At 69.8% G+C, this 57199-nt stretch carries 50 protein-coding genes, 1 tRNA gene and 1 pseudogene (1 of these 52 cut by a window edge); 24 read left to right on the top strand and 28 right to left on the bottom strand.

The window, feature by feature from the left end; genetic code table 11:
* From FHX42_RS23220 to FHX42_RS23210, 3 genes are all read right to left on the bottom strand, one after another.
* Positions 1-1305 carry the 5' portion of a dynamin family protein gene (locus tag FHX42_RS23220; RefSeq protein ID WP_182546596.1) on the bottom strand. The gene continues 210 nt to the left of window position 1, outside the view, so only the first 1305 of its 1515 coding nucleotides appear in the window; the start codon lies at positions 1303-1305; its stop codon lies off the left edge, out of view.
* Positions 1306-1437: 132 nt separating this feature from the next.
* Positions 1438-3246 carry a dynamin family protein gene (locus tag FHX42_RS23215; RefSeq protein ID WP_182546595.1) on the bottom strand — a complete coding sequence of 603 codons (1809 nt, stop codon included), beginning with the start codon at positions 3244-3246 and terminating at the stop codon, positions 1438-1440.
* 205 nt (positions 3247-3451) lie between these two features.
* The gene (locus FHX42_RS23210; RefSeq protein ID WP_182546594.1) at positions 3452-4402 is read right to left on the bottom strand and encodes an IniB N-terminal domain-containing protein; all 951 of its coding nucleotides are present in this window, start codon (positions 4400-4402) and stop codon (positions 3452-3454) included.
* A 292-nt stretch (positions 4403-4694) separates the two neighbouring features.
* Between FHX42_RS23210 and FHX42_RS23205 the strand changes: the two genes are divergently transcribed.
* Both FHX42_RS23205 and FHX42_RS27540 read left to right on the top strand, forming a co-directional pair.
* A complete protein-coding gene (locus FHX42_RS23205) occupies positions 4695-6092 on the top strand; it encodes an Hsp70 family protein (RefSeq protein ID WP_182546593.1) in 1398 nt (465 codons plus the stop codon).
* A gap of 60 nt (positions 6093-6152) precedes the next feature.
* On the top strand, positions 6153-8648 hold the full coding sequence (locus FHX42_RS27540) for a LuxR C-terminal-related transcriptional regulator (protein ID WP_182546592.1): 2496 nt from the start codon (positions 6153-6155) through the stop codon (positions 8646-8648).
* Positions 8649-8757: 109 nt separating this feature from the next.
* On the opposite strand, the gene FHX42_RS23195 is transcribed toward FHX42_RS27540, so the two are convergent.
* Positions 8758-9825 carry an alpha/beta hydrolase gene (locus tag FHX42_RS23195; RefSeq protein WP_407926317.1) on the bottom strand — a complete coding sequence of 356 codons (1068 nt, stop codon included), beginning with the start codon at positions 9823-9825 and terminating at the stop codon, positions 8758-8760.
* A 192-nt stretch (positions 9826-10017) separates the two neighbouring features.
* Here FHX42_RS23195 and FHX42_RS23190 point away from each other — a divergent pair, with 192 nt between their 5' ends.
* Complete coding sequence (locus FHX42_RS23190; protein ID WP_182546591.1) at positions 10018-10575, top strand: NADPH-dependent FMN reductase; 558 nt, start codon at positions 10018-10020, stop codon at positions 10573-10575.
* Between the two features lie 84 nt (positions 10576-10659).
* Positions 10660-11145 carry a Dps family protein gene (locus tag FHX42_RS23185; protein WP_182546590.1) on the top strand — a complete coding sequence of 162 codons (486 nt, stop codon included), beginning with the start codon at positions 10660-10662 and terminating at the stop codon, positions 11143-11145.
* An 83-nt stretch (positions 11146-11228) separates the two neighbouring features.
* Here the strand turns inward: FHX42_RS23185 and FHX42_RS23180 are convergent, their stop codons facing one another.
* Positions 11229-12290 carry an NADH:flavin oxidoreductase/NADH oxidase gene (locus tag FHX42_RS23180; protein ID WP_182546589.1) on the bottom strand — a complete coding sequence of 354 codons (1062 nt, stop codon included), beginning with the start codon at positions 12288-12290 and terminating at the stop codon, positions 11229-11231.
* A 152-nt stretch (positions 12291-12442) separates the two neighbouring features.
* Positions 12443-14278, bottom strand: a complete 1836-nt coding sequence (locus FHX42_RS23175) for a prolyl oligopeptidase family serine peptidase (RefSeq protein WP_182546588.1) — start codon at positions 14276-14278, stop codon at positions 12443-12445.
* Between the two features lie 243 nt (positions 14279-14521).
* Here FHX42_RS23175 and FHX42_RS26850 point away from each other — a divergent pair, with 243 nt between their 5' ends.
* A complete protein-coding gene (locus FHX42_RS26850) occupies positions 14522-15589 on the top strand; it encodes a glycoside hydrolase family 25 protein (RefSeq protein ID WP_235987823.1) in 1068 nt (355 codons plus the stop codon).
* A gap of 116 nt (positions 15590-15705) precedes the next feature.
* Here the strand turns inward: FHX42_RS26850 and FHX42_RS23165 are convergent.
* Together FHX42_RS23165 and FHX42_RS23160 are read right to left on the bottom strand one after the other, a co-directional pair.
* Positions 15706-15779, bottom strand: a tRNA-Pro gene (locus FHX42_RS23165).
* A gap of 49 nt (positions 15780-15828) precedes the next feature.
* The gene (locus tag FHX42_RS23160; RefSeq protein WP_182546586.1) at positions 15829-16791 is read right to left on the bottom strand and encodes a metallophosphoesterase; all 963 of its coding nucleotides are present in this window, start codon (positions 16789-16791) and stop codon (positions 15829-15831) included.
* A gap of 78 nt (positions 16792-16869) precedes the next feature.
* On the opposite strand from FHX42_RS23160, the gene FHX42_RS23155 reads away from it, so the two are divergent.
* The gene (locus FHX42_RS23155) at positions 16870-17340 is read left to right on the top strand and encodes a GatB/YqeY domain-containing protein (RefSeq protein WP_182546585.1); all 471 of its coding nucleotides are present in this window, start codon (positions 16870-16872) and stop codon (positions 17338-17340) included.
* A 120-nt stretch (positions 17341-17460) separates the two neighbouring features.
* Here FHX42_RS23155 and FHX42_RS23150 read toward each other — a convergent pair whose 3' ends face one another.
* The 3 genes from FHX42_RS23150 to FHX42_RS23140 form a co-directional block, all read right to left on the bottom strand.
* Positions 17461-18237, bottom strand: coding sequence for a siderophore-interacting protein (locus FHX42_RS23150; RefSeq protein WP_328796692.1), 777 nt, complete (start codon positions 18235-18237; stop codon positions 17461-17463).
* A gap of 158 nt (positions 18238-18395) precedes the next feature.
* Complete coding sequence (locus tag FHX42_RS23145) at positions 18396-18845, bottom strand: hypothetical protein (RefSeq protein WP_182546583.1); 450 nt, start codon at positions 18843-18845, stop codon at positions 18396-18398.
* Positions 18846-18937: 92 nt separating this feature from the next.
* Positions 18938-21463 carry a transglycosylase domain-containing protein gene (locus tag FHX42_RS23140; RefSeq protein WP_182546582.1) on the bottom strand — a complete coding sequence of 842 codons (2526 nt, stop codon included), beginning with the start codon at positions 21461-21463 and terminating at the stop codon, positions 18938-18940.
* A gap of 252 nt (positions 21464-21715) precedes the next feature.
* Between FHX42_RS23140 and FHX42_RS23135 the strand changes: the two genes are divergently transcribed.
* Positions 21716-22015 (top strand): WhiB family transcriptional regulator, encoded by a 300-nt coding sequence (locus FHX42_RS23135; RefSeq protein WP_182546581.1) that lies wholly within the window; start codon positions 21716-21718, stop codon positions 22013-22015.
* Positions 22016-22201: 186 nt separating this feature from the next.
* On the opposite strand, the gene FHX42_RS23130 is transcribed toward FHX42_RS23135, so the two are convergent.
* Both FHX42_RS23130 and FHX42_RS23125 read right to left on the bottom strand, forming a co-directional pair.
* Positions 22202-23332, bottom strand: coding sequence for an ArsA family ATPase (locus FHX42_RS23130; RefSeq protein WP_182546580.1), 1131 nt, complete (start codon positions 23330-23332; stop codon positions 22202-22204).
* Complete coding sequence (locus FHX42_RS23125; RefSeq protein WP_182546579.1) at positions 23329-24336, bottom strand: ArsA-related P-loop ATPase; 1008 nt, start codon at positions 24334-24336, stop codon at positions 23329-23331. The genes FHX42_RS23130 and FHX42_RS23125 overlap by 4 nt, the downstream gene beginning before the upstream one ends.
* Before the next feature lie 125 nt (positions 24337-24461).
* Between FHX42_RS23125 and FHX42_RS23120 the strand changes: the two genes are divergently transcribed.
* The 6 genes from FHX42_RS23120 to FHX42_RS23095 all read left to right on the top strand — a co-directional run bounded on the left by FHX42_RS23120 (position 24462) and on the right by FHX42_RS23095 (position 29037).
* Positions 24462-24626 carry a DUF4177 domain-containing protein gene (locus FHX42_RS23120; protein WP_220480802.1) on the top strand — a complete coding sequence of 55 codons (165 nt, stop codon included), beginning with the start codon at positions 24462-24464 and terminating at the stop codon, positions 24624-24626.
* Between the two features lies 1 nt (position 24627).
* The gene (locus tag FHX42_RS23115; protein ID WP_182546577.1) at positions 24628-25086 is read left to right on the top strand and encodes a RidA family protein; all 459 of its coding nucleotides are present in this window, start codon (positions 24628-24630) and stop codon (positions 25084-25086) included.
* A 276-nt stretch (positions 25087-25362) separates the two neighbouring features.
* Positions 25363-25986, top strand: a complete 624-nt coding sequence (locus FHX42_RS23110; RefSeq protein WP_182546576.1) for a hypothetical protein — start codon at positions 25363-25365, stop codon at positions 25984-25986.
* 47 nt (positions 25987-26033) lie between these two features.
* The gene (locus FHX42_RS23105) at positions 26034-27377 is read left to right on the top strand and encodes a hypothetical protein (RefSeq protein WP_328796690.1); all 1344 of its coding nucleotides are present in this window, start codon (positions 26034-26036) and stop codon (positions 27375-27377) included.
* 62 nt (positions 27378-27439) lie between these two features.
* Entirely contained in the window at positions 27440-28234 is a 795-nt protein-coding gene (locus FHX42_RS23100; RefSeq protein ID WP_220480799.1) for an NUDIX hydrolase, read from the top strand.
* 29 nt (positions 28235-28263) lie between these two features.
* Positions 28264-29037, top strand: a complete 774-nt coding sequence (locus FHX42_RS23095; protein ID WP_182546776.1) for an MBL fold metallo-hydrolase — start codon at positions 28264-28266, stop codon at positions 29035-29037.
* A gap of 22 nt (positions 29038-29059) precedes the next feature.
* Here the strand turns inward: FHX42_RS23095 and FHX42_RS23090 are convergent, their stop codons facing one another.
* The 3 genes from FHX42_RS23090 to FHX42_RS23080 form a co-directional block, all read right to left on the bottom strand.
* A complete protein-coding gene (locus FHX42_RS23090; RefSeq protein WP_328796689.1) occupies positions 29060-30292 on the bottom strand; it encodes an MFS transporter in 1233 nt (410 codons plus the stop codon).
* A gap of 618 nt (positions 30293-30910) precedes the next feature.
* Positions 30911-31585, bottom strand: coding sequence for a Crp/Fnr family transcriptional regulator (locus FHX42_RS23085; RefSeq protein ID WP_182546574.1), 675 nt, complete (start codon positions 31583-31585; stop codon positions 30911-30913).
* Positions 31586-31681: 96 nt separating this feature from the next.
* On the bottom strand, positions 31682-31936 hold the full coding sequence (locus tag FHX42_RS23080; protein ID WP_019855884.1) for a hypothetical protein: 255 nt from the start codon (positions 31934-31936) through the stop codon (positions 31682-31684).
* Between the two features lie 133 nt (positions 31937-32069).
* Between FHX42_RS23080 and nth the strand changes: the two genes are divergently transcribed.
* From nth to FHX42_RS23060, 4 genes are all read left to right on the top strand, one after another.
* Positions 32070-32897 carry an endonuclease III gene (gene nth / locus FHX42_RS23075; RefSeq protein ID WP_182546573.1) on the top strand — a complete coding sequence of 276 codons (828 nt, stop codon included), beginning with the start codon at positions 32070-32072 and terminating at the stop codon, positions 32895-32897.
* Entirely contained in the window at positions 32894-33553 is a 660-nt protein-coding gene (locus FHX42_RS23070; RefSeq protein ID WP_182546572.1) for a TlpA family protein disulfide reductase, read from the top strand. The genes nth and FHX42_RS23070 overlap by 4 nt, the downstream gene beginning before the upstream one ends.
* A complete protein-coding gene (locus tag FHX42_RS23065; protein ID WP_182546571.1) occupies positions 33550-34260 on the top strand; it encodes an NUDIX hydrolase in 711 nt (236 codons plus the stop codon). Before FHX42_RS23070 ends, FHX42_RS23065 begins: the two co-directional genes overlap by 4 nt.
* 102 nt (positions 34261-34362) lie before the next feature.
* Positions 34363-35547 carry a MarP family serine protease gene (locus tag FHX42_RS23060; protein ID WP_182546570.1) on the top strand — a complete coding sequence of 395 codons (1185 nt, stop codon included), beginning with the start codon at positions 34363-34365 and terminating at the stop codon, positions 35545-35547.
* A gap of 203 nt (positions 35548-35750) precedes the next feature.
* On the opposite strand, the gene FHX42_RS23055 is transcribed toward FHX42_RS23060, so the two are convergent.
* The 3 genes from FHX42_RS23055 to acs form a co-directional block, all read right to left on the bottom strand.
* Positions 35751-36275, bottom strand: coding sequence for a phage holin family protein (locus FHX42_RS23055; RefSeq protein ID WP_182546569.1), 525 nt, complete (start codon positions 36273-36275; stop codon positions 35751-35753).
* Between the two features lie 33 nt (positions 36276-36308).
* A complete protein-coding gene (gene nhaA / locus FHX42_RS23050) occupies positions 36309-37547 on the bottom strand; it encodes a Na+/H+ antiporter NhaA (protein ID WP_182546568.1) in 1239 nt (412 codons plus the stop codon).
* Positions 37548-37760: 213 nt separating this feature from the next.
* Entirely contained in the window at positions 37761-39746 is a 1986-nt protein-coding gene (gene acs, locus FHX42_RS23045; protein WP_182546567.1) for an acetate--CoA ligase, read from the bottom strand.
* Between the two features lie 229 nt (positions 39747-39975).
* On the opposite strand from acs, the gene FHX42_RS23040 reads away from it, so the two are divergent.
* The 3 genes from FHX42_RS23040 (at position 39976) to FHX42_RS23030 (ending at position 42881) form a co-directional block, all read left to right on the top strand.
* Positions 39976-40737: a Fic family protein gene (locus FHX42_RS23040; RefSeq protein WP_182546566.1), complete on the top strand. Its 762-nt coding sequence runs from the start codon at positions 39976-39978 to the stop codon at positions 40735-40737.
* An 82-nt stretch (positions 40738-40819) separates the two neighbouring features.
* Positions 40820-41767 carry a nucleoside hydrolase gene (locus tag FHX42_RS23035; RefSeq protein WP_182546565.1) on the top strand — a complete coding sequence of 316 codons (948 nt, stop codon included), beginning with the start codon at positions 40820-40822 and terminating at the stop codon, positions 41765-41767.
* Between the two features lie 124 nt (positions 41768-41891).
* Positions 41892-42881 (top strand): sigma-70 family RNA polymerase sigma factor, encoded by a 990-nt coding sequence (locus tag FHX42_RS23030; RefSeq protein ID WP_182546564.1) that lies wholly within the window; start codon positions 41892-41894, stop codon positions 42879-42881.
* 20 nt (positions 42882-42901) lie between these two features.
* Here FHX42_RS23030 and FHX42_RS23025 read toward each other — a convergent pair whose 3' ends face one another.
* On the bottom strand, positions 42902-43312 hold the full coding sequence (locus tag FHX42_RS23025; protein WP_182546563.1) for a VOC family protein: 411 nt from the start codon (positions 43310-43312) through the stop codon (positions 42902-42904).
* A gap of 95 nt (positions 43313-43407) precedes the next feature.
* On the opposite strand from FHX42_RS23025, the gene FHX42_RS23020 reads away from it, so the two are divergent.
* Together FHX42_RS23020 and FHX42_RS23015 are read left to right on the top strand one after the other, a co-directional pair.
* A complete protein-coding gene (locus FHX42_RS23020) occupies positions 43408-44316 on the top strand; it encodes a LysR family transcriptional regulator (RefSeq protein ID WP_182546562.1) in 909 nt (302 codons plus the stop codon).
* A 69-nt stretch (positions 44317-44385) separates the two neighbouring features.
* Positions 44386-44919 carry a cysteine dioxygenase family protein gene (locus FHX42_RS23015; protein WP_182546561.1) on the top strand — a complete coding sequence of 178 codons (534 nt, stop codon included), beginning with the start codon at positions 44386-44388 and terminating at the stop codon, positions 44917-44919.
* A gap of 146 nt (positions 44920-45065) precedes the next feature.
* Here the strand turns inward: FHX42_RS23015 and FHX42_RS23010 are convergent.
* From FHX42_RS23010 to FHX42_RS22975, 8 genes and pseudogenes are all read right to left on the bottom strand, one after another.
* Positions 45066-45203: pseudogene (locus tag FHX42_RS23010) on the bottom strand (type II toxin-antitoxin system RelE family toxin); the annotation flags it as partial.
* A 470-nt stretch (positions 45204-45673) separates the two neighbouring features.
* Complete coding sequence (locus tag FHX42_RS23005; RefSeq protein WP_182546774.1) at positions 45674-46591, bottom strand: N-acetylmuramic acid 6-phosphate etherase; 918 nt, start codon at positions 46589-46591, stop codon at positions 45674-45676.
* Positions 46592-46620: 29 nt separating this feature from the next.
* Positions 46621-47547 (bottom strand): MurR/RpiR family transcriptional regulator, encoded by a 927-nt coding sequence (locus FHX42_RS23000; RefSeq protein WP_182546559.1) that lies wholly within the window; start codon positions 47545-47547, stop codon positions 46621-46623.
* Between the two features lie 339 nt (positions 47548-47886).
* Positions 47887-48279, bottom strand: coding sequence for a PPOX class F420-dependent oxidoreductase (locus FHX42_RS22995; protein ID WP_182546558.1), 393 nt, complete (start codon positions 48277-48279; stop codon positions 47887-47889).
* 81 nt (positions 48280-48360) lie between these two features.
* Positions 48361-50109, bottom strand: coding sequence for a serine hydrolase (locus tag FHX42_RS22990; protein WP_182546557.1), 1749 nt, complete (start codon positions 50107-50109; stop codon positions 48361-48363).
* A gap of 15 nt (positions 50110-50124) precedes the next feature.
* Entirely contained in the window at positions 50125-51393 is a 1269-nt protein-coding gene (locus FHX42_RS22985; RefSeq protein WP_182546556.1) for an exo-beta-N-acetylmuramidase NamZ family protein, read from the bottom strand.
* Positions 51390-53216: a glycoside hydrolase family 3 protein gene (locus tag FHX42_RS22980; RefSeq protein WP_182546555.1), complete on the bottom strand. Its 1827-nt coding sequence runs from the start codon at positions 53214-53216 to the stop codon at positions 51390-51392. The genes FHX42_RS22985 and FHX42_RS22980 overlap by 4 nt, the downstream gene beginning before the upstream one ends.
* A 521-nt stretch (positions 53217-53737) precedes the next feature.
* The gene (locus FHX42_RS22975; RefSeq protein WP_182546773.1) at positions 53738-54571 is read right to left on the bottom strand and encodes an HAD family hydrolase; all 834 of its coding nucleotides are present in this window, start codon (positions 54569-54571) and stop codon (positions 53738-53740) included.
* A gap of 510 nt (positions 54572-55081) precedes the next feature.
* On the opposite strand from FHX42_RS22975, the gene ssd reads away from it, so the two are divergent.
* Entirely contained in the window at positions 55082-56185 is a 1104-nt protein-coding gene (ssd, locus tag FHX42_RS22970; RefSeq protein ID WP_182545775.1) for a septum site-determining protein Ssd, read from the top strand.
* Positions 56185-57199 (top strand): TadA family conjugal transfer-associated ATPase (locus tag FHX42_RS22965; RefSeq protein WP_182546554.1); only part of this gene is annotated, 1015 nt, incomplete at its 3' end. The genes ssd and FHX42_RS22965, both read left to right, overlap by 1 nt.

The raw sequence follows: 57199 nt of genomic DNA, 5'->3' as shown, positions 1-57199 counted from the left end.
GCGCTCGGCGGACTCGCGGTCCTGCTTGTCGAACCGCACCTGTCCCGAGCGCAGCGCCGAGAGCAGCCGCAACTCGTCCCACTCGTGGGAGTTGCTCAGCAGGTGCTCGAACTCCCCGTTGAGCTGCTGAGCGCCGGAGCGCGGGTTGGCCCGCAGCACCATGTCCACGGCCATGAGTACCGAGCGCGCCCGCAGGGCCTCCTGCCGCTCCACGAACTGCTGGTACACCGCCTCGTGCAGCTCGTTGAGGCGGCTCTCGTCCAGCAGCGCCGAGCGAAGCTTCTTGAGCTCCCGGGTGCCCTCGGACACGAGACCGACGGCCCGCTCGACCCCGAACCGCCCGAGTCGCTCCAGCAGCCGCAGCCGCGTCTCCGTCGGCACGGTTTCCGGGAAGGTGTTGTTGGCGAAGCGGTCCGCGGACAGCAGCAGTTCCTCGAGCTGTCGGGAGTCCAGGCGAGCCAGTTCGGTCAGCGCGGCGACCTCATCGGTGGTCAGCTCCGCGGCTCCCTGGCCGAGCAGCCCGGCCACCGGCAGGACGTACTGGGCGAAGGTGCGCACTCGCGGGTCGTCCCGGTAGCGCCGTGCGGTCTTGTCCGCGGCGGGCACGGAGTCGCCGCCGCCGCTGCCCGCCTCGTCGGCGCGCGAGATCGCCAGAATGGTGTTGATCGGAGCGCGTCGGGTGATCCGCAGCTCGTGCATCGACTCCAGGAACCGGAGGTCGGTCTGGTGCGGATAGCGGGTCAGGTAGATCACGCCATCGGCCTCGGACAGGATCTGCGCCAGTGCTGAACGTCCGGTCTCGGTGACGGCCGAGGACGACACCCCGGGCGTTTCGAGCAGCGTGATGGCCTGGAGCCCGGGGAAGGGAGCCTCGATGACCAGTCGTGAGACCTCGTCGGGACGCCAGCGCTGCAGATTCCGGATCGTGCTGATGTCCAGCGCGGTCACGGGCACGTTCTGCGTCGCGCCGTGCGGAGTGTGCACGGTGATCCGCGGCTCCGGACCGTACTGGTACACCGTGGTGACGTGCGTGCGTTCCTCGGCGTCGCTGGGAGCGAGCTGCTGGCCGACCAACGCGTTGATCAGGGTGGACTTGCCCGATTTGACGCGGCCGGTGACGGCGATTCGCAGCGGATGGTCCAGTCGCTCGAGGCGCTCGCGGAGCCAGCCCGCCGTACGCGGATCGTCCCGGTAGAACGTCATCGTGCGGATCAGCAGCGACCGGGCCTGCTGGAGCAGGCTCGCCGGTGCTTGTCTGGGTTCTGCCTGTCGAGTTTCTGCCTGTCGAGTTTCTGGGGTGCTCATCGGTCCTTCACTCGCTGGGGGCCCCGGCATGCCCGCGGAGGGGCCGACCTGAGTACGTCCGTGGTCAGGTGCGGGAAGAAGCGGGGTCACCGAGCGCGATCCCGGTGGTGTCTCCCCACGGGGCGAGGTACGTCAAGCTGCGATGCGGTTCGACGTCAGCATGGCGGCTCGTTTGCGCAGGACGGTCAGTTCCTCCAGCTTCTTCTTGATGTCCCGCGCTCGTTGGTCGCGGTCGACGGCGCTGGCCTCGGCCGCACGCTTGGTCTCCTGGATGGACTGGCTGATCTCGATCTGGCCCTGCTCGGTGAGCCGGTTGCAGGCCTGGTGCAGGTTCTGGTGCAGTTTCCGGATCGTGTCGCGGGTGTCCTTGTTCACCTGGAACACGATGTGCTCTATGTAGCGCTGGGCCGCGTTGCGCGCCTCGGCCTGGCGGCGCTTGAGCCGCGAGTCCTTCTCCTCGTTGAGGCTCTTGCTGCCCAGCAGCAGTCCGGCGGAGATGGAGACCACGTTCATCAGCGGTAAACCGGCCATGCTGGTGATCAGCCCGAACATCAGCACACCGCCGTACGAGCCGCGCAGCCCGGTCAGGATCTGGTCCTTGCGGGGGAATCCCGCCGCTTTCGGAGCCTTCGGCTCCGGAACCCGCTCCAACGGGTCGGAGGGGTGGATCTCGGCGAGGCTGGGCAGCGCGCGGGCGTGCTCGGGCAGCAGTTGTTCGGCGACCTCCTCGGTGAGTCGCTCGCGGCGCTGATCCAGCCATCCGAAGGTCTCGGACACGGCGTCGTTGAGACTGCTGGACAGCCACTCGGCGAAGTCGTCCCAGGTGGTGTCCGGATCGGCCTCGCTGAGGACTTCGTCGACCTGGTGCAGGATGGCCCAGGTGCGTTCCCGGAAGTCGTACTCGATGTCGGAGTAGAGCTCCTGGATGCCGTCGGACAGCGTCTTCTGCCAGCGCCCCGAGATCCGCTTGAGGTCGTCGGCCTTGTGCTGGGCGTTCTCCAGCTCGAGCAGGGTCTCGGTGGCGGTGCGCGGGCTCTGGTTGCTCAGCTCCTCGCGCAGCTTCGTCATGAGCTGGTCCAGGACTTCGGAGACGTTGTGGGACACCAGCTTGCGAGCGAGCTGCTCGTGCTTGTTGGCCATCTCGCTGCGAAGGTACTCCAGCAGGGCGGGGAAACCCGACTCGGTGTTCAGCGTCGGATTCTTGGCGCTGGTGGCCTGGGCGCGGACCTTCGACGACACCGGGAAGATCCGCGCGGAGATCTCGGCCTGGACCAGGTGCTTGCGGTTGACCTCGACGATCTCCCGCCAACGCGGGGTCACGTCGGTCTTGGGCTGCACGAGGGCCACGTTCGGGCACAGGTCGGTGACCTGCTTCAGGAACTTCAGCTCGTTGGTGGTCAGTTCCTGGGTGGAGTCGGAGACCATCAGCAGCGCATCGGCCTCGGTCAGCACCGACTGGGTGGTGGCGGTCAGCGAGGAGGAGATGCTGCCCACGCCCGGGGTGTCCATGAGCACCAGGCCGTCGCGGAGCACGGCGCGCGGCAGGCCGATCTCGGTGCGGGACAGGGGGAGCCCATCGGCGACGGCCTGCTCGACCTCGTCGTGCACCCGCTCGATGGGCACGGGACGACGGTCCAGGGCGGGCGGCCCCTGGGCCGGTTCCTGCTGGACGAGTTGGGCCGAAGGTTCCGTGGAGTGACGCACGATCGTGGGTACCACGGTCGTGATGTCCTCTCCCGCGTTGCACACGGGCGCGTTGACTACGGAATTGACCAGCTCGCTCTTGCCCTGTTGGGACTCACCCACCACCAGGACGAGCTGGGCGGGATCCAGCACCCGGCCACGGATCTGCCGGAGCCGGTTCCCGAGATCGAAGCGATGCTGCTCGGCGCATTCGGCAGCCGCTCGATCGATCAGTTCCACCAGGGCCGTTTCGATCACAGTCCGATTGTGACTTGGCCGTGTTCGTCGAAGCTACCCGGACGGGTGAATACGCACATTACTGGCCGTATTGACCGATTGGCCCGCCCCGAGCCCTTCGGGGCGGTGTCACCCCACGCGCCGGCGGGAAGACCGGCGTGGGAGAACCGAAAGGCCGGACCCACGGAAGGGGAACGTGGGTCCGGCCGGTTTCACCGTGTCGGCGTCAGAGCACGCCGTCCAGCGGCAGCCCGGAGGTGGCGCCGCCGGCCAGGTGAGCAGCGTCACCGGTGACGTCGCCGGCCAGGCTGCCCACGGCGTTCGGGGCGCCGCCGACCAGGTCGGTGGCGGTGTCCGCGGTGTCGCCGACCAGGCCGGTGGCGGTGTCCGCGGTGTCGCCGACCGTGTCCACCGTGTTGTTGACCGCACCCAGGCCGCTGGCCGCGGCGCCCTCGGCGGTGCCGCCCACGCCGTCGACGACGTTGCCGACGCCGCCGACCGTGTCGTCAACGGTGTTGCCCACGGCACCGACGGCGTTGCCGTTGGCGACCTCGTTGCCGCTCAGGACGTCGTGCACGTTGACCAGGTTCTGCGAGTCGGTCTGCTCCTGGTTGATGTCGACGTTGGTGTCGCCGGCGGGAGCGGACTGCTCCGGCATCTGAGCGTCGGCGTCGCCCTCGGCGGAGAAGTCGTTGTTGGAGCCGGAGTTGTGCAGCATTGGTTCCGTCGCTTCCTGCTGTTCGTGTTCTGGTGCTGGTTTCGGCGGGGGTTCCGGTGCCGGTTCCCGCGGGGGTTCCGGCTCCGGTTCCCAGCCGTAGTCCTGGCTGGGATCCAGGTGGTTGATCGCGACGTGCTGGGTGCTCGCAGCGAACGTTTCAACGCTGCTCTGGAGCGAGCGGCCGTACTCCTGCACGACCTCGACTGGCGCGTAGTCGAGAACCAGCGACGCACCTTGCAGTACGTCTGTCGCGTTCATGTCTCCGAGTCCCGCATCCTGCAACGAGGCCTGGGGACTGGCCTCGAAAGCCGACCGGGCGTGTGAGTCGCCGACGAGTCGCGTGAGGAACTCGTGCAGCGTCGGTGCGTCCGGTTGGCCGCCTGATGCGGTGGGTGCCTCGGAGGCGAGGTTGGGGTTGCCGACCTGTCCCGGTGCCTGGTCCTGCTGAGTGTGTGGCATAGCTGAAGTCCTCCCTGGGCTCTTCAGTTACTCGAGCGGTCGACGCCGGGTGGTGTCGTGCGGTTCCCCTTGCTCACTGGTGATCAATCTACCGAGGGTCTACGCGGGACTCATCGGGAACTACTCCTAGTTAAACGCAGCTCTATTAGGGGATGGCATACTTCCCCCGTTAGGGGATCACTAGGGGTGCCCACGTCTTTGAGTAATCGGGTCACGCTAGGTTGGACCATAAGCTGGCACGGGGCCATCCCCCGTCAGGGTGATTCCACGCAGGAGCACCGGAAGGGGCGACATGCCTTACGTCCTGGGCGTCCACCTGGGAGCCACCACGACATCCGCTGCCGTCGCGCGTCGCGACGACGGGAAGTGGGGGGGCGCCGCGCCGTTTCCGCTGGGCAGCGCGTCCCCGGCCGTGCCGACGGTGCTCTGCCGCGTCCAGGACGGCACGTTCATGGCCGGTGAGGCCGCGCAACGCCAGGAACCGGCCCACCACGAATGGGTGGCGCGTTCCTTCGTGCACCAGGTCGGCGACGAGTCGCCCCTCATGGTGGGCAGCGAGTTCGTCACGGCGCATCGGCTCGCCGCCGTCATGATCGAGTGGGTGGCCGACGCGGTCGCCCACCGGCAGGGGCACCCCGCCGAGCACATCACCGTGACCCACAGCGCGACGTGGGGACCGCACCGCAGGCACCTGGTCTCGCTGGAGCTCAAGCAACTGGGACTCCATGACGTGACCCTGGTGCCGGAGCCGCTGGCGGTCGTCCTGGACTACTCGACCCAGCAGGGGTTGTCGGGACACGGTGTCTCCGACGGCGGTGTGCTGGCGATCGGCAACATGGGAGGTAGCTCCTTCGACGCGACGGTGCTGCGTCGCCAGACCGACTCCGAGCCGTTCGGTTTCGAGATGCTCGGGTCCCCCCTGGACGGAGCCCACCCGAGTGGCCGGTCGCTGGACGACGTGGTGTTCGATCACGTGTGCTCCGAGCTCGCTCCGGGGTTGGAGGACCTCGATCCCGCCGAGCCGCGTACGCGGGTGTCCCTGCTCCAACTGCGCGCCGAGTGCGCCAGGGTCAAGGAAGTCCTGTCGCACCAGCCCGACGCCACGGCGCGGGTCGAGCTTCCGGAGCTGCGGACCCAGGTGGCGCTCTCCCGCGCGCACTACGAGCAGCTCGCCCGCGACCACCTCGAACGAGTTCCCGAGCTGCTGCAGCAGGTCACCCAGTCGGCCCTGACCGGATCGCAGGAGCCGGACGGCATCGTGCTCGCGGGTGGGGCGGCCCGGACACCGCTGCTGCGACAGCTCGTCACCCAGCAGCTCCAGCAGCAGGCGCAGGTCGACGGCGCTCCCGAACTGGTCGCCGCGCGAGGCGCCGCGCTCGCGGCGGTGCGGATCGTCTCGGCCGCCTCCGACCGCTCCACTGTCGCCGAGACGAGCGTGCTCATGCGCGTGGAGGGTTCCGAGCAGGACCAGGACGACCTGGAAGTCCTCGACACGAACCTGCCGCCCGCGCCGCGTCCGCCGGTGGAGGTGGAGCCGATGGTCGTGGAACCACCCGTCGAGAACCGCACCTTCAAGGTGATCAAGCTTTCGGCGGCCGCCCTGCTGGTCATCTTCGGATTGGTCCTGACCTTCGCCCAGGGGTGGAGCGAACCGCACAACTCCAGGCCCGGAATGGTCCAGCAGAAGTAGTTCGCCACGACCAGCCAGTACCGACCCATTGGGTACCATCGACCGAGAGGGACGGTCTTCGTGAACCACCCGACAGTCGCACCTCCGGTAGCCGCCGCAGCGCGGTTACGTTCCGCGATCGCCGCTGATCCCAGCGCCGCGGTCGTCACCGGAATCCAGGGAGCGGGCGGATACGGCAAGACGGCCCTGCTCGACGAGCTCGCCCGGATCTACCGGCACGCGGGAGTGCCGGTGCGCGAGGAGAGCGCGGCCGATCCCACCGATCCCGCAGGGGCGGCCGTGCTCGTCGACGACGCCCACCTGCTCGACGAACCGATGCTGCGCAAGCTGGGCGAGCTGGCGCTGAGCAGGCGGGCGCGGCTGATCGTGGCCTATCGCCCGTGGCCGCGCTCGGCGGCGCTGGACGAACTCGTCGGCGTGCTCGGCCGGAGTTCGCCACCGGTGCTGCTGGGGCCGTTGGAACGGGACGAGGTCGCCGAGCAGCTCGGTGACACCGAGCCCTCCTCCCTGCTGGAGTGGTTGTGCTCGGCCACCGGTGCCGTCCCGCGACTGGTGACCAGGATGATCAGCGCCGGTGACCCCGCCCGCTACGACCGGACCCGTCCGCCACGGGCCGTGCTCGATCAGTTCCACCACGACCTGGAGCGGCTGGACGAGAGGGCGCGACAGTGCCTGACCGCCCTGGCCGTGGGGGCCAACCCCCACCCCACTCTGCTGGCGTCGTTGCTCGACATCGATTACGCGGCCGCCGAGGAGGCGATGGCGGCCGTGCGGGCGGGTGGGCTGCTCGACTCCGACGACACGGTGCTGCCCGTCGTTCGGGAGGCCGTGCTGGCGCTGATGCCGCGGGAGCGCCGACTGTCCGTGCTCCGGCGCCTGGTCGGGATTCGGCTGGACCGGGGCGGGCCCGTGCTCGCGCTGGTACGGCCACTGCTGGAAGCGCAGCCGGAACCGCTGCCGGACGAGACGCTGGCCGCCGCGTTCGCTCGGGCCGGTGACGAGGCGTTGTCGGACTCACCGGAGCTGGCGGTGCGGTTGTTCGACGCCGCCGTGTCGGCGGGGGCCGAGGGGACTTCGGTGACCGCGCGGCGCGCACAGGGGTCGGCGATGGCGGGTGATCTCGACGAAGCTCTCCGCGCGGCGGATCGGGTGATCGTGGACGAATCGGCCGCGGACCGCGCGCTCGGCATCCGGGTCGCCGCGACCGTGCTGGCCCATCGTGGGCTGCTGGCGCGCTCGGCGGAGCTGTGCCGGTGGTCGGTCGACAACGTGCGGTGGTCGGGCGACAGCGCGTTCGCCGTGGTCGGCCTGGCCAGTACCGGCCGCGTCGAGGAGGCGGGGGGACTGCTGCGCTCCCACGCCGACGCGGGGCCACCGACCTCGCTGTCGGGCGCGGCCACCCAGCTCGCCGAGGGCGTGTACGAGTCGGTCACCGGATCGGCGAGCACGGCACTGTCCACGCTGGTGCGCGCTGCCACGCTGGCCGAACCGAGCGGGAGCACGGTACTGATGCCGGACACACCGGCGGCGGTCGCTTCCACGGTCGCCCTGCACTGCGGGGAGTTCGACGTCGCGGAGTCCGTTGTGGACCGCGCCGTCGAGACGGGCGCCGGTGGACCGCTGCAGCGAGTGCGGCACCAGTTGCTGGCGGCATGGGTGCCGCTGCTGCGGGGCGACACTGTCACTGCGCGCGCCAAACTCGACGTCGCGATCGAGGGCGCGAGCGCACTGGGTGCCCGGGACCGGTTGACGGCGATCGCGATCGAGGCGGGCATCGCCAACCGGGACAACGACATGACCACGTTGGGTGAGCTGCGGGGACGGGCGCGCCAGGCCGTCGCCGAACACCCGATCGACCTGTTCACCCTGCTGCCGCTCGGCGAGCTGGTGATGGCCACGGCCAGATTGCGGGAGCAGGAGTGGCTGATGCCGTACCTGCGGGAGGCGCGGACGCTGTTGACGGGTTCGGGCGTTCCACCGCTGTGGAGTGCCCTGCTGCACTGGAAGTGCCTCCAAGCCGCCGTCGTCCTCGAACAGCACGACCAGGTGCGCGAGCACGCGACCGCACTCGAGGGGATGGCCGGGCACAACACGCTGTCGGCGGCGTTGTACGACGCCGCGTGCATGTGGCTGCGTCTGCTGGCCGGGGATGTCGATCAGGACGAGGCCGAGCGCACCGCCCGCGCCCTGCACGCGGCCGGGATGGCCTGGGACGGTGCTCGGTTGGCCGGTCAGGCCGCGATCCGCACGACCGACCGCCGGGTGATGATGGCCCTGTTGGAGTGCGCGCGTGCGTTGCAGGGCAAGATGCCCCGCCCGCGCAAGCTCCCGGACACCGCGAGCGTGGCGTCGGCTCCGCAGGGCGGGGACCTGCTCAGCGGACGGGAGCGCGAGGTCGCCGAGCTGGTGCTGGCCGGGCTCACCTACAAGCAGGTCGGCAAGCGACTGTTCATCTCGGCCAAGACCGTCGAGCACCACGTCGGGCGCGTCAAGCAACGCCTCGGGTGCTCCTCTCGCGAGGAGCTGCTCACCCAGCTGCGCACCCTGCTGGACTGATTCCTCCGCAGTGAACGCGTCGTCGTGGCAGTCACACAGCCACGACGACGCGTTCACCGCGATGTTGGGGCCGCCTTCAGCCGAACAACCCGATAAGGAAAACCTCGCCTCAGGCGTGCAGGGCCAGGGCGGTGCGCAGGGACCCGGCGATCTCCAGCAGGGCCTCGTGCGAGCGGTCGACGATCCCGTGGAACTGGAGGAAGCCGTGGACGAGGTCGTCGAAGCGACGGGCGACCACGGGTACTCCCGCCTCGCGAAGGCGCCGCCCGTACTCCTCGCCCTCGTCGCGCAGCGGATCGAAGCCGGCCGTGGCCAGGTACGCCGGTGGTTGCCCCGTCAGGTCGTCGGCCAGCAGCACGGACAGGCGAGGGTCCCCGCGCTGCTCCTCGTCAGGCTGGTAGTGGTCCATGAACCAGTCCATGTCCTCGTCCGTGAGCAGCAGCCCGTCGCTGAACAGCTCCCGCGAGCGACGCCGCGTGCTGGCGTCCACGGCCGGGTACAGCAGGACCTGCAACACCGGTGCCTTCAGGTCCGAACCGGTCGCGTACTGGGACACGGCGGCCGCCAGGTTGCCGCCGGCGCTGTCCCCTCCCACCGCGATCGAGTCGGCGCTGGTACCGAGCTCGTCGGCGTGTTCGACCGCGTAGCGGTACGACTCCACCGCGTCGTCCACGGCGGCGGGGAAGGGGTGTTCCGGAGCCAGCCGGTAGTCCACCGACAGCACTCGGACACCGGCGTGGCGGGCCAGGAAACGGCACACGCTGTCGTGGCTGTCCAGATCCCCGAGGACCCAGCCACCACCGTGGTAGTACACCAGCAGAGTGCTCGGCTGTCCCAGTCCCTTCGGTTGGTACAGCCGAGCACCCACGCCCCCCGCCGAGGTGGGAACGTGCTTGCCGGTCACGTCGACTCCGGTGATGGCGGGGCCCTGCAGGACCTCGGTGCCCCGGCGCATCCCCGCGCGAGCCGCTTCCGTCGTGTTCGCCGAGAGTTGGGTCTGGCCGGTGAGGTGCTGAAGGCGCAGCATGGCCTGCACCCGGAGGTCCAGCTCCTGGCCGTCGATGCGGGTCGGAGCACCGGCGATGCGGCGCAACACCGACGGGGGCAGCCTCAAGACGTTGCGCAGTACCGTGGACTGCGCGCGGGCCTGCATCCGAGGGGATACGAGCTGGGACACGGAAACCTCCTGGTGCGACGGATGTGTTCGCCATTACCCGTAGGTAACTGACATTACCCGCAAGTAGTTTGTGGGGCGAAACACCTGCTACGCGATTGACCTCCGGTTCGCTCCAACTCGTACCGTGTCTCGGGCCGTGCGGGCCACGTTCCGCCCGGCACGGAACAGCACAGCGAGGAAGGATCTGAGCGCATGACGGTGACCGTGGTGGGTATCGGCGGGTCGGTACGTCCCGACTCGCAGTCCGAGCGGGCACTGCACGCCGTCCTGGACGGTGCCCGCGACGCCGGGGCCAAGGTGCACACGATCACCGGTGAGAGCCTGGTGCTGCCCTTCTTCGACCCGGCGGTGCCCGAACGCACCGACAACGCGCGGGAGCTCGTCGAGGCGGTGCGTTCGGCCGACGGCGTCGTGCTGTCCTCGCCCGGTTACCACGGAACGGTCTCCGGTCTGATCAAGAACGCTCTCGACTACGTCGAGGACCTGCGGGAGGACACCCGTCCCTACCTCGACGGTCGAGCGGTCGGTTGCGTGGGCACCGCCTACGGGTGGCAGGCGACCGTGACCACCCTGCAGGCGTTGCGGTCGGTGGTGCACGCGCTGCGCGGGTGGCCGACCCCGCTGGGTGCGGCGGTGAACTCGGCGGAGACCAGGCTCGGCGCCGGCGGCGCCTGCGGGGACCCGAAGGTCGCCGGGACGCTGCACACCGTCGGAACCCAGGTGACGGAGTTCGCACTGCGCCGGCCCTGAGGCAGGTGTTTTCCTCCCGCACTGCGGGTAGGTCGTAGTCGTATCCCCGAACTGACCACTTCGACCACCACGAGGAGGACGATCATGACCGAGAAGGCACCGATCACCGGGCCGCTGGGCGATGCGGAACGCGACATCACGGGCAAGGCGCTACAGAGCACCCTGCTGGAGCTGGTGGATCTGCACCTGGCCGCCAAGCAGGCCCACTGGAACGTGGTGGGAGGCAACTTCCGCGACGTCCACCGGCACTTGGACGATCTCGTCACCAACGCCCGCGACTTCGCCGACAGCGTCGCCGAGCGGGCGGCCACGATCGGCGTCTCGCCCGACGCCCGTGCCACCACCGTCGCCGAGGGCTCCGGGGTGCCCGGGCTCGACAAGGGCTGGAAGAACGATCGGGAGGTCATCCGGTTCGTCGTGGAGGCGCTGGGCAAGTTGATCCAGCGGTTGCGCTCACGCATCGACGAGACCGACAAGACCGACCAGGTCAGCCAGGACCTGCTGCTCTCCGTCTCCGCCAAGCTGGAGGAGGCGCACTGGATGTGGCAGGCCAAGATCGCCGAGGTCTGACCCCCTGAGCGCGTGAGATGGTCGGTTTCGCGCGAAACCGCATCCGGTCGGTTTCGCGCGAAACCGCAAAACCGATCCGTTCTTCAGCGGCGGGCGCGTTCGTACTGCACGGGCCAGATGTTGCCGGCGCGCAGTTTGTCGGCGGCGTGCAGCGGCCAGTGCGGGTCGCGCAGCAGTTCGCGGGCGAGCAGGACCGCGTCGGCGGAGCCGGAGGAGACGATCTCCTCGGCCTGCTCGGGCGAGGTGATCAGCCCGACCGCCCCGGTGGCCGTGCCGGCCTCGGCGCGAATCCGGCGGGCGAAGCGCACCTGGAAGCCGGAGGAGACGGGGATCTCGGCGTTCGGCACGGTGCCGCCGGTGGACGCGTCCACCAGGTCGACACCGCGCTCGGCCAGCAGACTCGCCAGCCGCACCGAGTCATCGCCGGTCCAACCGCCGTCGACCCAGTCCGTGGCCGAGATCCGCACGAACAGCGGACGCCCCTCGGGCCACACCTCGCGCACGGCCTCGGTGATCTCCAGCAGCAGCCGGACCCGGCCGTCGAAGTCGCCGCCGTAACCGTCGGTGCGGTCGTTGACCAGCGGCGAGGCGAACTGGGTACCGAGGTAGCCGTGGGCGAAGTGCAGCTCGACGACGTCGAAGCCCGCCTCGTCGGCGCGCCGGGCCGCAGCGGCGAACTGCCCGGGCAGCTCGGCGATCTCCGCCTCGGACAGGGCGCGCGGTGCCGCGAGGTCGCCGAAGGGCTCGTCGGTGGAGCTGACGGTCTGCCAACCGCCCTCGGAGACCGGGATGGTGACGTCGCCCTCCCACGGAGCCGTGGTGGAGGCCTTCCGTCCGGCGTGGGCGAGTTGCACGCCGGTGGCCGCGCCCCGCGCGTGCAGGAAGTCGGTGATCCGCCGCCACGCCTCGACCTGCTCGTCGTTCCACAGCCCGGTGTCGCCGGGGCTGATCCGCCCCTCCGGGACCACGGCGGTGGCTTCGCTGAACACGAGGCCGGCCCCGCCGGTGGCGAACTGACCGAGGTGCACCAGGTGCCAGTCGTCGGGCACCCCGTCGGTGGCCGAGTACTGGCACATGGGCGAGACCCAGGCGCGGTTGCGGATGTCCAGGTCGCGGAACTTGATGGGTTCGAAAAGGTGACTCACACTCGTATCGACCGCGTGCGGTGGCCGGATATTCCGCTCGGTAACCGGTCTCATAGTCCGGACGCCACACCGCCGACGCCCGTTGCCGGGACACGCCCCGGCAACGGGCGGTGGTCAACGCCGACCGCGTGACCGGTCGGCTTCGCCGAGGCCTAGATCCCGACGGCGCGGCGGGCGAAGTGGATCTCCGTGGCGACCTGCCGCAGCGTCTCGGCGATCACCAGCGAACCGTGCCCGGCGTCGTAGCGGTAGAACTCGAACGGAACCTCCCGCTGCTGCAGGCGGTCGAGGTAGTTCAGGATCTGCTGCAGCGGGCACCGCGGATCGTTGTCCCCGGCCAGCACCAGCAGCGGAGCGCGCACCCGATCGACGTAGGTCAGCGGTGAGCACTCCCGGTAGACCTCCGGGATCTCGTCCGGGGAACCGCCGAACAGGGCGCGGTCGTAGGCGCGCAACGGTTCCATCTCGTCGGCGTATGCCGACGCGTAGTCGGCGACCGGTACGCCCGCGACACCTCCGGCCCAGCGCTGCGGCTGGGTACCGAGGGCGAGCAGCGTCAGGTATCCGCCCCACGAGGCACCGGCGACCACGCTGAGCTCGGGGGTGGTCAGCCCCTGCTCGACGGCCCAGTCCTGGACGCGGGCGACGTCGTCGAGCTCGGTCAGCCCCGGCCGTCCCTCGATGGCGTCGCGCCACGCCGAGCCGTAGCCCGTGGAGCCCCGGTAGTTGACCTCCACCACGGCGAAGCCGGCCTCCAGCCACGTCGCGCGGTAGGACGAGAAGCGGTCCTCGTCGGCGGCGTGCGGCCCGCCGTGCAGGCTGAACACGGTCGGCAGCGGGCCGTCGCCGGCCTCGGCGGGTCGGGAGAGCAGCGCGTGCACGGTGTCGTTCGGTCCGTGGGGGTTCTCGACGAACACGTCCTCGACCGGTGACGATCCGGGAGCGCGGTGCCCGGCCGCGGTGAGCAGCACGCGGTCCTCGTCGTCGGCGGTCAGCACGCGCACCAGCGGCGGCGTGGCGGCGGACGACCAGGAGTACTCCACGGAGTGGTCCGGCCGCACCGAGGCGTTGCCGACGGTGCCCGCCGAGGTCGGCAGGTCGGTGAGCCGCCCGGAAGCGATGTCGTAGCGGTGCATCGTGGTGCGTGCCCGATGGGTGTGGGCGATCAGCAGCGCCCGGCCGTCCGGGTACCACTCGGCCGAGACCTCGCCGGGAAGGCCCAGGTCGAGTTCTGTCTCGGCATCGGACTCGACGTCCCAGATCAGCAGTTCCTCGCGGTCCCTGCGCTCGTGCGAGACCAGCAGCCGGGGGTCCCCGGGCACCGGGGCGAACTCCAGCGCGTCCAGTCCCTTGCCCGGACCGTCCCACTTCTCCGCGAGAGCCGAACCGTCCTGCCGCAGCACGCGCAGCGCCGGGTGCCGGCTGTCGCCGTGCTCGGAGTGCATGATCACGAGCAGGTTCTCGTCGCGGGACAGCGCGGCCAGGCCGCCGTCCTGCTCGTGCTGGTAGACGACCTCGGGGGAGCCGCCGTCGCGGGAGATCCACACGGTCAGGCCGTCATCGGTGGACATGCCCAGCGCGGTCACGCGCGCACCCGGTTCCAGTCCGGCCGGGTAGCCGGGGTGGGTGCCGGGCATCGCCGGAACGGGCGACGTGTCGTGCTTGGTGAAGGGCTCGGCGACCCAGCTGCCGAACTCGTCGCCGTCGGTGTCGTCGAACCACCAGATCCGTTCCCCGTCGGCCGAGAGCGTGCCGTGGAACGTTCCGTTCGGGCGGTCGGTGACCTGCCGGTGCTCCTCGGCCGCGCGGTCCCACGCGTACAGTTCCCAGGTCCCGGTGGCGTTGGAGACGTACAGGCTGTGCCGCGGCACGTCCCGCGCCCAGTCGGGCAGCGACACGCGAGGAGCGCTGAAGCGTGCTCGCCACCGTGCCTCACGTTCGTCGTCGAACAACGTCTCCGGGATGCTGGCGCTGGGGTAGGTGCTCACACCGCTCGATCCTGCCCGACGCCGTGCGGGCGCGGGGAACCGGGGACCAGGACAATTCACTCGCACGGGTCAGCGCAAATGAATACGGATGGATGATTGATCGTCGCTGTGGCGACGGGGATGATCGGGTTATTCCACTGCGCCAGTGGAAGGAGTCAGACCCGGCTTCGCACTTCGAGGGCCGGACCGCCACCGGGGGAGGTATTCGCTTCACGACCGCCCGGCAGCACCCGCGGAGCAGTGATGATTTTCGGTACCGACATCTCGCACCACCAGGGCACGTTCGACATGCACCGCGCCAAGGCGGAATCGTTCGAATTCGTGTTCATGAAGGCCACCCAGGGCTCGGGATTCGTGGATTCCCGATTCGCCGCGAATCTGGACAGCGCCAGAGCAGCGGGCCTGTTGGTGGCCGCCTACCACTACCAGCAGGGGTCCGACGGCGCTCAGGCCCAGGTGGACAACATCAGCGCGGTCGTCCCCACCGACGTACCGGTGATCCTCGACGTCGAGGCCGACAGCGGTGACACCGCCCTGACGGCCGACATCATGGGGCGATTGCGCGCGGCCGGTTACTCGATGCCGCTGCTGTACTTGCCGCCGTGGTACTGGGAGCAGATCGGCTCGCCGGACCTGAGCGGTTTCCCGCCACTGTGGAAGTCACGCTATCCGGACAACGATCCCGGTTACGCCTCGGAGATCTACCAGCGCGTCCCCGAGCACTACTGGAACGGCTACGGCGGTGGTCACGTGGCCGTACTGCAATTCACCAGCAAGGCGACCATAGCGGGACAGCAGCCCGTCGACGCGAACGCGTACAAGGGCACCACCGAAGAACTCGCGCAGCTGTTAGGAGAAGCCGACATGACGCCGGAACAGGACGCGATGCTGCGCCGCATCGAGCACGAACTGCTCGGGCCGCGCGGCTCCGAGGGGCAGATCGCCGGGTGGGGAACCGCTCTGGGGCCCCGAACGGTCGTGGCCATGCTGCTCGACCTGCACACCTCGATGCACGAGCCACGGCCGTCGCGGGTTCCCGGGGGGTCGGAGACCCTGGTGCCGTTGACCGACGCGATCCGCGACACCAACGGTGTCGTCTACCAGCTCCCGGCCCGCACGGCCGCGCAGCTCGGAGCGGGTGGGGGAGTGGATCGCGCCAGCGTGGACGGGGCGCTGCGGCCGGTGATCTCCGAAGCGGTCACCGAGGCGCTGGGGGCCGACAGTGCCCAGCACGAGGCGGTGGTCGACGCCGTGACCGCCCGACTGGCCGGTGCGGTCGATTCGCCCCAGCAGTCCGAGTCGGAGGCGTGACCCGATGAGGTGAGGATGTGCACGTGCGGGTTGGGTGGTGTTCGGGACGACCGCCCAACCCCACCGACGAAACAGGACCCGGCCACCGTGGCTACGGCGGCCGGGTCCTGATGTTGTCGGGGTGGCGGGATTTGAACCCACGACCTCCTCGACCCGAACGAGGCGCGCTCCCAAACTGCGCTACACCCCGAGGTGTTCGCGGCGGTGTGTCGGGTGCTCGTTCACCGCCGCTGCAAAGTCTAGCTGATAGGTGTGCCGGCTCCGAAAGGGGTCCCTCCCGAAGACTCGCTCGCCGCTCGGGAGGGGTCCTGCGGGCGCGGGACCAGGGTCAACAACGTGGCCTCGGGGGGACACGCGAACCGCACCGGCGCGTACGGGGAGGTCCCGAGCCCGGCCGAGACGTGCAGATGCGTGTGCTCGCCCCAGGTGGACGCGCCGCGCGCGCGCTCGCGGTCCAGCTCGCAGTTGGTGACCAGGGCGCCGTAGCCCGGCACGCGGAGCTGTCCGCCGTGGGTGTGCCCGGCCAGTACCAGGTCGTAGCCGTCGGCGGCGAAGGAGTCCAGGACGCGCGGTTCCGGTGAGTGCGACACACCGAGGCTCAGCCGGGCCTCCTCCGGAGGCGCTCCCGCGATCCGGGAGTACCTGTCGCGCTTGAGGTGCGGATCGTCCAGACCCGCCGCGTGCACGGGCGTTCCCGCCACGGTGAGCTCCCGCCGCTGGTGCGTCAGGTCGAGCCAGCCGTGCTCGGTCATCGCGGCACGCAGGTCGCCCCACGGCAGCGGGGTACCGCTGATCCGCTTGGTCTTCGACGGCGGCAACAGGTAGCGGGCCGGGTTCTTCGGCTTGGGGGCGTAGTAGTCGTTGCTGCCGAACACGAACAGGCCGGGACGGTCGAGCAGCGGTCCGAGCGCGCGCAACGCCGCCGGCACCGCCTTGGGATGGGCGAGGTTGTCGCCGGTGTTGACCACCAGATCCGGCGCGAGCTCGTCCAGGGCGGCCACCCAGCGCTGTTTGGACCGCTGGTTCGGCGTCATGTGCAGATCGGAGACGTGCAGGATCCGCAGTCGGGCACTGTCGGGGGGAAGTACCGGCAGCGTGGTGTGGCGCAGCGTGAAGTTCAGGCGTTCGATTCCGGCCGAGTAACCGGCCGTCGCGGTGCCGAGCGCGCCCAGGGCAAACAGGGTACGGCCGAGGGTGTTCACACCATCCACCTTACGGACGTTCCCGCGTGGCGGCGGATCGACCCGAAACCGGTCGCGGCATCGGGGATAATCGTGCGCATGGCCGAACTCAAGGACAAGCTGCGGGCGGACCTCACCGCGGCGATCAAGGAACGCGACACCGCCGTCACCAGCGTCCTGCGGATGGCGCTGAGTGCCGTGGGCACCGAGGAGGTGTCCGGAAAGCAGGCGCGCGAGCTCACCGACGAGGAGGTGCGGCGCGTGCTGTCCAAGGAGGCCAAGAAGCGCGACGAGTCGGCGGCGGCGTTCGAGTCCGCCGGGCGACCCGAGCAGGCCGCCGCCGAACGGGCCGAGGGCGAGGTCCTGCGTCGCTACCTGCCCGCCCAGCTCGACGACGGGGAACTGCTGCGGCTCGTGCGCGAGTCCGTTTCGGAGGTCGCCGACGAGAACGGGCAGCAGCCGGGGCAGAAGCAGATGGGACAGGTGATGAAGGTGGTCAACGCCAAGGTCGCGGGCCGGGCAGAAGGGGGCCGAGTAGCGGCCGTGGTCAAGTCCGAACTGGCCGGCTGAGCGGATCGTGGATCGGCCTGCGTCGCGGGTCGGCTCGCGTGCTCGGGCAAGCGGCTTCGCCGCTTGCCGGACGAACGGTGCCGGCGAGCAGGTGATCGCCTGATCCGTGCGGGCACCGAATCAGCCGGTGCGGCGCCAGTAGGCGAGGGCGTGCACGCGGGAGCGTTCGAGCCCGTGCTCGCCGCGGAAGTGCTCGTGCAGGTCGCGGACCGTCGCCGCCTCCGCCCCGATCCACACGTGCGGGTGGGGGCCGAGGTCGGCGGCGCGCACGGTCTCTGCGAGCAGGGTGGACGTTCCCGCCGGTGTGCCGTCGCGGTGCAGCCAGGTCCACTCCACCTCGGCCGCGGTCTCGATCCGCTGGCGCTCGGCGGCGTCGGCGACCTCGGCGAAGACGCGCGCGGAGGCGGTGGCGGGCAGCGCCTCCAGTGTCGCGGCGATCGCGGGCAGGGCGGTGTCGTCGCCCACCAGCACCAGCGGGTTCGCGTCCGGAGGCGGAGCGTAGGACGGGCTCGGGCCGACCGCCACGACCTGGTCACCGGCCCGTACCCGCTCGGTCCAGGCCGCTCCCGGGCCGCCGTGCTCGTGCGCCACGAGGTCGACCACGAGCTCGCGGCGCCGCGGGTCGAACCGGCGCACGGTGTAGGTGCGCTGGAGAGGCTGCTGTTCGCGGGGCAGCGCGAACACCTCCGCCCTGCTGCGCCCCAGCGGGGTCGGCTGCCCCGGCCGCGGCAGGCAGAGCTTGACGCGCTGGTCGGTGCCGTTGTCGACGAAGTCGGCCAGCTCGTCACCGCCGAGGGTCACCCGCACCACGCGTGGAGTGATCCGCTCGGTGGAGCGCACCTCCAGCAGCCGGTAGCGGGAGCGCGCGTGACGCGAATCCGGGTGCGTGCTCGTCACGGTTCCCGAGTCTAGGTGGTGTCCGGTCGACCGTGGCGCGGTACGGGAGCGTGGCGGTCGCTCCCACGACCGCGCGTCCCCGGCGGCTCGCCGGTCCGCGATCGGCGTTGTCGGCGTGCCGTGGCCATCCTGTGCGGTTGTTGAAGTCCGCGTCGCCGTCATTCCCGGGGGCACTCGTCGAGTCGGGAAACGTGACCGACGGGATCGTCGGCGATTCCGGACACGTCTATGCGAAAGCAGGTCGTGACACCGACGCTTCCTCCCAGGACGCCCGGTATGGTGCTGTCGAAGCGGGTGATCAGTGCCGCTCCGTCGGGCCGGGTTCGCAGGTCGGCGAGTTGGCCGCCCGTTTCGTCCACGGCTTGATTCGCCTCCGCGGCGCTCAGCGATCCGTCCCGCGAGCGCTCGAGAAGTGACTTCCCCACCTCTCGGGCGCTGGTGTGCTGCATCCGTATGGCATCGTTCTTGTGGCTTTCGGCCCTGTCGTCCAGGGTGCTGAAGAACCAGGCGATTCCGGCGAGGACGAGTGTGGCGCAAACGAGCAGGGCGCCGAACAGCCAAGCCAGCAGCTTGGCCGTTCGGGCGCCCCACGTCGAACGTTGGCTCATGTTCCGGTGTAGCCGATCCCGCCGATCTTGTTTCCCGTCGCGGGAGCGTAGTCAGTCGCGTCGGCGATCTCCAGGAGCGGAACGTCCCGGTCTCAGTCCTCGGGGCCGCCGATGCCGGCCTCGTCATCGGCGGGGAAGGCGTCCGACTGCAGCGCCGGCTGCTCCGTCTCGGTCGGTGACGGTGGCGCCGACGGGGTGTCCGAGGGCGGCGCCGACGGCTTCCGCGTCGATCCCGGTGCGCTGGTCGGCGACTGGTCGCCCCGAGAGGGCGGTCGTTCGCTGGTGGGCGGTGCCGGCTTCTTCGTCCGGGTCTGCGGGGGCGGGATGTAGCCGGTGCTCACCGAGATCGTCACCTTCGTTCCGGGCAGCGCGGAACCACGCGGGGACTGGCTCGTCACCGTGCCCTGCTTCCGGGAACTGTTCACCGGTTGCCTGGTGACCTCGTACCCGGCCCCGGTCAGGACTTGTTCGGCCTGTTTCGCGCTCTTGCCGACCACGTTGGGGACCTGCGCGGCCGAGCCGCCCTCGGCGTAGCGCTTCGTCGTGGGCGGCAGGGGGACGACGGGCAGCCCCTCGTGAACGGGCTTCATCGCGTCCATCCACGTGTGCGCCGGAACCGTGCCGCCGTAGATGTTGCCCTCGCCGCACAGCTGGGGCGGGTTGCCGACGCAGATCCCCTGTCCATTGGCCTGTGGTGCGAAAGTCAGCACCGAACCGGCCAGGTGCGCGGTGGAACCGATGAACGCCGCCGACTGGTAGCGCTCGGTGGTTCCGGTCTTGCCCAGCGTCGGACGACTCCAGTTGACCTCGCGCGCCGCGGCGCCCGCGGTCCCCTCGGAACCGGTGTCCTTGCTCATCCCGACCACCATGGCGTTGGCCAGTTTCTCGTCGACGACCTGCTCGCAGGGCCGCTCGGTGATCGTCACCAGGTTGCCGTGGCGATCGGTGATCTTCTTGATCGGACTGGGCGGGCACCACACTCCGCCGCTGTGCAGCGTGGCCGCCACGTTGGACAGTTCCAGGGGGCTGGTGGCGGTGAACCCCAGGGTGAAGCCGCCGAAGTTCCCCTGCTTGACCGCCTTCGCCTGGGAGGGGCCGTTCGACCCGTTCGGTGTGAGTGGCTGACCGCCGAAATTGCTGCGCAGCATGGTTTTGCGCATGCCGAGCCGCACGGCCATGTCCACGGCGTCGTTGAGGCCGACCTTTTCCTGGAGCGCCACGAACGCGGTGTTCGGCGAGGTCGCCAGTGCCATCTGCAGCGTTCTGGGGCCCGGATTGATGCCTTCGGCGTTGCCCACCGTGTAGGGAGCGGTGCCGTTCGAGTAGACCTTCGAGGTGTAACTGCCCGGGGCGGGGATCGTGTTGTAGATCCCCATGCCCTGCTCCAGGGCGGCGGCGGCGACGAAGGTCTTGTAGACCGACCCGGCACCGTGCGTGATCATCGAGCTGGGCCAGGCGTAGGCGGTCTGCCCCTCGCTCGCGTCGTTGCCGAAGTCGCGGTTGGTGACCAGCGCGCGGACCTTGTGCTTCTTCTTGCCGGGCTCCACCACCGACATGGCGTTCATGATGCCTTCGCTCTTCTTCGGCGGCGCGTTCTCCTTGGCCGCCTGCTGCGCCGCGGCCGTGATCCGCTGGTCCAGCGTGGTGCGGATGGTGTAGCCGCCCTTGTTGAGCTGTTCCCGGGAGAACCCGGCACGTTCCAGGTAGTCCAGCGCGTACTTGCAGAAGAACCCGTTGGCGGCCCCGGCTCCGGCGCATCCGTTGGGCAGGTCGTTGAGCGGTTTCTTGACGCCCAGCGGGGAGGCCTTGGCCGCACGAGCGGTCTGCTCGGTGATCCGCCGCTGCTTGGCCATCGCGTCGATGACGAGGTCGCGCCGGTACTTCGCGTCGGCGGGCTGGGTCACCGGGTTCAGCGAACCGGGGCTGTTGACGATGCCCGCCAACAGCGCGGCCTGCGGGATCGTGAGTTCGCTGGGCTTGGCGTCGAAGTAGGTGCGGGCGGCAGCGGCGACCCCGAAGGTCTGGTTGCCGAAGGGCACGACGTTGAGGTAGCGGGTGAGCAGCTGCTGCTTGCTCAGCCGTTTCTCCAGCTGCAGCGCGATGCGCATCTCGCGCAGCTTGCGCGCGATGGTTTGTTCCGTGGCGTCGGCCTGTTCGACCGGATTGTCCGCGGCGACCACGTGCACCAGGTAGTTCTTGACGTACTGCTGGGTGATGGTCGATGCGCCCTGGGTGATGTGTCCGGCGACGCGGTTGCTCAGGAAGGCGCGCACGGTTCCGGGCCAGTCCACGCCCTCGTGCTCGAAGAACCGCTGGTCCTCGATCGACACGATGGCCGCCTTCATGGTGTCGGCGATCTGGTCGGGAGCCACCGGAGTGCGGTGCTGCGCGTAGACGTAGGCGATCGGATTGCCCGTGCGGTCGGTGAACGTCGATACCAGTGGAGGCGGCTTGTTGGCGATCTTCGCGGCGATGTTGTCCACGGAGTCGCCGGCCCGCTTGGAAACCACCCCGAGCGAGCCCACGGCGGGGAAGAGCATGCCGGCCACCAAGACCCCGGCCAGCACGCACAGCCCGAACAGTTTGAGTACGCCGCCCCTGACACTCACGGGGTTCATCGTAGGGGCGTGTCGTCAAGATCACAGAGGGTCACGGTGAAAGAACCCCCGATGTGATGAGTCCGAACATAACGGACTGACAAAGATTGTTGGGGGATGGAACCGCGAAGTCCTACAGTACGTCCACGTCCAGCGACAACCCGAAGCGGACCGTCCGGGAGCTTGCTCCCGGTGGTTCACGAGTGTCCCGGTGCCGGGGGGTTCCGGAGGAGAACGGTCGCCGACGATCCAGTGAGGAGCTGGGGGAATATTATGTTCGAGCAGGGGGACTGGCGGGTCCAGGCCGCGTGTCGTGACGAGAACCCGGACCAGTTGTTCGTACGGGGCGCCGAGCAGCGCAAGGCGCGCATGGTGTGCTTCGGATGCCCGGTCCGTACCGAATGCCTGGCCGAGGCGTTGGACAACAAGATCGAATTCGGTGTGTGGGGGGGTATGACGGAACGGGAACGACGCGCGCTGCTGCGCCGCCGCCCGGACGTGCGCAACTGGCGCGACCTGCTGGAAGCGGCTCGTCGTGACTACACCGATCTCGAGTACTACCAGGTGAGCTGACCGCTCGGGCGCGGCGGGTGGTTCTCGCCGAGAACGCCCCGGCCGCTCACCGCGGTGAACGACCGAAACCGACAGCACGTGGATGGGATCCCCGGTCGCTGGGCGACGCGACACGGCAGTCGTGGAACGACGCAGTACTCGCGCCCGACTGAACGTCTCTTGTGCAGGATGCCCATCCACGTGTGTTCACTCGCCGGCGAGTCTGCGACCGATCTCGCGCAGCCCCTCCATGTCGTGCACGTCGGCGGGTAGCGCGGGGACACCGACGAGCGGAGCCTCCGGATGTGCTCGGGTGAACCGGGAGAGCAGCCGTTTCTCCCGTTCGGCCGTCGCGACGCGATCGGCGTGCAGCCGCAGCACCGAGGCGGCCAACGGTGCCGAACCGGACAGTTCCAGCTCCTCGGCGGCGGACAGCGCCTTGGAGGCGGGCAGGTCGGCCAGCACCGGATGCGTGCGGTTGGCCACCATCCCCGCCAGCGGCATCGCCTCCCCCGCCAGGCGCTCGACGAAGAAGGAGGCCTCCCGCAGCGCGTCCGCCTCGGGGGAGGCCACGACCAGGAACGACGTGCCGGGTGAGCGCAGCAGCCGGTAGGTGTTGTCGGCGCGCTCCCGAAAACCTCCGAAGGTCGAGTCGAAGGCCTGCACGAAGGCCGAGGCGTCGGCCAGCAGCTGGGTGCCGATCACCGACGAGACCGCCTTGGAGAACATGCCGAAGCCGGTTCCCACGATCTTGCGCAGTCCCTTGCCGCCCACGCGTGCCGGGCTGGACAACATGCGGATCAGACGACTGTCCAGGACCGTCGACAACCGTTGCGGGGCGTCCAGGAAGTCCAGCGCGGACCGGCTCGGCGGCGTGTCCACCACGATCAGGTCCCAGTCGTCGCGGGCGACGAGCTGGCCGAGCTTCTCCATCGCCATGTACTCCTGCGTGCCGGAGAACGACGTGGAGATCGTCTGGTAGAAGGGGTTGTCCAGGATCTGCTGGGCGCGCTCGCGGCCGGCGTGGGCCAGCACCATGTCGTCGAAGGTGCGGCGCATGTCCAACATCATGGCGCTGAGCTCGCCCGGCCCCTCCAAGGCGCCCTGGTCCACCCCGCGGGGTTGATTGTCCAGTTCGCGCAGCCCCAGTGCCTGCGCGAGCCGCCGGGCCGGATCGATCGTGAGCACGACCGTCCTGCGGCCGCGTTCGGCCGCGCGGATCGCCAGCGCGGCGGCGGTGGTCGTCTTGCCGACACCGCCGGAGCCGCAGCACACGAGGACGTTGTTGGCGGGATCGTCCAGCAGCCGGTCGACGTCGAGTTCCCCCGCCGGGCTCATCGGCTGCCTCCCACTCCGTGTTCACCGAGCGTCTCGGCGAGTTCGTAGAGAGCCGCGACGTCGATGCCGTCGGTGAACTCCGGCAGCGTGATCGCGGGGAGATCGGTCGTGGTGAGCCGTTCGCGAGCCTGCTCCTCGGCGCGGACGCGGGTGGCGTGCTCGATGGTTTCGTCGACCAGTCCGTCGAGAACGCCGCCCTCCCAGCCCAGGCCGGCCGACTCGAGTCCGGAGCGAATCCGCGAGGCGTCCACCCGGCCCCCGGAGGCAGCCGCCACCGAACGTGCCGCCAGCCGCGGCGGTTTCACCCGGTTGAGCAGTACCGCCCCCGGACGCAGGTCGGCCGCGTCGAGCTCCTCCACGGTCTCCAGCGTTTCGCGCACCGGCAGTTCCTCCAGCAGGGTGACCAGGTGCACGACCGTGTCACCGGAGTGCAGCAGCCGCACGACGCCTTCGCTCTGCCCGCGGATCGGCCCCACCTTGGCCAGGTCGGCCATCGCCCTGGTGACGTCGAGGAACTTCACCACCCGCCCCGTGGGGGGCGCGTCGACGACGACGGCGTCGTAGAAGTGCCGCCCACCCCGGTCGGTGCGGCCGACGCACTCCTTGATCTTGCCGGTGAAAAGCACGTCACGCAGCCCCGGCGCCAGGGTCGTGGCGAACTCGACCGCGCCCATTCGGCGCAGCGTGCGCCCCGCGAAGCCGAGGCTGTAGAACATGTCCAGGTATTCCAGCAGGGCCGCTTCCGCGTCGATGGCCAGTGCGCGCAGTTCACCGCCGCCCGGTGCCGAGGCGATCCACTCTTCGGAGTAGGGCAGCGGTGGGGTGTCGAAGAGCTGGGCCAGGCCCTGCCTGCCCTCCACCTCGACGAGCAGCACGCGGCGCCCGCCGGTGGCCAGCGCGAGCGCCAGCGCGGCGGCGGCCGTGGTCTTGCCGACGCCGCCCTTGCCGCTGACGAAGTGCAGCCGGGCCTGGTCCAGTTCCCCACTCCATTCCGAGGTCGTCACACCAGCAGCGTAGGCGCGTGGTGGCCGTGATGTCTGCCGCGCTCGGTTCGTGGCCGTGGGACGGCCGGGGCGACGTCGCCTACGGGCACCGTTACGTACGTCACCGCGCTGACGCTCTTATGGTGATGCGTATGACTAAATGGGAGTACTCGACAGTACCGCTGCTCAGCCACGCGACCAAGCAGATCCTGGACCAGTGGGGTGAGGACGGCTGGGAGCTCGTCGCGGTCCTGCCCGGGCCGACCGGTGAGCAGATGGTCGCTTACATGAAGCGTGAGAAGGAAGGCTGACGTGGGCCGCTGGACGGACCGGCTGACCGGGCTCGGCATCGAGCTGCCCCGGGTCGTGACGCCGGTGGCCTCCTACGTCCCCGCCGTGCGCACGGGATCGCACGTGTACACAGCCGGTCAGGTACCGATGGTGGAGGGGCAGCTCGCCGGCGCGGGCAAGGTCGGTTCCGGTGTGTCCCTTCCGGACGCCCAGCGCCACGCCCGTACCTGCGCGCTCAACGCACTGGCCGCGGTCGACTCTCTGGTGGGGTTGGACTCCATCGAGCGCGTGGTCAAGGTCGTCGGGTTCGTGGCTTCGGCGGAAGGGTTCACCGAACAGCCCGCCGTGGTCAACGGTGCCTCGGAACTGCTCGGTGAGGTCTTCGGTGATGCGGGGCAGCACGCCCGTTCGGCCGTCGGTGTGGCCGAACTTCCCCTGGGCGCTCCCGTCGAGGTGGAACTGATCGTCGAGGTCGCGTGAGCCGTGTGTCTTTCGGGTCGTCCGCGGCCCGAAAGACACACGACGCCCTCATCCGCGCACTTCTGCCCCGTATGGATTCGGTAACAAGTACCCTTCGTGTAGCTCCTCCTTGGATTACCCCCCCGCTTGGGTGATCCAAAAGGAGTCTTGTTTGCTGTGTGTAACCGAAGTAACCGGTTGTCGGGGGTTGATACACCGGCCCGGCCCGGGGAGAGTTCACCTGAACGGGTGTCAGACGGCGTGTGCGGGGAGACGCACCTGAGGGGATGGCGCGACGTGACCGACCGAGAAACCGGCCTGGCCTGCCACGAGCTACTGCTTCGACTCGCCGGTCGGCTGCCCGACGAGCAGTTGTGGCGCTACCGCGACTGGCTGTCCGGTGACGCGGCGGACGTGGTCGCCCTCTCGCTACCCGGTGTGCTGTTGAGGGAGCGGACCGGTCTCGATGACGCCGACCATCGACTGCTGGCCGACGCCCTGCTGCCGCTGGGAGCGGACCCGGCCGTGGTCGACTCGATCCTGCCCGGTGCGGACTCCGGTACCGGGGGCTGCACCTTCACGGCCGAGGCTCCCGTCGGCGGCAGTGCCGATTCGGAGGTGCTCGTGCTGGGAGCGACCCTGCGCGGACGTCCCGGCATCGGCGAGGTGCGCAGCAGCTGGCGCCGTCGTCCCGGATCGAACGAGCTCAGGCGGGTGCTGCTGGTGAGCGCCACCACCGACTTCATCGAGCTCACCGGGGAGATCCAGCGCATCCTGCGCGCGCTCGGTGAACCGGCGCCCCGAGTGGAGGTACTGCCCTCGGACATGGAGCCCACCGCGTACCACCGGGCGGCACTGGCCGAGTCGGTACTGGTCTGCGCGGGTTCCGAGGAACTCGCGGTGACCGCGGGCCGGAGCTGACAACGCCGTGGTCGTCGGTGGGACCCGAATCGTGGTGAAGGAGACTGGTGTTGGTGGACGCTGAGGGCGATTCCGTGGAACGACTGCACACCCTGCTACTGGGGATGACGGGGCGGGTGGACGACGACGCGCTGAACACGGCGCGCGAGATGATCGGCGCCGGGCATCCGGCGGAGGCCGTCGAGCTGCTCACCGGTTGCCTGCTGGCGGGCCGCGTTCCCGTCACGCCGACCGAGCAGTATCAGCTGCGCTGGGTGCTGGATCAGGTGCGCTCGAAGCGCTCGCTGGTCGACCGGCTGCACGTCGTGGAAACGGTGCCTCCCGAGGAGCACCGCTTCGGCGAGCCGGAGGTGCCGGACGGCGACGTCGCCGAGGCCCTGCACCCGGTCGCGCAGCGACTCACCGGGCTCCAGGCGCTGTGGTGCGTCTCCCGGGTCACCCCGGCCGGGGTGACCTACGGGGCTGTTCCTCGGCGGGTGCTGTTGGCCGAGGTCGGTTCGGAGGGAACCGTGACCGCCGTGGGCTACCAGCTGTTGCAGGCGCTGCGGCGTGCCGGGCTCAGCTGCTCGGTCGACGTGTTCGAGACCGGAACCGAGCTGCCCCGGTACCACCGCGACGCCCTGGCGGCGGCACGCCGGATCACGGTCGACACGACCACCACGACCGCGCGGGGATCCGGTCGCTCGCGTGCCTCGAGGCAGCAGTCCGGTGGTGAGCGGAAGGAAGTCGGCGTCAGTGACTTAGCCGCCGAACCTCCGGCCCGGGTGCCGCCCACCGAGATCGCCGCCGGTCCGGAGCCGCCCCGGGCCGACCCCCTCGCGTCCGAACCCGCCGCGTTCGAGCCGGTTACGCCCGAACCTGCTGTGACCGAGCCCGTCGCCACGCCCGAGCCCACGCCCGGGTTTTCGAGTTCCGTCGAGACGGCTTCCCCGCTCGCGGGGGATTCCTGGTTTCCGGACCACGACTCCGAGCGCGAGCCGGTGGTCGAGCGTGACTCGGTGGTCGAGCGCGAGCCGGTGGTCGAGCGTGACTCGGTGGTCGAGCGCGAGCCGGTGGTCGAGCGTGACTCGGTGGTCGAGCGCGAGCCGGTGGTCGAGCGCGAGCCGGTGGTCGAGCGCGAGCCGGTGGTCGAGCACGAACCGGTCGACCGTGAACCCGTGGCCGAGGGGGAGAACAATCCTCGAGTACCGGCCGCGGTGGACGCGAAACTGACCGACCGGGAGCGCAACCTCCTGCGCAAGCTGCACGAGGAGCTGGCCCAGCGCGAGCAGGACGGCGACGACAGGGTTCCGGAGAACCAACAGCAGGAGTCCTGGTTGGCGACCATGCCGGGTACCGGTGGGTTCCCCCCGATCAACTCCTCGCAGCAGCATCCTCCCCAGGCGGGCTGATCACCACTTACGGTGATACGGCTCGGAACCGTAAGGTGTCGGCCATGCGCCTGCCCGAGGACATGACCCTGCCGGAGGAGTTCGTTCCCGAGGTGCCGCCGGAGACTCCGGTTCCTCCGCGGGACGCGGCGACCGTGATGCTGTTGCGCGACACCGCCTCGGGGCCGGAGGTGTTCCTGCAACGCAGGGTGGAGGGGATGCCCTTCGCCGGGGGCATGACGGTGTTCCCCGGTGGTGGCGTCGATCGGCGTGACGCCGACACCTCGGTGGACTGGAGCGGCCCGGCGCCGTCCTGGTGGGCCGAGCGGTTCGGCTGCATGCCGGAAACGGCTCGCGCACTGGTGTGCGCGGCGGTGCGGGAGACCTTCGAGGAGTCGGGTGTCCTCCTGGCCGGGCCGGACGCGAACACGGTCGTGAGCGAGACCTCCGCTTACTCCGCGGCGCGGGACGCGCTCGTTTCCCGCGAGCTCTCCCTGGCCGGGTTCCTGGCCGAAGCGGGGCTGGTGCTGCGCGCCGACCTGCTTCGCCCGTGGGGAAACTGGGTCACTCCGGAAGTGGAGCCCCGGCGCTACGACACCCGGTTCTTCCTCGCCGCGATGCCGTCGGGACAGCGTGCCGACGCGGTGACCACCGAGGTCGCTCACGCCTACTGGCAGCGCCCGGCCGAGGTGCTGGAGGACCGGCAGCAGGGTCGCTGCGGTCTGCTCCCACCCACCTGGGTGACCTTGACCGAGCTGGCCGCGTGCGACACCGTCCCCGACGCGCTGGTCACCGAGCGGCGGATCGGACGAGTCGTGCCCCGGGTGGTCCGTCGTGACGGAGCGTGGCGCGTCGTGCTTGCCGAGGAGGACGAGTGAGTCAGGTCCGAGACCATCCCGCCTACGGGATGCTGCGGCAGGTCACGCCGTACGCGGCGGTCGTGCTGGCGCACAATCCCTCGCCGATGACCCTGGAGGGCACCAACACGTGGCTGGTGCGTGCTCCGGCGGCGCACGAGTGCGTCGTGATCGACCCGGGCCCGGCCGACGTCGAGCACCTGCGCCGGCTCACCGAGCACGGCCCGGTAGCACTGGTCCTGCTGACCCACTGTCATCCCGACCACGTCGCGGGCGTCGACGAGTTCGCCGAGCTCACCGGCGCGCCGGTCCGCGCGCTCGACCCGTCGTGGTGCCGTGACGGCGCCGCGCTCGTCGACGGCGAGACGATCCGGGCGGCCGGACTCGAACTGCGGGTGCTGGCCACTCCGGGACACACCACCGACTCGGTGTCGTTGTCCGTCGAGCACGACGGTGTCGCCGCGGTCTTCTCCGGGGACACCATCCTGGGCCGGGGCACCACGGTGGTCGCTCATCCGGACGGGCACCTGGGCTCCTACCTCGCATCGCTGCGGAAACTGGCCGAGCTGCCCGCGGGGACGCTGGTGCTGCCCGGCCACGGCCCCGAGCTGGACGACGCGCGGACGGCCGCTTCGGCTTATCTCGCCCACCGTGAGCAGCGGCTCGACCAGGTGCGCGCGGTCGTGCGTGAGCACGGCGGCGGGGTCAGCGCTCGTCGGGTGGTCGAGATCGTCTACGCCGACGTCGACCCCTCGGTGTGGCCGGCCGCCGAGAGCACGGTGCGTGCCCAGCTCGCCCACCTCGACGAACTCGGCGAGCTGTGACCGGTCAGCGGCCACCCGCGGCTCAGACCGTGGCGAGGTCGGCGTGCGCGGGGGTGGGCGCCAGGGTGTGGCGACGTACCCAGAGGGTCAGGGCCAGGACGACGCCGATCGCACCGGCGATCGCGAAGGCCAGCGGCGGCCCGGAGGTCTCGACGAGCTGCCCGCTCAGCGACTGTCCGGCGGCGGCTCCGAGGGTCACCGAGGTGAGGACCCAGCCGAACGCCTCGGTCGCCGTACCGGCGGGTGCGGCGAGCTCGATCGCGACCGAGTGCGCGGTGGACTGGGGTGTGATGAGACTGCCCGCGACCAGCAGGGCCAGGGACAGTCCCCAGAGCGTGCCCGGAACCGCCAGCAGGGCGATGAGCACGGCGAATCCCAGCAGCAGCGCGGGCAGGCGCAGGTGCATCGGCCGCGGCCACGGCCTCATCCCGTACAGCAGCCCCACGACCACCGAGCTGATCGACAGCACGCTCAGCATCAGTCCGCCCAGGCTGGGTCGGCCCGCCTGCTCGGCCGCGGCGGGAACGGCCACCTCGACCATGCCGAGGAGTGCGCCGAATCCGAGCGCCGCCGTGGCCACGGTGCGCATTCCCGGGCTCGCTATCGCGCCGAGGAGGCTGGTCGAGGCGGTTTCCCGCGTGCGCGGACGTTGCTCGCGGGCCGCGCGGGTGCAGGCGAAGCCGACACTGCCGAGGATCATGCAGACGGCTCCGGTCACCACACCGGTTCCCGGCCACGGCAGCGCGACCAGCAGTCCGGCCAGTCCCGGCCCGAGGATGAAGAAGGTCTCCATGCTGATCGCCTCGTAGGAGTAGGCCGCGTCCCGGGTCGCCCCGCTGGGGAGCAGTCGTGTCCACAGGGCGCGCGAGGCCGGCGCGACGTTCGGCTGCGTGATGCCGTCCGCGAAGGCCAGCACCGTCAGTACGGCGACCGGAGCTCGGAACTCGATCGCCAGGATCTCCACGGTGATCAGAACGCCGAACACCCCGGACATGACCAGGAGCGGCGGACTGGGGCCGATCCGGTCCATCACCCGCCCCTGGATGACAGAACCGCAGGCCACCCCGACCAGCACGCTGGCCGAGACCAGCCCGGCGGCGGCGAACGTGCCCGTTTCGCGCTCGACGTAGAGCAGCAGGGACAGGCCGATCATCGCGATCGGCAGTCGTGCCAGCAACGAGGCGAGCACGGGGGCGCCCGCGCCGGGAGTGCTCAGGGCTCTGCGGTAGTCACCGAGGGAGATGGAAGTGGACACGTGTACCAGTATCGAACTACTGGTACGCCAGTACCACTGATTTTCGAGTGATTCACCTCACCGCGTGGCGATTTGGTGGGCACAACGTGGAGGGCCAGGGGGGCGAGTGCGAAAGAACCACGAAAAAATCCGCGCGGCCATGCAACCCCGCGGGGCTTCACTGCGTCTTGAGGGGTGAAAGGGGTTGGCAAGGACGTGGTTGGGCGCGCATGATGGCTCTTCCACCAAGGTGGTTGACCCGATACACTGTGTTACGAGGGTCAAGCCTCCGATGTCATTGGTTCGGGGCCGACGCATCGGAGGATCGGGGAAGCGTGGTTGGTCGGGGGACGAGCCACGCGAGAGAAGAGGGAGCTGGAGCGCCGCGTCGGGGGTGGCGCCCAGTTCCCTCTTCGTCGTTCGCGCTCCGCGTGGAAGGTGATCCGGACCCGCGTTCGGCATCTCGGGCGACGTTCGTCCCGTCGGGCGTGGAAGCGGATCCGGTGGCGGTTTCCGGACGCTGCGAAGCCCGATGATTACTCTGAGTGGTATCCGCTGACAGTTCTTGGCGGTTTCGCACGAAACCGTGAAACACGGTCTTGCGCGAAACCGCCAAGAACCACGCCGAGGCGTGACCGATCAGCGTGCGCGTCGAGCCAATCGCTCCGGATCGAGGATGAGCACGCTCTTGCCCTCGAGCCGCAGCCAGCCACGATGCGCGAAGTCGGCCAGTGCCTTGTTCACGGTTTCCCGTGAGGCCCCGACGTACTGCGCGATCTCCTCCTGCGTGAGGTCGTGGGTGACTCGCAGCAGACCGGCCTCCTGGCTGCCGAAACGCTGCGCGAGTTGCAGTAGTGCTTTGGCCACCCGGCCGGGCACGTCCGTGAAGATCAGATCGGCGAGCATGCCGTTGGTCCGACGCAGGCGCCGCGCGATGACACGCAGCAACTGCTCGGCGATCTCCGGTCGCGTACTGATCCACTGCCGCAGCGCACCGCGGTCCATGGTCAGTGCGCGCACCTCGGTGACCGTGGTCGCCGTCGACGTCCGCGGCCCGGGGTCGAAGATCGACAATTCGCCGAACATGTCCGAAGGCCCCATGATGGCCAGCAGGTTCTCCCTGCCGTCCGGGGACTTGCGGCCCAGCTTGACTTTGCCGGACTGCAAAATGTAGAGCCGGTCACCCGGCTCACCTTCGGCGAAGATCACGTGTCCACGCGGGAACTCCGTTGGTTCCAGCGACTGGGTCAATGCCTCCGCCGCGGCCGGTTCCACTCCCTGGAAAATGCCGGCCCGGCTTAGGGTCTCGTCCACCTCGTCCCTCCATGTTGAGACGCGGCGGCTGCTTTCGATGCCGGACCCGCGACGTACGCGGTGACCGGACTGTGCCGCCTGTCACCACCAACCAGTCTAAGACCGGTCACGGGAACGGCGCGTTCGTAGTCTACCGGCGCGTCCCACCCTACGTAGCTGGAACAGCTCCAGCGCACGTCCAATTCCTTGCCGGAACAGTGCCCGCACCTCGTCCGGGCGGGCGTTCTCCAGCAGCTCTTCCACCTCGTTCTCCTGCACCGCGACGTGCCGGAGACGTGCCTCCACTCGCTCCATGAAGAGCGTGAAGAACATGATCACAAGCGGTACGACGATCACGAACCAGGCAGTCATGGTGGGTAAATCCTCGCTCATGCGTTCGTGGCTGTTGCAACCGGGGTGTGTTAAGGCCACGTCAGTCTACGTCACGCTCGATTTCGTGGCCGGGGTTGCTCTTCCGTGTCCGCGTAATCCGTAAGCTTGGGGGGTGTCCGAGCGTGCGCGAAGCAGTCCAGGAAAGCGGGCGGCCCGGGGGGAGGAGTCCAGGACCGGGCTGGTGCGGCGGGCCCGCCGGATCCTGCGTGCCCTGGAGCGGGCTTATCCGGAGGCGCGGTGCGAGCTGAACTTCGACACCCCGCTGCAGCTGGCCGTGGCCACGATCCTGTCCGCCCAGTGCACCGACAAGCGAGTGAACGAGGTCACCCCGAAGCTGTTCGAGCGCTACCCCACGGCCGCCGACTACGCGGGGGCCGATCGCGCCGAACTGGAGGGGTTGATCCGTTCGACGGGCTTCTACCGCAACAAGGCCTCCTCGCTGACGGGGATGGGCGCGGCCCTGGTCGAACGTCATGACGGTGAGGTGCCGGCGAGCCCGGAAGAGCTGGTCGAGTTGCCCGGTATCGGGCGCAAGACCGCCAACGTGATCCTCGGCAACGCCTTCGACGTCCCCGGGATCACCGTCGACACGCACTTCGGCAGGCTGGTGCGGCGCTGGGGATGGACCGAGGAGAAGGACGCGGTCAAGGTCGAGCACGCCGTGGGTGAGCTGATCCCGCGCCGGGACTGGACGATGCTGTCCCACTGGGTCATCTTCCACGGACGGCGGGTCTGTCACTCGCGCAAGCCCGCCTGCGGTGCTTGCCTGCTCGCCGCCGAGTGCCCCTCCTACGGCACCGGCCCGACGAACCCCGCCGAGGCCGCTCCGCTGGTGAGGGGCTCGGAGGCGCCACGACTGCTGGAGCTGGCCGGGGTGACCGCCGACGAGGTACCGGACACCGCCGTCGAACGGGCGTCGTCGCAGGAGCCGGCGGAATGAGCCGTGTCACAGCCCGCCTGGGTGAGTTTCGGCACGAGGTTCGTTGGACGGTCGTGGTCGTGGTTCTCGCGGTGCTCGCCGCCGTCGCGCTCTGGCCGCGCGACCCCGGGCGGGAGACCGAGGCCGCTCCGCCCGCCTCGGCCGGGGTCGACCGGACCGATCCGGCGCGGCTGGCGGAGCTGCGTGATCGGACGAGGCTCGCCCCGTGCCCCTCCGCCGCGACCGCCGGCCCCGAAAAGCTTTCGGGAGCGCGGGGAACCTGCATGGCCGACGGGGCTCCCGTCGACGTGGCGGCGGCGACGGCGGGGAAGCCCACGCTGATCAACGTGTGGGCCACCTGGTGCCCACCGTGTCGGAAGGAACTGCCCGTGCTCCAGGAGTACTCGCGGCAGCCCGGTGCCGTACGGGTGCTCGGTGTCCAGGTGCAGAGCGACCAGGCCGCCGGACTCGAACTCCTCGACTCCCTGGGCGTGCGCTTCCCCTCGGTGCACGACTCCGACCGGAGCATCTCCGGCGCGCTGAACGTGCCGACCGTGCTGCCCGCCAGTTACCTCGTGACCGCGTCCGGTGCGGTGCACCGCCTCGATCCCGAGGTCTTCGAGTCTCCCGACGAGGTTCGCGCCGCGGTCTCCGAGATCACCGGAGCAGCCCGGTGAGCCCCCGCTCCGGACCGCTGGTCGATCCGGCCGACCTGCCCGGTTGGTTGCGGCCGCTGGTCGAGCGCAGCGCCCACATCGACGTCGACCACTTCGGCTGGCCGCGCACCCTGCCGCCCGCAGACGCGCGGCGGGCGGCCGTGCTGATCCTGTTCGGCGCCGATCCCGAGCCCGATGTGCTGTTGCTGCGCCGGGCCGACGGCCTGAACTCGCATCCCGGGCAGGTCGCCTTTCCCGGAGGGGCGCTCGATCCGGGTGACACCGGCCCGGTCGCCGCGGCGCTGAGAGAGGCCGTCGAGGAGGTCGGAGTGCTGCCCACGGGCATCCTGCCCGTGGCCACGCTGCCCGAGCTGCACGTCGCTCACAGCGCGTTCCGCGTCACACCCGTGCTGGCGCACTGGCAACAGCCGTCACCGATCGCCCCGGTGGACCCGGCGGAGACGGCGGCCGTGGCCCGGGTTCCGATCTCCTGGCTGACCGATCCGGTCAACAGGCTGCGGGTCAGCTTCGGTGAGGGGCGGAGGACTCCCGCCTTCCTGGTCCCCGGGATGCTGGTGTGGGGCTTCACGGCGGCGCTGCTGTCGGGGGTGCTCGACCTCGCGGGGTGGTCGCGCGAGTGGAACAGGGGTGACGTACGAGATCTCGACGAGGCGTGGCGTGCGGCCGAGGAGGCCGATGACGTCGGCTTCGGGCCCCCGGCGATGTGAAACGGTGCAGGAGGGGTGTCTCATGGCCGCTGGGTGGCTGTGTGGGCCATCCAGGGCCGGTCGGGCGTCCGCTCGGCGGTATGTGTTCCTCGGAGGTGCAGGGTGAACTGGGTCGACCTGCTGGTGGTGTTGTTGGCACTGGCGGGAGCCGCTTCCGGGGCGCGCAACGGGATGATCACGGCCGTTTTCTCCTTCACCGGTGTGCTGGTCGGTGCCATCGTCGGGCTCAGGGTCGCTCCGCTGGTGCTGGAGCGCCTGACCAGTGACGCCGCCAAGGTCGGGTTCGGCGTGGCGATCGTGGTGCTGCTGGTCGGGTTCGGCGAGGCACTGGGCATGTGGGCGGGCCGCGAGCTGCGGGACCGGATCGTCTCGGGCAAGCTCACCAGCGCGGACAACGTGCTTGGGGCGTTGTTGCAGGGCAGCGCGGTGTTCGTGGTGGCGTGGCTGGTCGCGCTGCCGTTCACCTCCGCGGCGGCCCTGCCCGCGCTGGCGTCGGCGATCAGTGGTTCCTCGGTGCTGAGCACCGTGAACTCGGTGATGCCCGCACCGGTTCGGCAGCTCCCGGAGGAGCTGCGGGAGATGCTGGGGGTTACCGGTTTCCCCGACGCGTTGGCGCCGTTCTCCCGGACACCGGTGGCTCGGATTCCTCCGCCGGACCCGCAGTTGGCCCGCAGCGAGGTGGTCCGCGAGGTGCACCCGAGCGTGGTCAAGGTCCGTGGCCGGGCGCCTTCCTGCGGGCGGGCCCTGGAGGGCACGGGTTTCGTCGTGGCCCCGCACCGGGTGATGACCAACGCGCACGTGGTCGCCGGTACCGACGAGGTCGCCGTCGAGGTCGGCCAGGGTCGGTTCTCCGCCGAGGTGGTGCTCTACGACCCGGACGAGGACATCGCGGTGCTCTCGGTACCCGCCCTCGACGCCGAGGCGCTGGACTTCGTCGCGGAGCCGGCGAACTCGGGGGAGGGCGTGATCGCCCTGGGCTATCCCCTCGACGGTCCCTACACCGCTTCGGCCGGGCGTGTTCGGGAGCGACTCGACCTGCGCGGTCCCAACATCTACGACACTCGCACGGTCGTGCGCGACGTCTACACGGTCCGGGCGAAGGTGCGCAGCGGGAACTCGGGCGGGCCGCTGATCGACGCGTCCGGTGACGTCGTCGGACTGGTCTTCGGCGCGGCCGTGGACGATCCGAACACCGGGTTCGTCCTCACGGCCCAGCAGGTCTCCGACGAGGTCGCAGCCGCTCCCACCCGCACCGAACCCGTCCCCACGGGCACCTGCACGAGCTAGAACCGCGACCGGCACCGGTGGTTTTCCCGGTTTCGCGCGAAACCGGATCTCGCTCTTGCAGTGGCCACCGGATGCGCCCGTGGCTGCGCGGCTGCACTCACGCCTGTGCCTGTGCCTGTGCCCACGACCGGGCCGGGGGGGGGGCGATCCGCCCCCGGCCCGTCACCGCGTCGGGAACCGAGGGGGCGACGAAGAGTCGCCGGTCATTCGGGGATCTCGTCCTTGTGCTCCTGACGGTGCCGGTGAGTGAGCTGCGCGGTGTCCTTGAGGGTGTCCATGGTCCGCTTCGGCGCTCGGATCTTGCGGACGCGCCGGTATCCGAGCAGGCCGAACAGGCCGGCCGCCAGCAGCATCACCAGGAACACGATCCCGAAGGCCGCCCAGCGCCACAGACCCAGCTGCGCCAACCCCTCGGCGAGGGTGAAGAACAGGAAGAACGTGCTGAACGCGAGCACGGTCAGGGCGAGGACGAAGTAGACACTGCCCTTGAGACCCTTGCGCACCTCGCCGGCGATCTCGCCCTTGGCCAGCTCGATCTCGGATCGAACCAGTGTGGACAGATGTGTGGTGGCTTCCCGGGCGAGGGAACCGATGGACTGCTCGCCGCCCGCCCCGGTGCCCTCTTCGGACAGCGGGAGGGAGGTCACGGTCGACTGCGCTCCCTCGTGGGCGGAGCTACCGGCCCGATGGCCGTTGGTGTTGTTCTGGCCGCTGTTCACACCGGTCATCGTGCCACGTGTGTGAATCCTCGCCAGACCGACTCACGAGTTCGCCTCGTCCGGACCGAGGGCGTTCTGCCGTTTCGTCTTGCGCTGCCGGACGAGCAGTATGGCCGTGGCCAGCAGCGCGGCCAGCGCCGATGCGATCAGCACGGCGGCCTTGGCCCGTTCGGCCGCGTCACCGGTCAGCGACAGGTCCGCGATGAGCAGGCTGACGGTGAAGCCGATGCCGCCCAGTATCGCGAGGGCGGCCAGATCGGTCCATTTCACCCCGGACGGTGGCGAACCGAAGCCGAGCTTGACCGCCGCGAACGAGGTCCCGAAGATCCCGAGGAACTTGCCGAGGAGCAGCCCGACGATGACGGCGATGGCCACGCGATCGTGGGCCAGCTCGCTCAGTGCTTCACCGTTGACGGGTACCCCGGCGGCGAACAGCGCGAACACCGGCACGACCAGGCCCGCTGACCAGGGCTGCAGTCGGTGCTCCAGCCGTACCGAGGGGGCGGCTGGTTCGTAGGGGTCCTTGCGGACACGGGTCAGCAGTCCCAGGGCGACTCCGGCGATGGTGGCGTGGACGCCACTGCTGTGCACGGCGATCCAGGTGGCCAGGGCCAGCGGGACGTAGAGCACCGGGGTCGTGACCCTCTTGTGCTGCGCGTACCAGTACACGCCGCACAACACGACCGAGGCCAGCAGCGCCAGCAGGTTGAGACCGCTGGTGAAGAGCACGGCGATGACCAGGATGGCCCCGAGGTCGTCGACGACGGCGAGGCTGAGCAGGAACACCCTGGCTGTGGTGGGCAGGGCCGAGCCGGTCAGCGACAGCACACCGAGCGCGAAGGCGATATCGGTGGCCATCGGGATGGCCCAGGCCTCGGCGAAGCCGGGAGCACCGAAGCTGACCCCGAACGCGATGACGGCGGGGACGATCATCCCGCCGAGCGCGGCGATGATCGGCAGGGTCGCCGTCTTGCGGTCGGAGAGGTCACCGACAGTCATCTCCCGCTTGAGTTCGAGCCCGGCGACGAAGAAGAAGATCGCCAACAGGCCGTCCTTGGCCCACTCGGCCACGCTCAGGTCCAGATGTAGCGCGTGGGGGCCGACCCGGAACTCGCTGACGGCCGTGTACAACCCGGACGCGGGGGTGTTGGCCAGGACCAGCGCCAGCACCGTGGCGGCGAGCATGGCCATGCCGCCGACGGTTTCGTTGCGCAGGTAGTTGCCGAAACCGAAGGCCCGGGCCGGAGAATCGCCTGGCTTGTTGCGAGAGGCTTTGGACAAGATGCAACTCCTGGTCGACGACAGTACGGTCCGCTGACGCCGACCAGTCTTCCCGGCACACCTTGTGTTCGACCGTAACATCCCACAGGCGTGCGACCGACCCCAGCGAACCGCTGATCTCAGCATTTTCGCTGTTCAAGCCGGGTGGCAAGGGGTTAGTGGGAAGGAACACGGGAGGACGTCCGCACCGGGGCGGGCGTCCTCCCGCGGACGTCACTCGTCGGCGGAGCCGCTCTTCATGCCCGCCGAGATCTGATCCATCACGGAGGAGTCGGCCAGCGTGGAGACGTCGCCGACCTCGCGGTTCTCGGCCACGTCGCGCAGCAGCCGCCGCATGATCTTGCCCGAGCGGGTCTTGGGGAGCTCGGAGACGACCATGATCTGGCGCGGCTTGGCGATCGGGCCGATCTCGTGGGCCACGTGATCGCGCAGGGCGTTCGTCGCGGAGTCACCGCTGTCCTCCGAGCCGGTGCCGCCGCGCAGGATCACGAACGCGACGATGCCCTGACCGGTGGTGGCGTCGCTGGCTCCGACCACGGCGGCCTCGGCGACCGTGGAGTGCGCCACCAGCGCCGACTCGACCTCGGTGGTCGAGATCCGGTGGCCGGAGACGTTCATGACGTCGTCGACCCGGCCGAGCAGCCAGATGTCGCCGGACTCGTCGTACTTGGCGCCGTCACCGGCGAAGTAGAAGCCCTGCTCGGCGAACTTGGACCAGTAGGTCTCCTTGAAGCGCTGGTCGTCGCCCCAGATGCCGCGCAGCATCGCCGGCCAGGGCTTGTCCAGCACCAGCAGGCCGCCCTGACCGTTGCCGACCTGGTTGCCCTCCTCGTCGACGACCTTGGCCGAGATGCCCGGAAGCGGCTGCTGCGCCGATCCCGGCTTGGCGGCTGTGACGCCGGGCAGGGGCGAGATCATGATGGCGCCGGTCTCGGTCTGCCACCAGGTGTCGACGATGGGAGCGGTGCCGTTGCCGATGTGCTCGCGGTACCACATCCACGCCTCGGGGTTGATCGGTTCGCCGACCGTGCCCAGCAGGCGCAGCGAGGACAGGTCGTACTGAGCGGGGATGTCGGAACCCCACTTCATGAAGGTGCGGATCGTGGTCGGGGCCGTGTAGTACAGCGACACCCCGTACTTCTGCACGATCGCCCAGTGCCGTCCCTCGTCCGGCGTGTTCGGCGTGCCCTCGTAGATCACCTGCGAGGCGCCGTTGGCCAGCGGTCCGTAGACGATGTAGGTGTGGCCGGTGACCCACCCGATGTCGGCGGTGCACCAGTACACGTCCGAGTCGGGCTTGAGGTCGAACACCGCCTGGTGGGTGTAGGCCGCCTGGGTCAGGTAGCCGCCCGAGGTGTGCAGGATGCCCTTGGGCTTACCGGTGGTGCCCGAGGTGTAGAGGATGTAGAGCGGGTGCTCGGAGTCGAAGGCCTCCGGGGTGTGCTGGTCCGACTGCCGGTCGACGACGTCGTGCCACCACTTGTCGTGACCGGAGTTCCAGCCCACCTCCTGCTCGGTGCGCTGCACGACGAGCACGTGCTCGACGCTGGGAGTGGCCGTGACCGCCTCGTCGACGTTGGCCTTCAGCGCCATCGGCTTGCCGCGGCGGTACTGGCCGTCGCAGGTGATCACGACCTTGGCCTCGGCGTCGTTGATCCGGCTGCGCAGCGCCTCCGCGGAGAAACCTCCGAAGACCACGCTGTGCAACGCGCCCAGCCGGGCGCAGGCCAGCATGGAGAACACGGCCTCGGGCAGCATCGGCAGGTAGATGGCCACGCGGTCGCCCGTGCCCACACCCAGCTCGCTCAGGGCGTTGGCGGCCTTGCAGACCTCGCGCTGCAACTCGTTGTAGGTGATCGCGCGGGAGTCGCCCGGCTCACCCTCCCAGTAGATCGCCACACGGTCGCCGTTGCCGGCCTCGACGTGCCGGTCCACGCAGTTGTAGGCGACGTTGAGCTTGCCGCCGACGAACCACTTGGCGAACGGGGCGTCCGACCAGTCCAGCACCTGGTTCCACTCGGTATCCCAGTGCAACCGTGCGGCCTGCGTGGCCCAGAACCCTTCCCGGTCCTGCTCCGCCTGTTGGTACAACTCCGCGGTGGCGTTGGCCTGCGCCGCGAACTCGGAGGACGGGGCGAACGTCCGGTTCTCCGAGAGGAGGTTGTCCAAAGTCGTGTTCTGCCCGTCGGGCTGGGTCATTACCGTGAACCTCCGTGGATCCTGGTGGGACACCGCTGTCAGGGGGAACCGTAGTGCGATTCGGCTCACTCCGACAGGGGTGTGGGGGCAAAGGGTACAGACCAATCGAGTCGTCACGATCTTGCAAGAGGTGGCCCAGGTTACTCCAGAGGACGATCGCGTCACAGTGACCTGAGTCCCAGGTGATTGGTCGTCCGAGCACGCCCGGACGGCAGGTAGCGTGCGCGGCGTGAACGCGCAGGATTCGCTACGTCCGCTCATGGAACTTCCCGGGGTCTCCGAGGCGGTGACCGCCGCGCGCACGGCGATCGACGAGGTGCACGAACACCCGGCCAACCGGCGCGGCTGGCCGACGACGGCCGCCGAGGCGTCGGTCCGCGCGGCGCGTGCCTCGGCGGCCGTCGCCGGGGGCGCGGCCGAGATCCCCGAAGGCGGCGAGGTGACGGACCCGCTGCTGGCGGGGGCGCTCCGCGTCGCCGAAGCGGTCGGGCCACTGCTGCCGACGTGGCAGCGCGCTCCCCTGCAAGCACTCGCGCGTCTGCACGTGCTCGCGGCAGCGGACCTGGTCGAGGAATCGGAACAGGAACGGCTCGGCCGCCCGCGCGCCGACGAGGAGGTCTCGGGTCGGCTGGACCTGCTGGCGCGGATCGTGGCCGAGACGAGCGGGAAGTCCCAGGGAGCGATCCCGGGGCCGGTGCAGGCCGCGGTCGTGCACGGGGAGCTGCTGGCCCTGGCGCCCTTCGGCGAGGTGGACGGTGTCGTCGCACGCGCCGCGGCGCGGTTGAGCGTGATCGGCAGCGGACTGGATCCGAAGGGACTCGTCGTGCCGGAGGTCGCCTACTTCCGGCGGCAGGGCGACTACGTCTCCGCTGCGCGGGGTTTCGCCTCCGGCGAACCCGAGGGGGTGGCGGCCTGGATCGTGCACTGCTGCGAGGCGCTGCGGTCCGGTGCTCGCGAGGCCAGGTCCATCGCCGACTCGGTGCAGGAGTGAGGCGCTACCCACGTCCGGTGTCACCCGGTCGGGTGGGGCGCGGACAATTTTGCCGAGAACGGTTCACCAGTAGGGGAGCGACGTGACCAAGAAGATCCTCATCGACTGCGATCCCGGCGTCGACGACGCCCTCGCGATCGCCCTCGCCCACGGCAGTCCCGACCTGGACGTCGTCGGGCTGACCAGCGTCGGCGGCAACGTGGAGCTGGAACGCACCACCAACAACGCGCTGAGCCTGGCCGAGTTCTACGGCATGGACGTTCCCGTGGCGCGGGGTGCGGGCATCCCCCTGGTGCGTGAGCAGCGCAAAGCCTCCGACGTGCACGGGAGCGAAGGGCTGGGCAACACCGTGCTGCCCGCCCCCAAGGGTTCGGTGCTGGACCGGCACGCGGTCGACGTCATCGTGGACACGCTGGCCGCGGCGCCGGGCGAGGTCTCGCTCGTCGCCGTCGGACCGCTGACCAACATCGCGCTCGCCCTGCGCAAGGAGCCGCGCATCGTCGAGTGGGCCGCCGAGTTCGTCGTCATGGGCGGGTCTTACACACGGGGCAACAACACCCCGGCCGCCGAGTTCAACATCGCCGCCGACCCGGAGGCCGCCGCCGTGGTCTTCGGCGCCGCCTGGCACCCGGTGATGATCGGGCTGGACGTGACGCTGCGAGCGCGGGCGTCGGCGCAGGTGCGTGACCGGTTCGCCGAGTTCGGCCGCCTGGAGTCGGAGCTGCTGACGCCGAGCCTGGACTTCTACGGCAGCAACCGGCAGTACCGCGACGAGGGGCCGGCCGTCCACGACGTCTGCGCCGTCGCGTACGTCATCGACCCGAGTCTGTTCACGACGGTGCCCGCCCGCGTCGACGTGGAGACGGGGGGACGGTTCACCTCGGGGATGACGGTGACCGACTTCGAGGACGGCTCCGGGGAGCACAACGCCGTCGTGGCCACCGGACTGGTTCAGGACGCCTTCTGGGACCTCGTCGTCGACTCGTTCCGGTGCGTGGCGTCGGGGATGGACGAGCCCACGAGCCACTGACGCTCGCCCGGTCGGTGCGGCTCACGTCGAGCGGTTCGGGACTGCCCAGCTGTTTTCGTCGGCGAGTGTCGGGGCACTCACCTACAGTCGCGTCACCAGGGCGGTGCGGAGGAGAGGTGGGGTCATGACGGACGACCGGGTCGACGAGGAATTCCTGCGTCTGACGGGCCCGTTGCGGCGGGAGCTGCTGGCGCACTGCTACCGCATGCTCGGGTCGGTGCACGACGCCGAGGATCTGGTCCAGGAGACGTACCTGCGCGCGTGGCGCTCCTACGGCGGCTTCGAGGGCCGGTCGTCGCTTCGGACGTGGCTGCACCGGATCGCGACCCGGACGTGCCTGACCGCGCTGGAGAGCCGCGGCAAGCGCCCGCTGCCCACCGGCCTCGGCGGTTCGAGTTCTGATCCGGACGACGCCCTGCTGGAACGGCGGGAGGTGCCGTGGCTCGAACCCGTGCCCGACACCGTGGTCGACCACGATCCCGCCACGATCGTCACGTCCCGCGAGAGCACGCGGTTGGCGCTGGTCGCGGCCCTGCAACACCTGCCGCCCCGGCAGCGTGCCGTGCTGATCCTGCGCGACGTCCTGCGGTGGCGGGCCTCCGAGGTCGCCGAAGCGCTCGAGACGACGACCGCCGCCGTCAACAGCATGCTGCAGCGCGCCCGAGCCCAGATCGAGGAGGTGGCACCGAGCGAGGACGGGGTCGTCGAACCCACCGCCCCGCAACAGCGCGAGCTGCTGGAGCGCTACGTCCGGGCCTTCGAGGTCAAGGACATCGCCGCCATCGTGGAGATGTTCACCGCCGACGCCGTCTGGGAGATGCCCCCGTTCACGGGCTGGTACCGGGGTCCCGAGCACATCGGTCGTCTCGTCGAGACGCGGTGCCCGGCCGGACCGGGCGACATGCGGCTGGTGCGTACCGAGGCGAACGGCCAGCCCGCCTTCGCGGTGTACATGCGCGGCGAGAACGACGTGTTCCGGCCGTTCCACCTGCAGGTGCTCACCCTGACCGGCTCGGGGGTCTCCCACGTCGCCGCGTTCTTCGACCCCCGGTTGTTCGCGACCTTCGGCCTGCCGGACGTCCAGCCCGCCGAGTCGCGGTGCCCGGTCCGCTGATCCGGACCGGGCACCACCCGTCACGCCTGCTCCTGCATCGCGGCCGGGTCCATGTACATGACCTCCCAGATGTGCCCGTCGAGGTCCTGGAAGCTGCGTACGTACATGAAGCCCTCGTCCATCGGGTCGTTGGCGGACTGCCCGCCCGCGGCGAGGGCCTTGTCGGCGAGCTCGTCGACCTGCTCCCTGCTGTCGAGGCCCAGGCACGTGATCGTCTCGGTGGTCGTGGTGGCGTCGGCGACCTTCTTCGTGGTGAACGACTGGAAGAACGGCTCCACCAGCAGCATGACGGAGATGTCGTCACTGACGATCATGGCTGATGCGTTCTCGTCGGTGAACTGCTGGTTGAACGAGAAGCCGAGCTCGGTGAAGAAGGCGACCGACTTGTCGAGGTCCTTCACGGGCAGGTTGACGAAGATCTTCGTGGACATGGGGGTCTCTTTTCCTCGAGGTGGGTCTCTCGAAGGGGTGGACCGGGCCCAGGTGGGAAACTCATCGCCGCGTGCCCACGCCTATGCTGCGGGACATGGTCGACCCCCGGTACATCAGGATGTTCCACGAGGTCGTGCGCACCGGTTCCTACTCGGCGGCGGCACGCTGCCTCGGGTACAGCCAACCCGCCGTGAGCCAGCAGATGCGGGCGCTGGAGCGCACCGTGGGAACGCCGCTGTTCGTCCGCGCCGGACACGAGCTGCGGCTGACCGAGGCCGGTCGGATCCTGGCCAAGCACGCCGACTCGGTCGTGGAGGACCTGACGGCGGCGCAGAACAAGCTCTCGGCCGTCAAGGAGCTGCGTTCGGGGGGAATCCGCGTCTGCGCCTTCCCCAGCGCCAGCGCCACCCTCGTCCCCACGGCCGCCGCCAGGGCCACCGCCGAAAACCCCGATCTGCGGATCCGGCTGTCCGAGGCCGAACCGCCGGACTCGCTGGAGTCGCTGCGGCGCGGGGAGTGCGACATCACGCTGGCCTTCACCTACCCGGGCATCGAGGAGCAGGTGAGTGGCGACGTCGTCGGCCTCGGGGTGCTGGACGATCCGGTGGTCGCGGTCCTGCCCGCGGGGCACCGGTTGGCGAAGCGACGTTCGGTGGAGCTGGCCGAACTGGCCGACGAGCGCTGGATCGCGGGTTGCCCCCGGTGCCGCGAGTACTTCGTGCGGGCCTGCGGGGAGGCCGGGTTCGAACCCGACATCGCCTTCACCACCGACGACAACCTGGCCGTGCAGGGACTCGTCGCCGCCGGTACCGGGGTGGCGCTGATGCCGCGGCTGGTGCTGTCGTTCCTGCGGCACCGCAAGGTGATCGGCCGCAGGGTTCGCGGGGTCGAGCCGCGCAGCATCCTGGCTTACACGTTGAGCGATCACCGCGAGGTGCCGACCACGGCACTGATGCTGGAGACCTTCCGGCAGGTCGGGGCGGAGATGCGGGCCGACTCATAGCCACAGCTTGGGGAGGGGCCAACTATTCGGGGGTCGACGGCGCCCGTCGCCGCTGGGCACAGTACGAGTATGACCACTGTCGAGAGCACACGGCTGATCGAGCTGACCGATTCGATCCGTGAGCGCGTGCGGCGCGGGGAATCGCAGGCACGCACGGCCGAGCTGGTCGAGGACGCGCTGTCGCCCTTCCTGTCCGAGCCGGGACTGCTCCGCGAGGACCAGCGACGGGGCGACTCCTCCCGCTACGTCCAGCACGTGCTGCACGTGGAGCCCGACGGTGGCTTCTCCGTCGTCGCGCTGGTCTGGCTGCCCGGGCAGGAGACTCCGGTGCACGATCACGTGGCCTGGTGCGTGACCGGTGTCTACGAGGGAACCGAGACCGAGCAGCGCTACGAGCTGCGCGATGCGGACTCCCACCTGGTGCCGGTGCAGGAGGTCACCAACGAGCGCGGATCGGTGTGCGGCTTCGCCCCGCCCGGCGACATTCACCTGGTGCGCAACTCGGGAACGGCGAAGGCGATCTCGATCCACGTCTACGGAGCCGACATCGGTTCCCTCGGCACCAGCGTCCGCCGCCACTACGACCTGCCCGTGCTTTCCTGAGCGGGGCCGGTACGGACGGTGACCGGGCGGGCCAGGGCACAACCCGATCGGTGCGAGGTTTTTCCGGTTTCGCGCGAAACCGGGAAGACCCACCGCACCGACGGTGATCGCGGGTAGCTTCCGATCCGGGGAACCGGACGGTGTGGTCAGCGGCCGAGGTGGCGTCGGACCATCTCGTGGACGTCGTCGCGGGTACTGATGGTGATGACGAGGACCAGCAGTCGGCCGTCGTCGACCTGGTAGCGGACGCGGTGATCGCCCACTCCGATCCGCCGCACCCCCGAGAACCCCTTGAGGAGTTCGCACCCGTGCGGACGTGGACTCCCCGGCCAGGTCCGTCAGGGCGTTCTCGATGGACTCGGCGTCGGAGGGCTGCTGTGCGCTGAGCTTGTCCAGAAACTCGTCGGCGCTGTGGACGCCTTCGATCGAGCAGGGCACGAGCCGTACTACCGCTGAGTGCGGCGGACGAACGGGACGCGCTCTTCGGCGCCGGCATCCAGATCGCTGAGCGCGCCGCGCACGGCCTCGGCGTCGATCAGGTCCTCGATCCCGTTCCAGCAGTTCGGCGGACGCGGCCGGGACCACGGCCGCAGCGCGGTGGCCGTGCTTGGTCAGTTAGGTCGTTTCGCCCCGTATTCGGCCCTCGAGGTCACCGGCCCCGGTTCGACCCGGGCCTCGCTCACCGTCATCTCCACGGACATGTACGAGATGTACGCCGATTTCGCCGGGCCGGCAAAGTCGTCGTCCGACGTCCTCAGCTCTCCAGGGAGCTCAGTGCGTCGCGGACCTGACCGCCGGCGTTGGTCAGCGCGGCGGAGGCGCGGTCGACGGAGACACCGGTCAGCAGGTGCACGAGGGCGGTCTTGAGGTCGCCGTCGGCCGCGGACAGTGCCTGGGAGCAGGCCTGCTCGGAGGCGTCGGTGGCTTCGCGCAGGATGCTGATGGTGCGCCCGCGCAGCTTCGCGTTGGTCGCCACCATGCTGACCATCAGGTTCGAGTACGTGCGCCCCATCCGGATCATCACGGTCGTGGAGAACGACGTGAGCACGAGCTTCTGCGCGGAACCCGCCTTCATCCGGGTCGAGCCGGTGATCGGTTCGGGCCCGGTGTCGGCGGTGATCGCGATGTCGGCGGGGGCGTTGCGGGCCGCGCCCGGGTTGGCCGACACCAGCGCGGTGGGGATCCCCCTGCGTCGCGCCGCCCGGAGCGCGCCGAGAACGTAGGGAGTCCGTCCGGACGCGGTGAGGCCGAGGACGAAGTCGTTGTCGCCCGCTTGGTTCTCGATGGTGGCGGCCCCGGCGGCGGCGTCGTCCTCGGCGTTCTCCACCGCTTCCAGGAAGGCCCGCTGCCCTCCCGCCTGATGGGCCAGGAACCAGCCGGAAGGCATGTTGAAGGTGGGCACGAGTTCGGCGGCGTCGAGAACCGCGAGGCGTCCGGAGGTGCCGGCTCCCACGTAGTGCACCCGCCCCCCCGCACGCAGTGCGTCGACCGCGAGGTCCACGGCACGGGCGAGGTCCGGCAGGGCGCGACCGACCGCGTCGGCGACCGTGCGGTCCTCGCGGTTGAGCGTGTTCAGGATGTCCGGTGTCGGAAGCAGATCGATGCCCGCGGTGCGGGGATTGCCACGTTCCGTCGGAGACTCCACCCCGGTCGGCCGGTCCTCGGTAGCCATATCGACCTCGGATGTCGTGGTGTCGCTGGTCAACGCCCGTCCTCTCGATGCCGCCGGCGGTCCGGTCTGGCTTGGAGCCGATGTCCCTCGACGGCTTCGTAGGTGGCTTCCAGCGCCGTCCTGGCCGTGTCGAGGTGTCCCTGGGCCACTCCGACGAACAGGCAGTCGATCACCGTGAGCTGTGCGATGCGGCTCGCCATCGCCCCGGAGCGGTAGGTCGTCTCCCTGGCGGCGGTGGTGAGCACGTGGTCGGCCACTTCGGTGACCGGGGAGCGCTCGAAGTTGGTGAGCGTGGCGGTGGTGGCTCCGCGCCTGCGCGCCTCGCGCATGGCTTCCACGATCTCGGTGGTGGCCCCGGTGTGCGAGATGCCGATGGCGACATCGCCCTCCCGCAGCACCGCCGCCGAGGTCAGCGCATTGTGCGTGTCGGACCACGCGAAGCACGTCAGACCGATGCGGTGCAGTTTCTGTTGCAGGTCCAGGGCGACGAAGGCGCTGGCGCCGACGCCGTAGACGTCGATGCGGCGTGCTCGGGTGACGGCTTCGACGAGGGATCGCAGTACCTCGGTCTCGAGCTGATCCGTCGTCTCCTCCACGGCCCTGGCGTCGGCATAGCCGATCTTGTCGACGATCCGGGTGATGTCGTCGTCCTCGGCGATGTCGCTGCCCAGCTCGCGGTCGCGCGTGGTGGTGCGCGCGGTGTCGGCCGCCAGCGCGATGCGCAGCTCCGGGTACCCGCCGACGCCGACCGCCTTGCAGAAGCGGGTGACGGTGGTTTCGCTCGTTTCGGCGGTCTCGGCCACGTCGGTGATGCTGCGCCGCGCGATCGAGGACGGGTCCTCCAGCACGATCCTGGCCACTCGCTGCTCGGCGCGCGCCAGACCGGGGAGCAGGGAACGGATCCGTACGAGCGGGCTCAACTCGTTCGGATCGGAGGACTGGTCGGGAGCACCCATGTGGGAAACTTACTAACTGTCCGCGCTGTAAGTCAATGTGCGTCTCATCGTTGTCAACCCCGTCGATTTTCCCGTTTTTGCCGGAGGACGTCCCGTGTTCAGGACGTGCTGGGGTTGCTCTCGAGTTGCAGGGAGAGCGTCACCCGGCCGATTCGGATGCGGTCGGCTCGGCTGAAGTGGTGACATCGCACGGTTGCTACTGAACGAATTATAGCAGACTCGTAAGGTTACTGTTTCGATTCAGCCAAAAAAGGATCACCACGATGTGGTGATTTTTCGGTTTCGCGCGAAACCGGAGTCCACGAGATCCGGTTTCGCGCGAGAACTCGTGGTGGAGCCTCACATCGAGGTGGTGTGCTCCGGCTCGACGTAGAGGATCACGCGGTGATCACCGGGCTGGTGGTACGGGTACTCGTCGGCGTCCATGTACTTCTTGGCCATCCGGTCGATGAACGCGTTGTCCTGGTCGTCCTCGACGTTGACGACCCTGCCGCGCACCTCCAGGTACCGGTACGGCTGCTCGGGGTCGAGCGCGGAGACGGCGATCCGCGGCTCCCGTCGCAGGTTCCGGTACTTCTGCCGCGTGGTGGTCTGGCTGAACTTGAGGTACCGACCGTCCCAGTCCACCCAGACCGGGTTCGACTGCGGTTCGCCGTTGGGTCCGATGGTGGCGATGTGGGCGAACGCGCGCTTGGTCAGAATGTCCTCGTAGTCCTGGGGAATGGTGGCCACGGTGACTCCTTCGCCGATAGCTGTGAGCGATGTGGAAAGGGACGAAAGTGATCCTATTCCGACTGCCGCGCCATCGCGCGGTCACCGAACGCGGGGCAGCCACCCGTCCGCGCGCAGGCGTCCCGGCTGCCGCTCGCCGGCCAGCAGGACGCCATCGCGGTCGGTGACGGTGATGTCCTCGACGTAGACACCCCGGCCGACGTAGCGCTCGTCGGGCGAGTAGCGCCAGCGCACCCGAACCGCCGAACGATCGGCCGGGATCGATCCGTGCACCTTCCACCAGGCGCGATGCCCCGACCCCGCGAGAGTCCGCCGCGGCTCCTCCGGGGCGCCGGGGCCGGTGGCTTCGAGGGTGACCGGATGCCACGACCGGCCGTCGTCGGTGCTGTACTCGACCGCGAGCCGGTCGCTGCCGTCGGTGTCCCGTTGGGTGTCGACGAAGGCGTCGAAGGAGACGTCCACCTCTCCGGTCGTCCCGCCGAGCGAGTCGGTGCTCAACGTCGCCGGAGTGGAGCTCGACCCGGTGAACCACGCGGTGTCGCCGCGCCGGGGTTCCACGGCCAGGGACTGGGCCAGTCCCTGGGACAGCGCCACCCGCGAGGGGTTGTTCGAGCCCCACTCGCGGGACGGGTGGACGCGGTTGGTCAGCAGGATCGCCATCGACCGCGATGCCGGGTCGAGCACGATCGAGGTACCCGTGTACCCGGTGTGCCCGGCGCTGCGCGGACCGCTCAGCCCCGCCATGTACCAGCGCTGGTCGAGTTCGAAGCCCAGGCCGTGGGAGTGCTCGGGGAACTCGGTGTTGTAGTTGGTCATCAACCTGCGGACGCCGCGCTCGTCGAGGATGCGCTCGCCGCGGTAACTACCCCCGTTGAGCAGTGCCTGACCGAGCACCGCGAGGTCGTCCACGGTGGAGAAGATCCCGGCGTGCCCGGCGACACCGCCCAGCGACCACGCGTTCTCGTCGTGCACCCGGCCGCGCACCATGCCGCGATACGGCGAGGTCTGGTACTCAGTGGCGGCGATGCGGTGCAGTTCCGACCGGGGCGGGTTGTAGCCGGTGTCGTCCATCCCCAGGGGCTCGGTGATGCGCTCGGAGACCACCTCGTCCAGCGGTTTGCCGGAAACCCGCTCGACGAGCTCGCCGAGCACGATCATGTTCGGGTCCGAGTAGCGGTATCCGCTTCCCGGTGGGCTGGTCGGTTTCAGCTCCATGACGTGCGGGATTCGCCGCTCGGGTGGCAGCTTCCACAGTTGGACCTCGGCCTGCAGCCCCGAGGTGTGCGTGAGCAGTTGCCGGACGGTGATGTCCCGCTTGCCGTGGACGCCGAACTCCGGCAGGTACTCCGCCACGGGAGCGCGCAGTTCGATCGCACCGTCCTCGATCTGCTGCGACGCGGCGATCGAGGTGAACAGCTTGGTCATCGAGGCGAGGTCGAAGATCGTGTCCGTGCGGGCCTTCTCCCGCCGTCCCGGTGGCAGTTCGGTCCCCTCGCCGTCCGCGTAGCGCAGCTCGTACCCGGCCGCCTCGCGGCTGACGATCGTCCCGTCGTGCGCGAGCAGGCTCACCGCGCCTCCGTACATGGGGTGTTCGCGGCCGGGAACCTGCCGCGTCCATGCCGCGAGCTGCCGCGTCGCCGCCCTGATGGGGTCGGGGTCCAGTCCCGCGCTGCGCGGGGAGCCCTCGTGCAGCGCGGTCGTCGCCGGGGCGAAGCCGCTCCGCGGACGGTCGAACCGCCCGTGCACCTCCCCCCGCGGCGGGGTGGACATGCCGCTGGTGGTCACCACCGCTACCGAAAGCAGTGCCGTGACCAGCATTCTCGTGCGCATCGCAACCTCAACAGATCACCGGTACAGCAGGTGGGGCTCGCGTTGACGGCGGAAGTCGTCGAGTTCGCCCCGCCAGGCGCCGACGATCTCCGCGGTGTCGGCTCCCGCGTCGACCATGTGCCGCAGCCTGGTCGATCCGGTGAGCTCGTCGATCCAGTGGTCCGGTCTCCAGCCGAACACCTCGGGGTACAGCCGACGGGCGGTCACGATCATCGCCACGGCGGTGCGGATCGCGTCGAACTCCCGTTGTCCGGTGCGGTACACGTGGACACCGCCGCAGGTGGCCTCGGCGTGCTTGGAGAACGTGGGCACGAAGTGGGTCTCCCGGAAGAGCACGCCCGGCAGTCCGGCCGCGTTGAGCTCCTCCGCCCAGCGCCAGTCGATGCCCGGAGCCCCGATGAACTCGAACGGTCGCGTCGTGCCGCGTCCCTCGGACAGCAGCGTGCCCTCGAACATGCCCGTTCCCGGGTAGACGGCGGCGGTGTCCGGGGTCGGCATGTTCGGACTCGGCGGTACCCAGGGCAGGCGGGTCTCGTCGATGGGCTGCGATCGCGACCACCCCCGGACCTCGGCCACGTCCAGCTTCGGCAGCGCGGCCCCCACAGCGTCCGGCAGGTACTCGCGGTCGAACATTCGGGCCAGCTCACCGGCGGTCATGCCGTGCTGCTGCACGATCGGCAGCATCCCGATGAAGGAGGCGAACTCCGGATCCAGCCGAGGACCGGCCACGGTGCCGCCGATCGGGTTCGGGTGGTCCAGTACGACGAACGGGACGTCCGCCTTCACCGCCGCCTGCATGGCGGTGTACATGGTCCAGATGTAGGTGTAGAAGCGCGCGCCCACGTCGGCGATGTCGAACACGACCTGCTCGATCCCGGACGCGCGGAACATGCCCGCGATGTCCTCGGCACCGGCGCCGTAGGTGTCGTAGACCGGAAGCCCCGTCCGCGGGTCGGTGTAGTCGCCCTGCGAACCGCCGGCCTGGGCGGTGCCCCGGAAGCCGTGCTCCGGTCCGAAGACCGCCGCGAGGTCCACCGCCCCGCCCGCGTGCATGTCGTCGACGATGTGCCGGAACCCGGCTTCCGGATCCGAGAGCACGGCGGTCGGGTTGGTGATGACCCCGGTACGCCGTCCGGCCAACGGGCGCCAGTGCTGCTGGGCGAGCGTGTCGGCGCCGGTCCGCGCGGGCCCCGGAGCGGCGGTGGCGCAGCTGCCCGACAGGCTCAGCAGTGGCGCGGACAGGGCCGATGCGGTCAGGAAGGTGCGGCGGTTCAGTCCGCTCATGGTGCTCCTCGCCAGGTCAGACCATGTCCGAACGGGTACAGGTTGGTCCCGGGGTGATCCGGGTCGGGAACGGGGGCGGGGAGCTTGCCGGTCGGAGCGATCTCGCCGAACAGCACCCGCGCCAGCGACTCCATGGACACCGCCTTGGAGGAGTAGGTGCTCAGCCACGTCCGGACCCGATCCACGTAAGCCGCGTCGTAGGGATCCCGTACCGCCACGGCGACGACGCGCACCCCGGCGTCCCGCAACGCCCGCAGCAGGTCCCGTTGGCTCGCGTGCTCCTCGGTCCACGCGGCGTTGGTCAGCACCACGGTCACATCGTGCTTCTTGGCTCGTTCGACCGCTCGGTGAATCTGCTCGGGGCCGGGTGAACTGCCCGTGGCCAGTGCCGAGGTCTCCGGGCCACGTTGCCGGATCTTCTCCGCCAGCGTGGCCGTGGCCTGCTCGCCCCGGCCGGTGACGAGCATCCGTCCGGGGTTCTCGGCCAGCGGCAGCAGTCCGGCGTCGTCGCGCAGCAGGGTGATCGTGTCGTCGGTGATCCGCTGGGCCGCCCGGCGGTGCTCCGGTGCGCCCACGACCTCGTCCACGCGCGAGACGTCGACGAACGGGTCGGTGATCACGCCACGGCGGAGCTTCATCATCAGGACGCGTTCGACGCTGGCATCGATGCGCCGCTCGGTGATTTCACCGGAGCGCACCGCCCGGAGCACGCTGTCGATGGCCACCGACAGGTTCTGCGGCATCAGCAGCTGGTCCGCGCCCGCCTTCAGCGCCAGCACCGGCAGCTCGGCGTCGCTGTGCAGCTTTTGCACGGCGTCCATCTGGAGCGAGTCGGTGATGATGACGCCGTCGTAGCCGAGCTCCTCCCGCAGCATCCCGGTCAGCACCTTGGGCGACAACGTCGCGGGCTCCCCCGAGTCATCCAGCTTCGGGACCTTGATGTGGGCGGTCATGACCGAGTCGACGTTCTCGGCGATGGCCTGTCGGAACGGCGGTGCGTCCAGCCGCTCCCACTCCTCGTGGGTGTGGTCGATGACCGGCAGCGAGGTGTGGCTGTCCACGCTGGTGTCCCCGTGGCCGGGGAAGTGCTTGACGGCCGAGGAGACCGTCTCGTCCGCGGGTGCCGAGTCCTGGTAGCCCCGCACCTGCGCGGCGGTCAGCCGTGCGGCCAGCTGCGGATCGGAGGAGAACGAGCGCACCCCGATCACGGGGTTCAGCGGATTGACGTTGACGTCCCCGACGGGGGCGAAGTCGCGGGTCAGCCCCATCGCGCGCAGCTCACGGCCCGTGATCGCCGCCGCTTGTTCGGCCGCGTCGGCGCTGCGTCCCGCTCCCAGCGCCATGTTGCCCGGAAGCTGAGTGGCCGGGGGGCCTATCCGGGTCACCAGCCCCTGTTCCTGGTCGGTGGAGATCGTCAGGGGGATCCCCGCGCCCGAGGACGCGGCCGCGTGTTGCAGTCCGTTGGACAGCTCGGCGATCTGTTTCGGCTCGTGGAGGCTGTCGGTCCAGGAGAAGTGGATGACGCCGCCGAGGTGGTAGCGCCGCACCACCTCGGCGGGAGTGTCGACTCCGAACTCCGCGCGGTTGTCGGGATGGGCCGTGTCGGCCGTGCGCCCGTAGGCGTAGGTGACGAAAAGCTGGCCGACCTTCTCCTCCAGCGACATCCGCGCGATCTTGTGCCGCGTCCAGGACCGTGCCGCTTCGTCGCTCACCCGACCGCGGTGATCGGGGGGAGGGGGAGCGGCGCCACCGGTGCCCACACCGACCGACACGAGGGCGATACTGCTGATCAGGGCTACCGCGACGCGGTGAGGAGCACTCATGAGCGGCACTGTCGCCTCCTTGCCCGTCGTGCGTCGGACGACGTGGCTCGAAAGTCGTTCACCGAGGAATCGATAGGTTTCGTAAGCTACCCACGATGGTGAAGTCGGTCAACGCTGTGCGCCACGCCGAACGCACATCGTGTCGAGCGTGAGGACTCTCCCGGGGGCACGGTGGTGAACGGCCTTCGACATGGTGGCGGCGCCCGCCAAGCTGCATTGGCGAGCGCCGCTTCTCGCGCGAGCCATCGGGTTACCATGCTGCGCTTGCTGTCGTAACTGGCGGGCTCGGCGTCCGGCGTCCCGGTACGCAACCCTGGTGAGCGACTTGACCGCCGAAGAGGGGCTGCGCGTGGGTGCCCGTGACTCGCGCACGGAGCCTGGTCGGGACGAGGCCGTTTCTCCTCTACGACCTCGCTGGCCGATTTCGGTTCCGCACTTCCATTTTTAGTCGGTGACGCGCATCACCGCAAGGGCTTTCCCGGTCACGAAATGGTCGCTCACCAGGTGTTCCGTGATCCCTTTCAGGACTGGCGGCGGCGGTGGCGGAGTCCGTACCAGGCGGCGCCGGCGGCGGCGACCGCTCCCATGCCGACGGCGGCGGCGGTGATGGTGGTGCCGGAGGGGGTCGGGATGCGTGCCCGCAGCGATACCGGGTGTTCGAAGGCCAGCGAGGGCCAACCGCGTTGCACGGCTTCCTTGCGCAACTTGCGGTCGGGGTTGATCACGATCGGATGGCCGACCGCCTCCAGCAGCGGCAGGTCGGTGACGGAGTCGGAGTACGCGTGGCAGAGCGCGAGGTCGTACCCGTGTCGTTCGGCGAGTTCCTCGGCGGCCAGGGCCTTGTTCGCCGCCGAGCAGTAGAACTCCACCTCCCCGGTGTAGCGGCCGTCGGCCACGCCCATCCGGCTCGCCGTCGTGTGGGTCGCGCCGAGCAGCCGGGCTATGGGCTCGACGACCTCGGAACCGGAGGCCGAGAGCACGACCACGTCGTGCCCCTGCTCCTTGTGCTCCTCGATGAGCTGGGTGGCCTCCTTGTAGACCAGGGGGTCCACGATGTCGTGCAGCGTCTCCTCGACGATGGCGTTGACCTGCTCCACGTCCCACCCGGTGCACAGGGAGGTGATGTGGGCGCGCATCCGGTCCATCTGGTCGGCGTCGGCCCCGGCCAGCATGAACAGGAACTGGGCGTAGGTGCTTTTGAGGACGGCACGCCGGTTGATCAGCCCCTCCCGGAAGAACGGGCGGCTGAACGCGAGCGTGCTCGACTTGGCGATGACAGTCTTGTCCAGGTCGAAGAACGCGGCGACTCCGGCGGGGGCCGGTTGGCTCTCGGGCTCTGTCACGAGGTTCAGCATACGAGCCGGGACGCCGTCGACGCCGGTGCCGGTCACCGCGTTCTCGTTGATCACGAGGTGTGCGCGATATGCGGGAGCGGACACACCGAGGTGTTTTCCGGATCATCCGAATGAGTGGTTACTGGGTCGGATGGCTGCTTACCTGCTGCTCATATTCCTCCGAATGGACGGAAAGCATCACTCGGTGGGGAGGGGATACAGTATGGGGGGTCCGGTACTCCCGGACCGGTTCAGCTCGACCCCCCGGAGCTGAACCTTCGGCGGCCCCCGTCCCTCCCCCCTGGCGGGGGTCGCCCTTTCTCTTCCGCTCTTCCCCGCTGCCCCTTTCCTCGCGCCGTTGTCGACGGACCGCCCGATCCCCGCGGTTTTCCGCTTCGGCTGCTTCGTGCCGTGAGCTTGTTCGTCCACAGGGGCCGGAGTTGTCCACAGGCGTGGGAAATGAGGGTGGGCAGCGGATCGGCACCGCGCCAGGCTGGACTCAAAGCCAGATCACTTCGGGGAGAGGTCGAGATGTCCACGACGCAGCCGCTGTTGGTCACCACGGACGAGGGACTTGCCGAGGAGGTGTTCCGACTCGCCGCCGTGGCCGGGTGCGACCTTCGGCGGCTGACCGATCCCGCCGCCGCGGGGGCGGAGTGGCGCAGTGCCTCCCTGCTCCTGCTGGACGGGCCCGCCGCCACCGCGGTCGCCGGTGGCGGGGTTTCGCGCCGTACCGGGATCGTGATCATAGGAACCAAACCTCCTCCCGACCTGTGGCGCGTGGCCTTCGAACTGGCAGCCGAGCGGGTCGTGGAACTTCCCCGGGACGAGACGTACCTGGCCGATCTGCTCGCCGAAGGCGTCGAGGCCTCCGCACCGCGAGCGGGGCGGGTGCTGGCCGTCATCGGAGGGTGCGGAGGAGCGGGTGCCTCCACGCTCGCCACGGCCACCGCCGTGGTCGCCGCTCGTCAGCGGCGGGACTGCCTGCTGCTGGACTGCGATCCACTCGGCGGGGGCCTGGACCTGGCGGTGGGCGCCGAAGCTCTCGGCGGACTGCGCTGGTCCGGACTCAGCGTTTCCGGAGGTCGGGTGTCGGTCGGTGCCCTCCACGAGGCGTTGCCGCGACGCGGAGTCGGCTCGGGTGCGCTCACGCTGCTGTCCTGCGATCGGGACAACGCGACGCGGGGACGGACCCCCGGGGCCGTGCGATCCGTGATCGCCGCGGGTCGTCGAGCGGGGGAGACGGTCGTCTGCGATCTGCCGCGAGTCCTCGACGAACCCGCCGCGGAGGCGGTACGCCAAGCCGATCTGACCACCGTGATCGTTCCCGCGCAGGTGCGGGCCTGCGCGGCGGCGGCCGGGCTCGTGACCGGGCTGCGCGACGTGACCACGGCGCTGTCGCTGGTGGTGCGCGGTCCCGCGCCCGGCGGACTCAAGGTCGCCGACGTCGGGCGGGCGGTGGGCCTCGACGTGCTCACCGCCATGCGGTCCCAGCCCGGTCTTCCCGCGACTCTCGACCGGTCCGGGCTGTGCTCGTCCGGGGCGGCGCTGCGGGGACCGTTGGCCCGGGGTGCGCGCGAGATCCTCACGGCCCTGGACGGTGAGCTCGAGGCGAGCATGTCGGTGGGGGCGTGATGAGTGCCGACCTCGTGGAGCGAGTTCGTGCCCGCCTGGTCGTGGACGGAGCCGAAATCACCTCTTCGGCGGTTGCCACCGCCGTGCGGGAGGAGGCCGGTGGGCTGGTCGGGGACGCCGACGTCCTGACCGCGATGCGGATGTTGCAGCGGGAGTTCCTCGGAGCGGGCGTACTCGAACCGCTGCTGCGTGACCCGGACGTGACCGACGTGCTGGTGACCGGACCGGAGGCGGTGTGGGTGGACCGGGGCGCGGGACTGACGCGATCGTCGGTCACGTTCGCCGACGAGGACGGGCTACGCCGGTTGGCACAACGGCTCGCCCTTTCCGCCGGACGCAGACTCGACGACGCCCGACCGTGGGTGGACGCCTGGCTGTCGCATCTCGGAGTGGCCCACGCGGTGCGACTGCACGCCGTACTCCCGCCCGTGTCCGCGGACGGAACCTGCCTCTCCCTGCGCGTCCTGCGCCCGGCGGTGCACGACCTGCGGTCCCTGGAGCGGATGGGCACCTTCGACGCCCCCGCGGGACACGTCCTGCGCTCGATCGTCGCGGCCCGGTTGGCCTTCCTGGTCGTCGGCGGGACGGCGAGCGGCAAAACCACGTTGTTGTCCGCGTTGCTGTCCGAGGTCGATCCCCGTGAGCGGATCCTCAGCGTCGAGGAGGCGGGGGAGCTGCATCCCGAGCATCCCCACGTGGTCCGGCTGATCACGCGGCCCCCGAACATTGAGGGGGCCGGGGAGGTCCGGATGCGCGATCTCGTGCGGCAGGCGCTGCGGATGCGCCCGGACCGCCTCGTCGTCGGCGAGGTTCGCGGATCGGAGGTCTGTGAGCTGCTGAGCGCGCTGAACACCGGCCACGACGGTGGTGCGGGCACCGTCCACGCCAACTCACCGCTGGAGGTTCCGGCACGGCTGGAGGCACTGGCCGCGCTCGGTGGCATGGGACGCGCCGCGCTGCACAGCCAGCTGGCCGCCGCCGTCCAGGTCGTGCTGCACGTTCGCCGGACTCCGT

The sequence above is a fragment of the Halosaccharopolyspora lacisalsi genome (assembly GCF_014137975.1).
Taxonomy (GTDB): Bacteria; Actinomycetota; Actinomycetes; order Mycobacteriales; family Pseudonocardiaceae; genus Halosaccharopolyspora; species Halosaccharopolyspora lacisalsi.
This window is presented reverse-complemented; position numbering and strand designations above follow the sequence as displayed.

Excerpts from the sequence above, each read along its gene's own strand:
- FHX42_RS22985 (WP_182546556.1), bottom strand. The coding sequence starts at position 51,393 with ATGAGCGGACTGAACCGCCGCACCTTCCTGACCGCATCGGCCCTGTCC.
- FHX42_RS23130 (WP_182546580.1), bottom strand. The coding sequence starts at position 23,332 with ATGAGCCCGGCGGGGGAACTCGACGTCGACCGGCTGCTGGACGATCCC.
- acs (WP_182546567.1), bottom strand. The coding sequence starts at position 39,746 with ATGACCCAGCCCGACGGGCAGAACACGACTTTGGACAACCTCCTCTCG.
- FHX42_RS23205 (WP_182546593.1), top strand. The coding sequence starts at position 4,695 with ATGCCTTACGTCCTGGGCGTCCACCTGGGAGCCACCACGACATCCGCT.
- FHX42_RS23140 (WP_182546582.1), bottom strand. The coding sequence starts at position 21,463 with ATGAACCCCGTGAGTGTCAGGGGCGGCGTACTCAAACTGTTCGGGCTG.
- FHX42_RS23120 (WP_220480802.1), top strand. The coding sequence starts at position 24,462 with ATGCGTATGACTAAATGGGAGTACTCGACAGTACCGCTGCTCAGCCAC.
- FHX42_RS22980 (WP_182546555.1), bottom strand. The coding sequence starts at position 53,216 with ATGAGTGCTCCTCACCGCGTCGCGGTAGCCCTGATCAGCAGTATCGCC.
- FHX42_RS23005 (WP_182546774.1), bottom strand. The coding sequence starts at position 46,591 with ATGGCTACCGAGGACCGGCCGACCGGGGTGGAGTCTCCGACGGAACGT.
- FHX42_RS23095 (WP_182546776.1), top strand. The coding sequence starts at position 28,264 with ATGCTGCGGCAGGTCACGCCGTACGCGGCGGTCGTGCTGGCGCACAAT.
- FHX42_RS23020 (WP_182546562.1), top strand. The coding sequence starts at position 43,408 with ATGGTCGACCCCCGGTACATCAGGATGTTCCACGAGGTCGTGCGCACC.
- FHX42_RS23015 (WP_182546561.1), top strand. The coding sequence starts at position 44,386 with ATGACCACTGTCGAGAGCACACGGCTGATCGAGCTGACCGATTCGATC.
- FHX42_RS23135 (WP_182546581.1), top strand. The coding sequence starts at position 21,716 with ATGTTCGAGCAGGGGGACTGGCGGGTCCAGGCCGCGTGTCGTGACGAG.
- FHX42_RS23185 (WP_182546590.1), top strand. The coding sequence starts at position 10,660 with ATGACCGAGAAGGCACCGATCACCGGGCCGCTGGGCGATGCGGAACGC.
- FHX42_RS23025 (WP_182546563.1), bottom strand. The coding sequence starts at position 43,312 with ATGTCCACGAAGATCTTCGTCAACCTGCCCGTGAAGGACCTCGACAAG.
- FHX42_RS23070 (WP_182546572.1), top strand. The coding sequence starts at position 32,894 with ATGAGCCGTGTCACAGCCCGCCTGGGTGAGTTTCGGCACGAGGTTCGT.
- FHX42_RS23000 (WP_182546559.1), bottom strand. The coding sequence starts at position 47,547 with ATGGGTGCTCCCGACCAGTCCTCCGATCCGAACGAGTTGAGCCCGCTC.
- FHX42_RS23055 (WP_182546569.1), bottom strand. The coding sequence starts at position 36,275 with ATGACCGGTGTGAACAGCGGCCAGAACAACACCAACGGCCATCGGGCC.
- FHX42_RS23190 (WP_182546591.1), top strand. The coding sequence starts at position 10,018 with ATGACGGTGACCGTGGTGGGTATCGGCGGGTCGGTACGTCCCGACTCG.
- FHX42_RS23080 (WP_019855884.1), bottom strand. The coding sequence starts at position 31,936 with ATGACTGCCTGGTTCGTGATCGTCGTACCGCTTGTGATCATGTTCTTC.
- FHX42_RS26850 (WP_235987823.1), top strand. The coding sequence starts at position 14,522 with ATGATTTTCGGTACCGACATCTCGCACCACCAGGGCACGTTCGACATG.
- FHX42_RS23210 (WP_182546594.1), bottom strand. The coding sequence starts at position 4,402 with ATGCCACACACTCAGCAGGACCAGGCACCGGGACAGGTCGGCAACCCC.
- ssd (WP_182545775.1), top strand. The coding sequence starts at position 55,082 with ATGTCCACGACGCAGCCGCTGTTGGTCACCACGGACGAGGGACTTGCC.
- FHX42_RS23155 (WP_182546585.1), top strand. The coding sequence starts at position 16,870 with ATGGCCGAACTCAAGGACAAGCTGCGGGCGGACCTCACCGCGGCGATC.
- FHX42_RS22990 (WP_182546557.1), bottom strand. The coding sequence starts at position 50,109 with ATGCGCACGAGAATGCTGGTCACGGCACTGCTTTCGGTAGCGGTGGTG.
- FHX42_RS23145 (WP_182546583.1), bottom strand. The coding sequence starts at position 18,845 with ATGAGCCAACGTTCGACGTGGGGCGCCCGAACGGCCAAGCTGCTGGCT.
- FHX42_RS22975 (WP_182546773.1), bottom strand. The coding sequence starts at position 54,571 with ATGCTGAACCTCGTGACAGAGCCCGAGAGCCAACCGGCCCCCGCCGGA.
- FHX42_RS23100 (WP_220480799.1), top strand. The coding sequence starts at position 27,440 with ATGACCCTGCCGGAGGAGTTCGTTCCCGAGGTGCCGCCGGAGACTCCG.
- FHX42_RS23030 (WP_182546564.1), top strand. The coding sequence starts at position 41,892 with ATGACGGACGACCGGGTCGACGAGGAATTCCTGCGTCTGACGGGCCCG.